Source organism: Chryseobacterium oncorhynchi (genome assembly GCF_002899895.1).
Classification (GTDB): Bacteria; Bacteroidota; Bacteroidia; order Flavobacteriales; family Weeksellaceae; genus Chryseobacterium; species Chryseobacterium oncorhynchi.
Genome location: NZ_PPEI02000003.1, coordinates 344,691 through 402,361, shown reverse-complemented (window position 1 = coordinate 402,361; position 57,671 = coordinate 344,691). Strand labels below are relative to the sequence as shown.

48 protein-coding genes (2 of these 48 cut by a window edge) are annotated in these 57,671 nt (G+C 37.0%); 22 read left to right on the top strand and 26 right to left on the bottom strand.

Annotation, left to right across the window (positions count from 1 at the left end):
* Positions 1-473 carry the 5' portion of an SRPBCC family protein gene (locus tag C1638_RS12080; RefSeq protein WP_109621278.1) on the bottom strand. The gene continues 19 nt to the left of window position 1, outside the view, so only the first 473 of its 492 coding nucleotides appear in the window; the start codon lies at positions 471-473; its stop codon lies off the left edge, out of view.
* Positions 474-673: 200 nt separating this feature from the next.
* On the opposite strand from C1638_RS12080, the gene C1638_RS12075 reads away from it, so the two are divergent.
* The 5 genes from C1638_RS12075 to C1638_RS12055 all read left to right on the top strand — a co-directional run bounded on the left by C1638_RS12075 (position 674) and on the right by C1638_RS12055 (position 6,892).
* Complete coding sequence (locus C1638_RS12075; RefSeq protein ID WP_109621276.1) at positions 674-2,218, top strand: sensor histidine kinase; 1,545 nt, start codon at positions 674-676, stop codon at positions 2,216-2,218.
* Between the two features lie 135 nt (positions 2,219-2,353).
* A complete protein-coding gene (locus tag C1638_RS12070) occupies positions 2,354-3,040 on the top strand; it encodes a response regulator transcription factor (RefSeq protein WP_002982671.1) in 687 nt (228 codons plus the stop codon).
* A gap of 82 nt (positions 3,041-3,122) precedes the next feature.
* Positions 3,123-3,761, top strand: coding sequence for a hypothetical protein (locus C1638_RS12065; RefSeq protein WP_109621273.1), 639 nt, complete (start codon positions 3,123-3,125; stop codon positions 3,759-3,761).
* A gap of 19 nt (positions 3,762-3,780) precedes the next feature.
* Positions 3,781-4,140, top strand: a complete 360-nt coding sequence (locus tag C1638_RS12060) for a hypothetical protein (protein ID WP_076353084.1) — start codon at positions 3,781-3,783, stop codon at positions 4,138-4,140.
* Positions 4,141-4,207: 67 nt separating this feature from the next.
* Positions 4,208-6,892, top strand: a complete 2,685-nt coding sequence (locus C1638_RS12055) for a TonB-dependent receptor domain-containing protein (RefSeq protein ID WP_109621271.1) — start codon at positions 4,208-4,210, stop codon at positions 6,890-6,892.
* 83 nt (positions 6,893-6,975) lie between these two features.
* On the opposite strand, the gene C1638_RS12050 is transcribed toward C1638_RS12055, so the two are convergent.
* The 12 genes from C1638_RS12050 to C1638_RS11995 all read right to left on the bottom strand — a co-directional run bounded on the left by C1638_RS12050 (position 6,976) and on the right by C1638_RS11995 (position 27,656).
* On the bottom strand, positions 6,976-7,473 hold the full coding sequence (locus C1638_RS12050) for a cupin domain-containing protein (RefSeq protein WP_109621269.1): 498 nt from the start codon (positions 7,471-7,473) through the stop codon (positions 6,976-6,978).
* A 26-nt stretch (positions 7,474-7,499) separates the two neighbouring features.
* Positions 7,500-9,782 (bottom strand): GH92 family glycosyl hydrolase, encoded by a 2,283-nt coding sequence (locus C1638_RS12045; RefSeq protein WP_109621267.1) that lies wholly within the window; start codon positions 9,780-9,782, stop codon positions 7,500-7,502.
* Positions 9,783-9,803: 21 nt separating this feature from the next.
* The gene (locus tag C1638_RS12040; protein ID WP_109621265.1) at positions 9,804-10,664 is read right to left on the bottom strand and encodes an ROK family protein; all 861 of its coding nucleotides are present in this window, start codon (positions 10,662-10,664) and stop codon (positions 9,804-9,806) included.
* A gap of 124 nt (positions 10,665-10,788) precedes the next feature.
* Positions 10,789-13,194, bottom strand: a complete 2,406-nt coding sequence (locus C1638_RS12035) for an endo-beta-N-acetylglucosaminidase H (protein WP_109621263.1) — start codon at positions 13,192-13,194, stop codon at positions 10,789-10,791.
* A gap of 58 nt (positions 13,195-13,252) precedes the next feature.
* Positions 13,253-15,385, bottom strand: coding sequence for an endo-beta-N-acetylglucosaminidase H (locus C1638_RS12030; RefSeq protein ID WP_109621261.1), 2,133 nt, complete (start codon positions 15,383-15,385; stop codon positions 13,253-13,255).
* Positions 15,386-15,494: 109 nt separating this feature from the next.
* Entirely contained in the window at positions 15,495-16,922 is a 1,428-nt protein-coding gene (locus C1638_RS12025; protein WP_109621259.1) for a glycoside hydrolase family 125 protein, read from the bottom strand.
* Between the two features lie 32 nt (positions 16,923-16,954).
* Entirely contained in the window at positions 16,955-19,186 is a 2,232-nt protein-coding gene (locus tag C1638_RS12020; RefSeq protein ID WP_109621257.1) for a GH92 family glycosyl hydrolase, read from the bottom strand.
* Between the two features lie 122 nt (positions 19,187-19,308).
* On the bottom strand, positions 19,309-20,280 hold the full coding sequence (locus tag C1638_RS12015; protein WP_105683163.1) for a glycoside hydrolase family 130 protein: 972 nt from the start codon (positions 20,278-20,280) through the stop codon (positions 19,309-19,311).
* A gap of 44 nt (positions 20,281-20,324) precedes the next feature.
* Complete coding sequence (locus C1638_RS12010; RefSeq protein WP_109621255.1) at positions 20,325-21,617, bottom strand: MFS transporter; 1,293 nt, start codon at positions 21,615-21,617, stop codon at positions 20,325-20,327.
* Between the two features lie 168 nt (positions 21,618-21,785).
* Positions 21,786-23,411 carry a SusD/RagB family nutrient-binding outer membrane lipoprotein gene (locus C1638_RS12005; RefSeq protein WP_109621253.1) on the bottom strand — a complete coding sequence of 542 codons (1,626 nt, stop codon included), beginning with the start codon at positions 23,409-23,411 and terminating at the stop codon, positions 21,786-21,788.
* 17 nt (positions 23,412-23,428) lie between these two features.
* Positions 23,429-26,389, bottom strand: coding sequence for a SusC/RagA family TonB-linked outer membrane protein (locus C1638_RS12000; RefSeq protein ID WP_109621251.1), 2,961 nt, complete (start codon positions 26,387-26,389; stop codon positions 23,429-23,431).
* A 388-nt stretch (positions 26,390-26,777) separates the two neighbouring features.
* Positions 26,778-27,656 (bottom strand): AraC family transcriptional regulator, encoded by an 879-nt coding sequence (locus C1638_RS11995; RefSeq protein ID WP_109621249.1) that lies wholly within the window; start codon positions 27,654-27,656, stop codon positions 26,778-26,780.
* 197 nt (positions 27,657-27,853) lie between these two features.
* Between C1638_RS11995 and C1638_RS11990 the strand changes: the two genes are divergently transcribed.
* The 5 genes from C1638_RS11990 to fabF all read left to right on the top strand — a co-directional run bounded on the left by C1638_RS11990 (position 27,854) and on the right by fabF (position 32,674).
* Entirely contained in the window at positions 27,854-28,720 is an 867-nt protein-coding gene (locus C1638_RS11990; protein ID WP_109621247.1) for a helix-turn-helix domain-containing protein, read from the top strand.
* 85 nt (positions 28,721-28,805) lie between these two features.
* Positions 28,806-29,222: an OsmC family protein gene (locus tag C1638_RS11985; RefSeq protein WP_109621245.1), complete on the top strand. Its 417-nt coding sequence runs from the start codon at positions 28,806-28,808 to the stop codon at positions 29,220-29,222.
* A gap of 120 nt (positions 29,223-29,342) precedes the next feature.
* Positions 29,343-29,948 (top strand): TetR/AcrR family transcriptional regulator, encoded by a 606-nt coding sequence (locus tag C1638_RS11980; protein WP_109621243.1) that lies wholly within the window; start codon positions 29,343-29,345, stop codon positions 29,946-29,948.
* A gap of 10 nt (positions 29,949-29,958) precedes the next feature.
* Positions 29,959-31,227, top strand: coding sequence for an acetyl-CoA C-acetyltransferase (locus tag C1638_RS11975; protein WP_109621241.1), 1,269 nt, complete (start codon positions 29,959-29,961; stop codon positions 31,225-31,227).
* A gap of 205 nt (positions 31,228-31,432) precedes the next feature.
* Positions 31,433-32,674 (top strand): beta-ketoacyl-ACP synthase II, encoded by a 1,242-nt coding sequence (gene fabF, locus C1638_RS11970; protein WP_109621239.1) that lies wholly within the window; start codon positions 31,433-31,435, stop codon positions 32,672-32,674.
* Positions 32,675-32,823: 149 nt separating this feature from the next.
* On the opposite strand, the gene C1638_RS11965 is transcribed toward fabF, so the two are convergent.
* From C1638_RS11965 to C1638_RS11955, 3 genes are read right to left on the bottom strand one after another with little or no spacing between them, the layout of a single operon-like run.
* Positions 32,824-33,303, bottom strand: a complete 480-nt coding sequence (locus tag C1638_RS11965) for a cupin domain-containing protein (RefSeq protein WP_228428137.1) — start codon at positions 33,301-33,303, stop codon at positions 32,824-32,826.
* A 21-nt stretch (positions 33,304-33,324) separates the two neighbouring features.
* On the bottom strand, positions 33,325-33,744 hold the full coding sequence (locus tag C1638_RS11960) for a Dabb family protein (RefSeq protein WP_165826530.1): 420 nt from the start codon (positions 33,742-33,744) through the stop codon (positions 33,325-33,327).
* A gap of 11 nt (positions 33,745-33,755) precedes the next feature.
* On the bottom strand, positions 33,756-35,084 hold the full coding sequence (locus C1638_RS11955; protein ID WP_109621235.1) for a hypothetical protein: 1,329 nt from the start codon (positions 35,082-35,084) through the stop codon (positions 33,756-33,758).
* Between the two features lie 239 nt (positions 35,085-35,323).
* On the opposite strand from C1638_RS11955, the gene C1638_RS11950 reads away from it, so the two are divergent.
* Both C1638_RS11950 and C1638_RS11945 read left to right on the top strand, forming a co-directional pair.
* Positions 35,324-36,010 carry a response regulator transcription factor gene (locus tag C1638_RS11950; protein WP_109621233.1) on the top strand — a complete coding sequence of 229 codons (687 nt, stop codon included), beginning with the start codon at positions 35,324-35,326 and terminating at the stop codon, positions 36,008-36,010.
* Positions 36,007-37,380 (top strand): HAMP domain-containing sensor histidine kinase, encoded by a 1,374-nt coding sequence (locus tag C1638_RS11945; protein WP_109621231.1) that lies wholly within the window; start codon positions 36,007-36,009, stop codon positions 37,378-37,380. The genes C1638_RS11950 and C1638_RS11945 overlap by 4 nt, the downstream gene beginning before the upstream one ends.
* Before the next feature lie 31 nt (positions 37,381-37,411).
* On the opposite strand, the gene C1638_RS11940 is transcribed toward C1638_RS11945, so the two are convergent.
* The 3 genes from C1638_RS11940 to msrB form a co-directional block, all read right to left on the bottom strand.
* A complete protein-coding gene (locus C1638_RS11940) occupies positions 37,412-38,167 on the bottom strand; it encodes a murein L,D-transpeptidase catalytic domain family protein (protein ID WP_109621228.1) in 756 nt (251 codons plus the stop codon).
* 98 nt (positions 38,168-38,265) lie between these two features.
* Positions 38,266-38,652: a DUF7079 family protein gene (locus C1638_RS11935; RefSeq protein ID WP_109621227.1), complete on the bottom strand. Its 387-nt coding sequence runs from the start codon at positions 38,650-38,652 to the stop codon at positions 38,266-38,268.
* Between the two features lie 20 nt (positions 38,653-38,672).
* Entirely contained in the window at positions 38,673-39,200 is a 528-nt protein-coding gene (msrB, locus tag C1638_RS11930; protein WP_109621225.1) for a peptide-methionine (R)-S-oxide reductase MsrB, read from the bottom strand.
* Positions 39,201-39,320: 120 nt separating this feature from the next.
* Between msrB and C1638_RS11925 the strand changes: the two genes are divergently transcribed.
* Entirely contained in the window at positions 39,321-40,565 is a 1,245-nt protein-coding gene (locus tag C1638_RS11925; RefSeq protein ID WP_109621223.1) for a DUF445 domain-containing protein, read from the top strand.
* Between the two features lie 18 nt (positions 40,566-40,583).
* Positions 40,584-41,474 carry a hypothetical protein gene (locus tag C1638_RS11920; RefSeq protein ID WP_109621221.1) on the top strand — a complete coding sequence of 297 codons (891 nt, stop codon included), beginning with the start codon at positions 40,584-40,586 and terminating at the stop codon, positions 41,472-41,474.
* Between the two features lie 35 nt (positions 41,475-41,509).
* On the opposite strand, the gene C1638_RS11915 is transcribed toward C1638_RS11920, so the two are convergent.
* Positions 41,510-42,547, bottom strand: coding sequence for a quinone-dependent dihydroorotate dehydrogenase (locus C1638_RS11915; protein ID WP_109621219.1), 1,038 nt, complete (start codon positions 42,545-42,547; stop codon positions 41,510-41,512).
* A gap of 114 nt (positions 42,548-42,661) precedes the next feature.
* The gene (locus tag C1638_RS11910) at positions 42,662-43,357 is read right to left on the bottom strand and encodes a pseudouridine synthase (protein ID WP_109621217.1); all 696 of its coding nucleotides are present in this window, start codon (positions 43,355-43,357) and stop codon (positions 42,662-42,664) included.
* 221 nt (positions 43,358-43,578) lie between these two features.
* On the opposite strand from C1638_RS11910, the gene C1638_RS11905 reads away from it, so the two are divergent.
* From C1638_RS11905 to C1638_RS11890, 4 genes are all read left to right on the top strand, one after another.
* The gene (locus C1638_RS11905) at positions 43,579-45,120 is read left to right on the top strand and encodes a glycine--tRNA ligase (RefSeq protein WP_109621215.1); all 1,542 of its coding nucleotides are present in this window, start codon (positions 43,579-43,581) and stop codon (positions 45,118-45,120) included.
* A 109-nt stretch (positions 45,121-45,229) separates the two neighbouring features.
* Positions 45,230-46,363 (top strand): serine hydrolase domain-containing protein, encoded by a 1,134-nt coding sequence (locus tag C1638_RS11900; protein ID WP_109621214.1) that lies wholly within the window; start codon positions 45,230-45,232, stop codon positions 46,361-46,363.
* 5 nt (positions 46,364-46,368) lie between these two features.
* Positions 46,369-46,980: a YdeI/OmpD-associated family protein gene (locus C1638_RS11895; RefSeq protein ID WP_109621212.1), complete on the top strand. Its 612-nt coding sequence runs from the start codon at positions 46,369-46,371 to the stop codon at positions 46,978-46,980.
* Between the two features lie 12 nt (positions 46,981-46,992).
* A complete protein-coding gene (locus C1638_RS11890) occupies positions 46,993-48,552 on the top strand; it encodes a tetratricopeptide repeat protein (protein WP_109621210.1) in 1,560 nt (519 codons plus the stop codon).
* A 1-nt stretch (position 48,553) separates the two neighbouring features.
* Here C1638_RS11890 and C1638_RS11885 read toward each other — a convergent pair whose 3' ends face one another.
* From C1638_RS11885 to C1638_RS11865, 5 genes are all read right to left on the bottom strand, one after another.
* Positions 48,554-49,465, bottom strand: coding sequence for a hypothetical protein (locus C1638_RS11885; protein WP_123838371.1), 912 nt, complete (start codon positions 49,463-49,465; stop codon positions 48,554-48,556).
* Between the two features lie 11 nt (positions 49,466-49,476).
* Entirely contained in the window at positions 49,477-50,289 is an 813-nt protein-coding gene (locus C1638_RS11880; protein ID WP_109621206.1) for a hypothetical protein, read from the bottom strand.
* 10 nt (positions 50,290-50,299) lie between these two features.
* Positions 50,300-51,160 carry a complement C1q domain-containing protein gene (locus C1638_RS11875; protein ID WP_109621204.1) on the bottom strand — a complete coding sequence of 287 codons (861 nt, stop codon included), beginning with the start codon at positions 51,158-51,160 and terminating at the stop codon, positions 50,300-50,302.
* A 241-nt stretch (positions 51,161-51,401) separates the two neighbouring features.
* A complete protein-coding gene (locus C1638_RS11870) occupies positions 51,402-52,673 on the bottom strand; it encodes a Y-family DNA polymerase (RefSeq protein WP_109621202.1) in 1,272 nt (423 codons plus the stop codon).
* Positions 52,674-52,863: 190 nt separating this feature from the next.
* On the bottom strand, positions 52,864-54,447 hold the full coding sequence (locus C1638_RS11865) for a Na+/H+ antiporter (protein WP_109621200.1): 1,584 nt from the start codon (positions 54,445-54,447) through the stop codon (positions 52,864-52,866).
* 225 nt (positions 54,448-54,672) lie between these two features.
* Between C1638_RS11865 and C1638_RS11860 the strand changes: the two genes are divergently transcribed.
* The 4 genes from C1638_RS11860 to C1638_RS11845 form a co-directional block, all read left to right on the top strand.
* A complete protein-coding gene (locus C1638_RS11860; protein ID WP_109621199.1) occupies positions 54,673-55,173 on the top strand; it encodes a M15 family metallopeptidase in 501 nt (166 codons plus the stop codon).
* Between the two features lie 179 nt (positions 55,174-55,352).
* Positions 55,353-56,390 carry a patatin-like phospholipase family protein gene (locus C1638_RS11855; RefSeq protein WP_076353052.1) on the top strand — a complete coding sequence of 346 codons (1,038 nt, stop codon included), beginning with the start codon at positions 55,353-55,355 and terminating at the stop codon, positions 56,388-56,390.
* Between the two features lie 157 nt (positions 56,391-56,547).
* Positions 56,548-56,793: a hypothetical protein gene (locus tag C1638_RS22350; protein ID WP_109621197.1), complete on the top strand. Its 246-nt coding sequence runs from the start codon at positions 56,548-56,550 to the stop codon at positions 56,791-56,793.
* A gap of 273 nt (positions 56,794-57,066) precedes the next feature.
* Positions 57,067-57,671, top strand: the 5' portion of a protein-coding gene (locus C1638_RS11845; protein ID WP_109621195.1) for a leucine-rich repeat domain-containing protein. 19 nt of this gene lie beyond the right edge of the window; 605 of the gene's 624 nt are visible here — the first part of the coding sequence; the start codon lies at positions 57,067-57,069; the stop codon falls past the right edge of the window.

The window sequence follows — 57,671 nt, the reverse complement described above, 5'->3', positions numbered from 1 at the left end:
TCCTCCAATTGATTCAGACCCATTTTAAGACCTTCTTCAAACCCCATCTCCAACATCTTTTTCATTATTTCCTGGGATTGGTAATGAATATTGATTGTTATTTTTGTTCCCTCTTCTACGCCTGTAAAACCAATCAGCCATTTTGATCCTGAGAACTCTTCATTCACCTTTCCTTTTTCATCACAAAAAGCACTTGTCCAATCCACACTTCTATGCTCCATAATCTCACCATATTTGAATTGAGCATAGGCTTTTTCTCCGTTCGGCCCAACCATTGAATAGAGCCAAATACCGCCTTCTTTAAAATCCTGATTTAAAGTTTCACATCTCCATGGCTTCGGTCCCCACCATTGATCCAATAATTCGGATTGGGTAAAATAGTTCCATACGGCTGAAACATCAGCATTATAAACTTTCATTACATAGACGCTATTCGAGTCAAAATCTTTGTTGAAAATGATACTAGATTCCATAACTAATTATTTTTAATAAAGTTAAGTCTTTATTTACAGAAAGGACTTTTCATATGACAAGTAAACAATAATTCATAAATAATTGTTAAAAAACACTCTTTTAAGAAAAAAAACATAATTTTTTGGCTCGTTTTTTGTTTACCTAGTCTTAAAACAATTAATTTTAACATTCATTTTTCCAAAACATATATAATTAAATAATGAATAACAAATTCATCCCAATAATTTCGGTGTTTATGACAATTTCACTGATTGTCTTTGTGACGCTCCAATTTTATTGGCTGAAAGGCTATTACGGTGTACTGGAACAGGATTTTTCAAATAAAGTGTATGCTGTTTTGGAAAGTACTTCAAAAAGTATTGAAGAAATTGAGGCTGAAAAATATTTAAATCAGGATTATAAAAATTTCAGAAATAATATTCTTGCCAACAGTAAACAGCCTTCTTTAACTACCATCCAGCAGGTTGAAGACTCTGGAACCCAAAGACAGATTATTTACTCCAAGAACATTATTGAAAAAACACAGCTTCCTATCTCTAAGAAAGGAGATTCTATAAAACTGACGACTTTATATACGGACGAAGCTGCCTATAAAATAAAGAGAGATACCACAAACCGTGAACTTCTTACTACGGATATCAACCAGGATATAGAAACGGGTGATTATTCTATGAAAGAGTTTGTAAAGGTTTATGGAAACAATCTTCCCATCACCAAAAGAGTTGACGCTACTGTTCTTGATTCTGTCATCACCAAGGAACTGAGAATAAGAGGGATTACCGCAAAATTCGGATACGGAGTCCTTGATAGAAATAGCAAATTAACAAGCATTGTTAATAAAGCCTATAAAGAGAAAAAAGATAGTAATACGTATAGCTTTCCTCTTTTTACAGACAAGAAAAACACATTATACAGTCTTGCATTGGTATTCCCTAAAAAGGAATATTCTTTGGCAATGAACAACTGGCCCATGTTATTGGGGACTTTCCTTTCCTTACTTACCATTCTTGGAATTTATATCATTTCCATCAATTATATGATGAGACAGAAAAAGCTTGCAGAAGTGAAGACGGATTTCATCAATAATATGTCTCATGAATTCAAGACGCCATTGGCAACCATTTCTGTAGCAACGGATTCCCTGGCTAATGATAAAATTGCAACCAATCCGGATAAAGTAAAATATTATTCAGAATTGATCAAGCAGGAAAACCTAAGAATGAAAAAGCAGGTAGAAAATGTTCTGAACATGTCCAAGCTTGAAAGAAATGAGGTAGAATTATTCCTAAGAGAAACCAATGTAAGGGAATTGATTAAGAGAACAACGGAATCTTTTAACCTTATTGTACAACAGAGAAATGGTTCTTTAACCCAAGAATTTAATGCGACTCATTATAATTTTAAGATTGACGAATTCCACATCTCAAATATGCTGGTGAACCTATTGGATAATGCCAACAAGTATTCTCCCGAGGCACCTGAAATTCATGTAGAAACAAGAAACGAAGGACATTGGTACATCATTGAGATCTCGGACAAGGGAATGGGAATGGACACTCAGAATAAGACAAAAATATTTGAGAAATTCTTCAGGGAAGAAACAGGAAACATTCATAATGTAAAAGGACAAGGCTTAGGGCTTTCCTACGTTAAAAAAATTGTAGAACTCCATAAGGGTCAGGTTATAGTAGATTCTAATAAAGGACAAGGAAGCACATTTACTATAAAGCTTCCAATGAGCTAAAAAAAAAGGATCAATGGTAATAAAATAGAATGCTTTACATCATTGATTAATTGTAAAATAAAACCAAAAAACAAAATATAGGAAGAGAGAGTGAGAAAGTTCATTCTTAATTGTTAATTATTAATTATTAAAATTATGAGCAACAGAATATTATTAGTAGAGGACGATCAGAGTTTCGGAGCGGTGCTTAAAGATTATTTAACAATCAATAATTTTGAAGTTACCCTGGCAACAGATGGAGAGCAAGGACTTAAGGAATTTACAGAAAACGAATTCGATATCTGCATATTTGACGTGATGATGCCTAAGAAAGACGGATTTTCATTGGCAGAAGATGTAAAAAAGATTGATAAAAATACACCGATCATATTCCTTACAGCAAGAAATATGAGAGAGGATATTCTGAAAGGTTATCAACTGGGAGCTGATGATTATATCACAAAACCTTTTGATACTGAACTTCTTTTATACAAGATCAAGGCTATTCTTCAAAGAAGCTCTACGTTGGAAAATGAAGAACAGGAGCAATTTAAGATTAGTAATATCTTCTTCGATTCTATGTTGAGACAACTGAAAGTGGGTGATAAAGAATACAAACTTTCTCCAAAAGAAAATGAATTACTAAAGCTTCTTTGCATCCACAGAAACGACTTCATGCCTAGAGATCTTGCTCTAAGAAAGATCTGGAAAAAGGAAAATTACTTTACGGCAAGAAGTATGGACGTTTATATTGCCAAGCTTCGTAAGTTATTAAAAGACGACGAAGGATTGGAAATTATCAACGTTCACGGTGAAGGATTTAGACTTCTTGTAAAAAATTAATCTAAAAATCGGATTATAAATATAAAATTAGCAAAACAATTAAAAATGTTTTGCTAATTTTGTTTCATACCCAATCTAGGATATGAAGAATACGTTTTTAGGTTTGATCTCTGTATCAATATTAGCTGTCTCTTGTAAAAAGGATGAGAAAGCAACTTATTTAAAAGAAGAAGCAGGTTCTCAGCAATCTTCTGTAGCAATCAACAATACCCCTAAGGCTTCACTGATGGATCAGGCTGGAATTCAGTCCGTCTCTAACCCAGCTCCTATAGCAACTGCTGCAGGAATGAATCCTGCTCACGGACAACCGGGACACCGTTGCGATATCCCTGTAGGACAACCTTTGAGTGGACAACCGGCGGCTACTCCTGTTGCACAAACTGTGAATACTGGAAATAGCAATACCATTCAGATTGATCCAAACTCAATGTCTCCGGGAAAAGTAACAATTGATAATAATAGCGGAAAACAGATTAAAACCGCACCCGGAATGAATCCTCCGCATGGGCAACCAGGCCATAGATGTGACATCGCTGTAGGACAGCCTTTGAATAGTAAGGCAGCTCCGGCTCCACAGCCTGTTCAAAATGTTGTACAAACTACCCCTACTCCAGCTCCGGCATCGCAAAATATTGCTATGGGAGAAAAACCAAAGATAAACCCTGCTCATGGTGAACCTTGGCACAGTTGTTCTCTAAAAGTTGGTGATCCATTGCCATAAATTTCGTATTTTTGCAGATATGAAGCTGTTTCATCTACTTGCAATAGTATTTTGTTTGGGAATTTTCTTGGTTCCTAAGGATAGCTTCTACGCTCAATCTATGCAGGATACCTGCTGTAAGGCAGAATCTAAAAAGAGTGACTGCTGTAAAAATCATTCCTCAAAAAAAGACGGCAAAAATGATTCTAAAAAATCATGTAGTGATGACTGCTGTTCATCATGCGTTGTTTGTTGTACCTTTATTGAGACTCCATTTTCAAAAAATCTACGTCTGGAACTTTCTTATTACAAAGCGAATAAGAATCCACAGTTCCAGTATTCAGATCCATACCTTTCGGACCGTTTAAAGGAGATCTGGCAACCGCCCAAAATAGGTTAATTAAAACATTATGTGTTCGTTATATGATATAATGAACCGTTTTTACTTAATCTAAACTTTAAACAAAATGAAATTATATATTTCCAGGTTTATACTTGGTGCATTATTCTTATTTACTCAATTTATATCCGCTCAAAATCTTTCAAAAAATCAGTTCAAGGTAAAAGGGAACTGTGAAATGTGCAAAACAAGAATTGAAGGAGCAGCCAAAAAAGCTGGAGCAAAAACTGCAGTATACTCTATTGATCTTCAAACATTAACATTAGAAACGGGCCAAGTTTCAGCAGATGAAATCTTAAAAAAGGTTGCAGAAGCAGGCCACGACAATGAAAAATTTAAAGCTTCCAACGAAACGTATGAAAGTCTTCCGGGATGTTGTCTTTATGAAAGAGATCTTCAGCCCTCTACAGCAGAAGCTCATGAGCATCATGCTAAGAAAGACAATGAGTTCTATGTGAGAGGAAACTGTGCTTCATGCAAGGCCAGAATTGAAAAAGCAGCTAAAGGAGCAGGAGCAGACGCAGCAGACTGGAGCGCAGAAAAGCAGACCGTCACTTTAAATTTTGATCCTTCTAAAACCTCATCGGATAAAGTATTAAAGGCAATTGCCGATGCAGGGCATGATAATGAAAAATACAAGACTTCTGATACCACTTACAATGGTCTTCCGGGATGTTGCCTGTATGACAGGGATTTCACATTTGGAGAGGCTAATCCAAAGGTACATTATGAGGAAGAAGTAAAACACGAAGATCATAAAGATCACTCTACTCCGTCTGATAATGAGTCTCACAACAAACAGGAGAAGAATATTGACGGTGTCGTTGTTACAGGTTCCAAGGCTGCAACATCTTTAAGTAAGAAAGAAGCCGGCCTTGTCTTTAATATTGATAGAAAAGAGCTATTAAAAGCTGCTTGTTGTAACTTATCTGAAAGCTTTGAAACCAATGCCACTGTAGATGTCTCGTTCAGTAATGCTGTAACGGGGACAAAACAATTGAAAATGCTTGGTCTGGATCAAAAGTACACCAGCTTAACCAAGGAACAGCTGCCTGAGATTAGAGGACTGGCTTCAGCTTATGGGTTGAATTTCATTCCCGGAAGATGGATTGAAAGCATCCAGTTAACCAAAGGTGGAAGCACGGTTACCAATGGTTATGAAAGCATTACAGGACAGATCAATACTGAACTTTTGAAAAATGCAAAGACTCCGGAAACATCACTGAATCTTTTTTCTGATTTTAATGGAAGAGCGGAAGCTAATATCACCAGTGTGTCTCCTATCAACGATAAATGGTCACAAACTTTCCTTCTTCACGGAAATGGAACTTTTGGAAATACGGATATGAATCACGATGGTTTTCTTGACAGACCAAAGGGAACTCAAATTAATGCAGCGTATCTCCTTAATTACAATGATTTGGAAAAGTCGGGATTTGGCTCTCACTTTGGAATCAACTTCATCAGAGATGAGAGAACTGCAGGGCAAACTAATTTTGATAAAAAACTGGCTCAGGATAAGCAGCCTGCCTATGGTGTTGGAATTGACATTTCAAGATTTCAGGTTTGGAATAAAACAGGATATGTTTTCAAGGGAAAACCTTACCAAAGTATTGGCTGGATGAACCAATATGTATATCATCAGCAGGACAGCTTCTTTGGATTGAGAAATTATGCGGGGAAACAACATACTTATTATTCCAATTTAATCTTTGAAAGTATCCTTGGAAATACTAACCATAAATATAAAGCAGGGGCAAGCTTTTTATATGACGGGTATGAGGAAAATTACTTAATGGATGACATTAAAAGAAATGAAATTGTTCCCGGAATCTTCGCTGAATATACTTTAACAGGATTAAAATATACTTTAGTAGCAGGAACCAGAGTTGACTTCCATAATCTGGCAGGAACTCAGTTTACACCGAGAGTTAACTTTAAGTATGATTTTACACCACAGACTATTTTGAGACTTTCTGCGGGAAGAGGATTCAGAACAGCGAATGTATTTGCGGAAAGCCAGCAATATTTTGCATCCAACAGAACAATTAATATCTTACCAAACGGCGGAAATATCTACGGATTAAAGCCTGAGATTGCATGGAACTACGGAGCGAGTCTACAGCAGGAATTTAAGCTTTTCGGAAGAAAATCAACCATTATTGCAGACTTTTTCAGAACCGATTTCCAGGATCAGGTATTGGTAGACCTGGACAGATCTCCTCAGCAATTAACGTTCTATAATCTTGACGGAAAATCTTTTGCCAACTCGTTCCAGACGCAGTGGGATTTTACACCTTTCAAGAACTTTGATGTAAGATTGGCTTATAAATATTATGATGTACAGGCGGATTATATTGACGGAAGAAGAGAGGTTCCTTTTATGGCGAAGCACAGAGGTTTTGTAAATCTGGCCTATTCCACCAATAAAAATGATAAGGGCGGATTCTGGAGCTTTGATACGACTTTAAACTGGGTAGGAAAGCAAAGACTTCCTGATATGTCTAGCAATCCTACAGAGTTTCAGCTGCCGGCTTATTCTAGTTCCTATGCTGTACTTAATGCACAGATCTCAAAGAACTTCAACAAGAAGCTTAGAGCGTATGTAGGGGGAGAAAACCTGACTTCTTATTATCAGAAAAATGCGATCATTGATTTTAAAAATCCTTTCGGAAATTATTTTGATGGCGGAATGGTATATGCTCCAATTATGAAAGCAAATTTCTATGTAGGACTGGATGTAACGTTCTAAAATTAACAAAATACTACAAACTTATTTTTCTCGGAGAAAAATAAAAAAACAGCATCAAATTGATGCTGTTTTTTTATATCTACTTATCTTCCAAAGTCATCCTGTACTCTTACAATATCATCTTCATCTGAGGGATTAGATGCATCGGTATGCTGCCAGATTTCTGCTACTACTCCCCAACCTTTCAGACCGATCAATCTGTGTCTTTCTCCTTTTTGAAGTTTTACCTGATCTTTCGGGTTGTATTCTGCAACTTCTCCTTCTTCATCTGTCATACTGCGTTTAATTCCTACTGTTCCTTCCACAACCTGCCAGATCTCTGCTCTTCTGTGATGATACTGCCAGCTTAGTCTTGCTTCCGGAGCCACAATAAGAATTTTTGGGCTTAGCTTCCCTCCTATTCTTAGATTTTCCACATCAATTCCATCAAAATATTGATTGGCAAAATCCTGTGCCTGCGTTTCATCAATAACGAAAAACCCGCCCCATGGCCTTGTGTCATCTTTTGCTGCAATATTAAAACCTTGTGTCTGCAACATTTCTTCTACTCTATCGAATATTTCTTTTTTTTCTGTACTCATACAGCTTGTATTTCTAAATTAAAAATTTATTTACTTGATTCTTCTTTTGACATGGAATATGGGAAGTCTTTTTCCTGTGATCCTCTGTCTTTATTCGGCTTACTATCCATTTTAAAGTCTAAAACCGTTCCTTTCATCAGTTCTTTATGGCTAATCCAATTTTTGGAATAAGGCTGCTGATTAATGTTCAATGACTTTACATATAGATTTTCTGCATTATTTTCCGGAGCTTTTATTTCAATTTTCTTACCGTTTTCCAGATGGATGGTAGCTTCTTTAAATAATGGTGCTCCCAGTACATACTGATCCGTTGCCGGTGTCACAGGATAAAAGCCCAGTGCTGAGAAAATGTACCATGCAGAAGTCTGTCCGTTATCTTCATCCCCACAATACCCATCCGGAGTGGCGTGATATAACTTATTCATAACCTGCCTTGTCCAATATTGTGTTTTATAAGGTGCTCCTGCGTAATTGTAAAGATAAATCATATGCTGAATCGGCTGATTTCCGTGGGCATACTGTCCCATATTCATGATTTGCATTTCTCTGATCTCGTGGATCACACCTCCATAATAGCTATCATCGAAAACCGGTGGCAGTGAAAACACCTCATCCAGTTTGGCTTCAAATTTCTTCTTACCTCCCATCAGCGTTGCCAGCCCGTCAATATCCTGAAAAACAGACCAAGTATAGTGCCAGCTGTTTCCTTCTGTGAAAGCATCACCCCATTTGAAAGGGTTGAAAGGTTTCTGGAAGTTTCCATCTTTATTTTTACCACGCATCAGGCCAGTTTCCTTATCAAACACATTTTTGTAATTATACGCTCTTTTTTTGTAAATATCAATTTCTGAAGCGGGTTTTCCCAATGCTTTACCTAATTGATAAATAGAAAAGTCATCGTAAGCATATTCCAATGTTCTGGCTGCATTCTCATTGATTTTTACGTCATAAGGAACATAGCCTAATGTATTGTAGTACTCTACTCCTGCACGGCCAACTGCTTCTATAGGTCCTTCGTTGTTAGCTCCATGCTTTACAGCCTGCCAAAGGGTTTCCACATCATATCCACGAAGTCCCTTTATATAGGCATCTGCTACTACGGATGCAGAATTATTTCCAATCATGATATTTGAATATCCCGGGCTGCTCCATTCTGGTAGAAATCCACCCTCTTTATAAGCATTAGCCAATCCTTCCTGCATTTCTACATTGATGCTTGGGTATACCAAGTTCAGGAAAGGGTATAAAGCTCTGAAAGTATCCCAGAAACCTGTTCCTGCAAACATTTTTCCATCTGTTATTTTACCGTTGTAAGGACTCCAGTGCTTTACTTTGTTCTGGACATCAATTTCATATAGTTTTTGTGGAAAAAATAATGTTCTGTACAAGGAGGAATAAAAGGTTCTCATTTGTTGATCTGTACCTCCTTTTACCTCTATTTTTCCTAATGTTTTATTCCAGATATTTTTGGCATCTGTTTTTACCTGATCAAAGTTTCTGCCTCCGATTTCTCTTTTAAGATTGAGTTCTGCCTGCTCGAAGCTTATGAATGAAGAGGCCACTTTTGCATACACAGCTTCTTTATTTTTCAGTTTAAAACCTACTACTGCTCCTGTATGATCGCTGGTGATTTCCAACTGATCATTGATGAATTTATCATCTTTCCAGGTTTTTGTCAGTTCAAAGTCTTTATCAAACTGAACTACAAAATAGTTTTTAAAATTATCATACTTCCCGGTAGAATATCGGGTTGTATATCCCAGAATTTTTCTTTCCTTAGGCAAAATTTTAATGTATGAGCCTTTGTTTAGTGCATCAATGACTACATAGGCGCTGTCTGTTTTTGGAAAATCAAATTTGAAGTAAGAAGCTCTTTCTGTTGGGGTAAACTCAGCAGTTACATTGATATCTGCTAAGTAGACACTATAGAAATAAGGAGTTGTAACTTCAGCTTTATGACTGAACCAGCTCGCTCTGTCTTCTTCTTTGAATTTCGGTTTACCCACACCCGGCATTATGGCAAATGCCCCGTAATCATTCATCCAGGGAGAGGGCTGATGGGTTTGTTTGAATCCATTTATTTTATCTGCATCGTAGCTATAAGCCCATCCATCACCCATTTTACCGGTTTGAGGGGTCCAGATATTCATTCCCCACGGAAGTCCGACCGCCGGATAAGTATTTCCGTTGGATAAAGACGGTTTAGACTGGGTTCCCATCAATGGATTTACATAATCTACAGGAGATAGATTCTGACCGAAAGCCCAAGCCTGTACTACGAGAAAGAAAGTAGAAAATATAGACTTCATTGTATCATTTCGTTTATTAATTTATATACTCTTTTTTAATGCATAGCTGGCAGCTCCCAGAATGGCTGCATCTTCAAAAATAGCTGAGATTCTAACCTGCAAATTAATATTATTCTTTTTTAAATTCTGAAGAAATCTTTCCTCAAAATAAGGGTAAGCTTTTGCAATATTTCCTCCTATAACTAAAACTTCCGGTTTATATTGATCTACGTAGTTTACAATGAATCCGGAAAAGGAGTCCGCATATTCATCAAATATTTTGGTGCGTATTTCTATTGGCTTATCCAATAAATCCTTAGTCCCGGAGATTTGTTCACCAGTTAATTCTGCATAGTAGTTGACAAACCAACGTGTTGCCAGATAGTCTTCGCAGATAGAATCTTTAAAAGGGGAATCCCACAAATCTTCATCGGTCGCTATTTCTCCGTTGTAAAAAGTGGTTCCCAGTCCTGTACCGAGAGTTACTCCAAAAATTCTTTTAAAATCCTGTACACAACCCCCAAACACTTCACCCTCCATAAAGGCTGCCGCATCATTTACAAAATGAATCTGATTCTGTGAAATGGATAGTCTTTTTGCCAGTTCTTCTTTGATATTTACCTGATATATATCGATGAATTTTCCTTGCTGCATCAGGGAGGTTCCTTTTTCGTAATCAAAAGGTCCGGGCATTGCAATGCCTATCAAAAGACTGTCTTTAGCCAGATCATGAGCGCCTTTTTCAATGGCCGAAACCCACGCAGAAAAAATAACTTCTTTATCATCAAAGGAATTAACATGTTCCCTTACATAAGTTGAAGCAATAATTTCACGTTTTTCAGGATTTACCTGAGCCAGCGTAATATGTGACCCTCCAATATCGATTCCTACTATATTCTGCATTATTTTTAATTTTAACTTCTAGTAATTCTCTTTTACTGAAAAAACAGACAAACAAGAATATACAACTTGTCTGTCTGTTTACAGCTTTATCTTACTTACAGATAACAATCTGAATATCTTAAATTTACTTTATGATTATTTTACCTGATGATAAGACTTTATTGTTTGAGGATGTAATTTTGTAAATATAAGTACCACTAATTAAATCCTGCGTATTCACTGTATTATTATTTTGATTAATATTTTGTTTTTTGGCCACTCTTCCTGTAGAATCATACAACAAAACCTCAGCATTAGAATTGCCATTGATTGTGAAATGAATGTCATTCCCTTTTTTCACAGGATTTGGATAGACACCGTTTTCTTTCACCACATCAAGATCTCTCACAGATAGAAGCGGATCACAAGGTACATCTGTTTTCCAGTTGGTATCTGACATATTCACCAGTGTTGCAAAATGAGTATTTGGGGTAGAATCTAAGGCCGCCGCCCCACTTCCTTCATCCATTTTCCAGTTGGCTTCCAGACTTGCAGAGTTCGAAGCAACATTACATTTATTATCCAATATTTCTTGGGCCGTCAGTGCTTTTTTCCAAACTCTAAATTCATCAAGAGAACCATTAATGGCACGTGAGTTATCATAATTTCTACCCAGATAAAGAATACCGTTTGCTGTAAAATTACCTGTTGCTGCTACACTTGAATCCAAGGTACCATTGATGTACATCTTCATGGAAGCACCGTCATACGTTGCAGCAATGTGATACCAGGTATTTGTATTAAATGTGGCGTTGCTATTCAGTTTTATCTGAGAAGACCCAAAACTTAATATGAACTGAAGCTTGTTACTTGGCAGGTTTCCATCACCAAATCTTAGCATAGCAGAGTTGCTGTCTCCCACTTCAATACCCATTACGGACGAAATATAAGGGAAAGCTGTTTTAAATGAATTTACTTTTACCCATCCCTCAAATGTTAAGGCATTTCCATTCAGGTTAAATTGCCCCGCATTCAGATAATTTGTACTTCCATTAAAGGAAAGTGATCTCGGGCCAGGACTTGCAATAGGTGCTAACCCACTGTTGAATGTTCCGTCTCCTGAATAGGTGCTTGTAGTTCCTCCATCACATACGGCCTGTACTTTCCATACATAGCTTGTGTTGGGAGTCAGGTTTTGCAATGAATAATTATTGGTTGTAATATTCTGTACTACAGTCCATATTGATCCTGCTGCTGGTTTGTATTGCAGGGTATAAGAAGATGCTGTTCCTGCACTCCATGACAATTGTGTAGTATTTCCAAGATAACTTCCTGATACCAGCCCTGAAGGAGTTGTACATCCGTTTCCGGAATTGAATCTTGGAGCAAACAGATAGGTGCTTGTTAATGTTGGAGAACAGTTGGATTGTATTCTCCAGTCATAATCCGTATTCAGATTCAGGCTATTGATTATTACATTACTTCCTGAGTAGTTAGTAGCAGCATTGGTCCAGACTGTTGAACTCGCGGGTTTATAATCGATATTATATGTTTGAGTCCCATTGGATGTCCAGTTTAATTTAGCAGAAGCACCTGTTACATTGGTAACTTCCAATCCTAATGGCGGATCACAGGCTTGTCCTTGTGCCCAGGGATATAGCTGTCCGCTTAACTGCGTATTTTCGTTATAAAGAATATTGGAGCCTGTACTCAGATAATTGGCAACATCGGCTGATCCCAGATCATACCACATGAAAACTCCATAGCCATCTGTTTTTGTACTGGTTGCTAAACTTGCAAGTGTAGAAGCAGATGTGGAACCAGGGTTTGAATTCTGTACCCAGATTGCTGCCGGAGAAAGCTTAGTTTTGTCAAGAGGTGGAACATTCGGAACGATATAGTTACCATACATTGCATTCCAGCTATAATTGATGTAGTTTCCTGCCTGATCTCCGTTATAACTTTGTCTTGATGTGGCAGGACCATAATAATAAAATGTGATCAGCTTATCTGGCATCGCAGCCTTAAGTTCCTGTAACAGCATGACAAAAGAACTGCTATTAGGCTGTCCTGTTCCATTATTTCCGTATCCTGCGTATTCATCATCCAGATCCACACCATCCAGCCCATAGGTATACACCGTATTTGCTACTTGTAAAGCAAAGTCTTTTGCTGCTTCACGGTTTGGAAAATTGGAAATACCGGCACCCTGATGGTTTCCTAAAATATCTAATAATACCTTGATCCCCTTTTGTTGTAAAGGTTTTACATAGGTATTCACATCGTTCAACACCTTGGTAACGTTGTTGTTGTTCGAGATGTACGCTCTACTTTTGGAAACATCATAATTGATATTGGCAGCAAAGATAATAGCGACATCAAAAAGCTGTTTGTTTGAATTCTGCAAAGTATAGGAACCTGCATTCAGCATGTTATTGTTATTTACTTCTACATAGCAGACTCCTAAGGGATTAAGCTGCTGTGCTTTGAGCAATGGAGCCGATTGAAGCATCAGGGCCATTAAAGGGATAAAAAAGGATTTTTTTCTCATAGTATATTAATTTTATAGTAGAAAAAGTCATTGGGACTAAGCCCAATGACCCGTTTTTTTATTTTACCATTAATTGTTCTGTCTGTTTCAGACTTCCATCCTTAGACTCAAACTGAAGAATATAATTTCCTTCCCCAAGTCTCGTCAGTTCATATAAGTTATCACCTGCATTCAGTGATTTTGTATCTACGGCTTTTCCGTTAAAATTATAAATCGTTAATTTTCCTCTGCTGTATTCATCAGGTACAGTAACTGTAAGGGATGAAGATTTGCTTACCGGATTCGGGTATAGCTTTATCTGATTCTTTACATTGAGTTCTCCTGCATTTCTTGCTAATTTTGAAGTCCCTGTTGTACAAGGCAGATCTGTTCCCCAGTTGGAAGAATCCACTCCGGTTAATGTTAAGCTCGCTCCGTTTCCTGAACTATCCTGAACCGTAGAACCACTTCCTTCATTAAATTTCCAGTATGCAGAAAGAGAGGAAGCCGGAACTGATACATTACACATATTCTGACTGATCTCCGTTTGGCTTAATGCTCGTTTCCAAACTCTAACCTCATCTACTTTACCGTTAAAGTTTCGAGAAGTATTGTATAAATATCCTACATTGAATGCTCCGTTTGAATTCACACTTCCGGTTTGTGCTTTGCTTGCATCCAAGACACCATTGATGTAAAGTTTCATCGCAGCCCCATCGTAGGTTGCCGCAACATGATACCAGGTATTGGCATTCAAAGCTGTAGCTGAGGCTAGTTTTTGCTGTACATTGTTAATACTTACAACAAACTGAAGTTTATTATTGGCTAGACCAGCGTCTCCTAATCGTAAGAATGCAGAATTACTGTCGCTTACTTCCGTTCCCATAATTGAAGAAATATATGGAGATGCGGATTTGAAAGATGAAGGTTTAATCCAGCCCTCAAAAGATAACGCCGAACCACTCAGAGTAAGGTTTCCGGCAGCCCCTGATTCAGAGCTTCCATCCAGAGAAAGAGCATAAGATCCTGTAGGAGTTGTTGTCCCTGATCCACTGTTAAATCTTGGCGCAAACATATAAGCACTTTTCACACTACAGTTGGTTCTTATTCTCCAGTCATATTCGGTATTGGCCGTTAATCCTGAAATCGTTATGGAAGTAGAGCTAAGAGCTGATGCTGCATTCGTCCAAGTTGTGGAGGAAGCCGGTTTATAATCGATATCATAAGTATTGGTACCTACGGAAGACCAATTCAACTTTGCGCTTGTACCTGTAGGGTTACTCGTATATAGCCCAATGGGAGCATCACAATTTACACCTTGTGTCCAGGATTGTAAAGTACCGCTTAACACAGTTGGCTGTCCATATAAGGTCTGCGTTCCTGCTGAAAGCTGTGCTGTTTCATTAGTTCCGTGAAGATCATACCACATGAATACTCCGTAACCGCCATTTTTAGTCTGAGTTGCCAGACTGGTGGTTGTGGAATTGGAAGTATTCCCCATCCATACTGCTGCGGGAGAAATCTGTGCTTTGGTAAGCGGAGGTACGTTGGGAGCAGAAAATGTTCCGTACATCGCATTCCAGCTGTAGTTGACGTAGTCTCCCACTCTGGCACCGTTCCATGAAAGTTTTGAAGCCGCAGGTCCGTAATAATAGAATGAAATTATTTTATCAGGAAGCAATGCTTTTAATTCCTGAACAAGCATTATAAAGGAACTATCATTGGGCTGTCCTGTTCCGTTTTGCCCATACTCGGAATATTCATCATCAAAATCAATTCCATCCAGACCGTAAGTATTAACTGTGTTGGCAAGCTGTAATGCAAAATCTTTTGCAGCCTCACGGGTAGGAAAATTACAAATCCCCGCTCCCTGATGGTTTCCCAAAATGGTCAATACCACTTTCATTCCTTTCTGCTGGAGCGGTTTGATGTAGGTATCGGCATTGGTAAGAACCTTGGTTACATTATTATTAGAATAGAGATAGGCTCTGCCACGGCTGGTATCATAATTAATATTGGCTGCGAAAATATTTACCACATTGAACAGATAGCTGTTCGATGTTTGCAATTTGTATGCTCCTGCATTCAGGAGGTTATTATTGTTCACTTCCACATAGCATATTCCTGTAGGATTAAGCTGTTGTGCATTAAGCTGGGAACCACACTGAAGCATGACAGCAGCGAGTGCGGTAAAGATGGATTTTTTTTTCATTACTATAAATTTTGGTGATGTTTTGTGTTAAATTTTGATATGGAATTCCCTCAGCATTCTTCTTTTTAAAGAAAAACACCTCAAAATAAGAGCGATATGAAACAGAAAATTATGCTAGTAATTCTGGGTTTTCATTAAAGGTTTTCCATAGCAATTCTCCAAATAATGTATTTGACCAAGCAAACCATTCTCTGGTAAATTTCTTGTCATTGTCTTTATGGAAGGATTCATGCATAAAGCCTGTTCCTCCATGAGTTTTCTGCAAAGTATCTATACACCACCTGATCTCACCTTTGTCTTTTGTAGTGAGCGCTTTCATAATGATACTCATTGGCCAGATCATATCAAGCCCAATGTGTGGGCCACCTATTCCCTCGGCTAACTTCCCTTTGAAAAAGAACGGGTTATTTTCTGACCAAACGAATTTTCTTGTATTCAAATACACCGGATCATCAGATTTCACAGCATCCAGATAAGGCAAACCTAGCAAGCTTGGGCAATTCGCATCATCCATCAGGTTATAGCTCCCAAAACCATTGACTTCAAAAGCATATATTTTCCCATATTCAGGATGATTGTAAATTCCGTATTTTTTAATGGCTGCATCTACCTCATCAGCAAGGCTGGTCAGTTGCTGAGCCAATGTTTTATCATTTTTTATCTGGGAAACCATTTCTGCAGCCTGACGTAAGCTTACTACTGCAAATAAATTGGACGGAATCAAAAACCCATAGATTGTAGCATCATCACTTGGACGGAACATGGAACTGATAAGACCTACCGGCTTTGTCGGATAGCCATACCCACCCATAGGAACTCCATCCGTAGCCCAAGATGTTGTACGTTCAAATTTGTAAGGACCTAAATCTTTTTTTCTCTGCTGTTCTATAAAAGTCTGCAAAGTAAGTTTGATCCCCTGCAGCCAATTGTCATCAAAAGGTTTTGTATCTCCTGTTGTCTTCCAGAAATGATAAGCCAAACGGATAGGATAACACAATGAGTCGATCTCCCATTTTCTTTCATGAGTTCCTGGCTTCATATCTGTGTGATCATACTCTTTCCATTTGCTTATTTTTTGATCATCATTATAGAATGCGTTGGCATAAGGATCTTTCAGTATGAATGTTGTCTGCTTATGGATTACTCCGGAGATAAGCTTATGAAGCTTTTCATCCTTTTTAGAGAACTGTAAATAAGGAAAAACCTGAGCAGAACTATCACGAAGCCACATGGCATCAATATCTCCCGTAATCACGTAGGTATCTGGAACACCATTGGTTTCAGTGTAAAAAACAGTAGTATCTAATGTATTAGGAAAGCAGTTTTCAAAGAGCCAGCTTAGTTCTTTATTTTTAACTTTCTTTTTAAAGGCTGCGATGGCATTTTCTACGGATTCACTGGTAAAATGTCTTTTAGCTTTAGGAACACGGACAATAGGAAAATCCTCTATGACCAGGTTTTTTGCAAAAACATTTTGAGTAAACAGCAATCCGGCTCCTGCCAATGCACTTGTTTTAATAAAATCTCTCCTTTCCATTGATACTTTTGTTTCGTTTATTTTTATTAGTCTTATTTTACAGGTTTACTTCCCATTACAAATCTAAGTTCGCCACCATTCATGATGTCAGTATGGTTCAGTTCCCAGCTTTTGTACTCTTTCCCGTTAAGGAACATTTTCTGTACATAGATATTTTTGTCTGATATTTTATCTGCAATCACTGTAAATGTCTTCCCATTTTCCAATTGTAAAGAAGCTTTCGGAAACTGAGGAGCACCGATTGCATAGACCGGTTTCCCGGGCGTTACAGGATAAAATCCTAATGATGAGAAAATATACCAGGCTGACATTTGTCCACAATCTTCGTTATTGACGATTCCGTCCGGCTTAGCTGCATACATATTGTCACGGATGTATTTTACCATTTTCTGCGTCTTGTACGGGCTTCCTGCATAGTTATACAAATAAGGAACATGATGTCCCGGCTCATCTCCAAATCCTAAAGACCCAATGAATCCGGAAATATCAACATGTTGCTCGCCCTCCATGTTAAGTGCTTCTGTAAATGTTTTATCCAGTTTTTCTTCAAAACCTTTTTTACCTCCGTACAGATTCATCATTTCATCAATCTGATGCGGAACAAAGAAATCATAGGCCCAGATATTTCCGGAAACCCAGTGTGGTTGAAGCTTCTTCCAGTCGTTCAAAGCAAAATTTGCTAAGAATTTCCCGTCTTTTTGTCTTGGCCAGAAATGATTATTTTCTTTATTGAATGTATTCAGGAAGTTCATGGAACGTTTTCTGTACACCTCAGCTTCATCTTTTTTGCCCAGTTTTTCTGCCAGTTGCTGAATACACCAGTCATCATAGGAATACTCTAATGTTGCAGAAACAGAAGCTCCGTTTTCTGAAGGGGAGTAGCCAAGCTTGATATAATCATTAAGCCCGCCTCCACCATCACTACTGCTCATTTTATCTGTAAGAGAAGCATCTTTCATAGCTGCAAAGGCTTTTTCAGCATCAATACCGGGTACTCCCTTAGAGATAGCATCCCAAATTACCGATGTACTGTGATAGCCCAACATGCAAAAGTTATCATATCCACACAATTCCCAGATTGGCATGTGGTCTTTACGATCTGTGTATCTGCTAATTAAAGAATTGGCGAATTCTTTAGTATGTTTTTGATCCATAATGGTAAGCAATGGATGCGTTGCCCTAAACCCGTCCCAATATGAATAGGTACTGTAGTTGGTAAACCACTTGGTATTCATATTTTCCTGAGCAGCTACATAATCTCCATTAACATCCATATAAAGATTGGGCGCAATGAATGTATGATAAACTCCTGTGTAGAAGATTTTTCTCTGACTATCCGTACCTCCTGTTACCTGAAATCTACCGATCAAATCTCTCCATGTTTTTTGAGCGGTTTCCTTTGCCATTGCAAAATCTACATTCTTTGCTTCTGTATCAAAGTTCTCTTGTGCATTTTCTGTGCTTACCGGAGATAAAGAAACTTTTACTTCAATGCTTTCGCTATCTTCTGTAGAGAATCTTACAAAAGCTTTGGCATCTTTAGCAAGGGCTATTTTTTCATTATTTTTTACTTTTCCTTCAGCATAAACACCGTAAGATTTGAACGGTTTGGAGAACTCCATCACGAAATAGGCAAATCGTTTACCACCCCATCCGTTACTGTAGCAATATCCCTTTATTTTATTGTTCCCCTCAATGCTTACCAGTGTATGATAGATATTACCGAAGATTTTATTGGTAGGATCGATAATGATATTGGCTTCCTCACTTTTGGGGAATGTATATTTATGAAACCCTACTCTTGGAGAGGCAGTAAGTTCCGCTTTAACTCCATAGCTATCAAGCATTACTGAATAATATCCAGGCGCTGCAGTTTCCTTATCATGGCTGAAAGTTGAACGATAACCCGTTTCAGGCTTATCTTCTGATCCCGGAACCATTTTTATCTGTCCCACCGTAGGCATCACCAAAATGTCTCCAAGATCTGCCCATCCTGTTCCACTAAGGTGATTATGACTGAATCCCATAATGGTTTTACTGCTGTAATGGTACCCTGAACACCAATCCCAATCTCCGCTTTTGGTATTCTGATCCGGGCTTAGCTGAATCATTCCAAACGGTGTGGTCGCTCCCGGAAATGTATGGCCATGCCCTCCTGTTCCAATGAAAGGATCTACCCAGGATAAAACATCATTTTTATTTTGCTGGGCATTGGCTGTAGAAATCAGGGCTGTAAAAAGACAGATAAACAATTCTTTTTTCATGATAAGAGAGGTCGGAATTTTTTTAATTTAAAAGTTGGTTTAAAAATATGAAAACCATAATAAAAATCCCAAAAAGGAGAGAAATTAAACTGTTTAACATATTTTTAAATTTTTTATATTATTTAGATTGAATTCTTTTTCATAAAATCAATAATTTCTGAAATATATCCAAAGGCAATCGCTACTACAGTATCTGCAGCACCGTAATATACCGTTACCTTGTCACCTTCCGTTAACGCCGCACAAGGGAAAACTACATTAGGAACATCTCCTGTCAGCTCATATACTTCTGCCGGAGCCAATAAATAAGGCTTAGTTCTGTATAATACTTTTGTTGGGTCTTCAAGATCAAGCAAAGCTGCCCCCATCGAATACCTGAAACCTCTACATGTATTGATCACTCCATGGTAAAAAAGCAACCATCCTTCTTCTGTCTTAATGGGAACCGGTCCACCTCCAATCTTTGTACATTGCCATGCACTGTCTTCAAAAGGAGTTACTTTCATTACACAACGGTGTTCTCCCCAATATTTCATATCAGGACTATAGCTGATGTAAATATCTCCAAAAGGTGTATGCCCATTGTCGCTCGGACGGCTCAACATGGCATATTTACCATTGATTTTTTCCGGGAAAAGCACTCCGTTTCTATTGAATGGAAGAAATGCATTTTCGCACTGGAAAAACTCTTTAAAGTCAAACGTATATCCAATACCGATGGTAGGTCCGTTATACCCATTGCACCATGTAATCCAATAACGATCTTCTATAAAAGTAACGCGGGGATCATATTTGTAATCGGATTCAATCATGTCGGTATTTCCTGCCTGCATTTCGATAGGATCATGATTGATATCCCAATTGATTCCATCTTTACTGAAACCAGCAAAAATATTCATCTGTACCGCTTTGTTATCACAACGGAACACCCCTGCAAATCCATCCTCAAAAGGAATCACTGCACTATTGAATATACTATTAGATGTTGGTATTGCATATCTGTTAATGATCGGGTTTTCGGAAAACCTCCACATGATATCATTGCAACCTTCCGGGCGATCCTGCCAAGGGATCATTACTGATTGAGCTGTCATAAAGTATTTTTTACTTTTATATTTAAATTTGTTTACTAATTGATTTATTCTTCTTTCTGATTTTCTGAATAAGGAAAAGGTACCCATAAGGTCACAAGAAATGCCGGAATTGTAGCAAACAACACCCAGATAAAGAACATCTTATATCCGATCCAGTCACTAATCATTCCACTAAACATTCCCGGAATCATCACTCCAAGGTTCATGATCCCTGTTGCAAAGGCATAATGGGCAGTTTTATGTTTTCCCGGAGCAATCTGCTGCATCATATACAGCATCAACCCTACAAACCCAAACCCATAGCCAAAGTATTCTACTACTACCGCAATTCCTACGGGGAAAAGATCTATCGGCTGATAATAAGCCAGTAGTGCATATACTACAAATGGGATATTGAATGCACAACACAGCCATATCAAAGATTTCTTCAATCCGCGAGCTGAAATAAAATATCCGGCAAGGACTGATCCTAAAATGAATGCTGCTGAACCATAAGTTCCATATATAAGTCCAATGTCTGAGGTAGATAATCCTAATCCGCCTGAAGTTCTTGGTGCCTTAAAAAACAAAGGCGCTATCTTAATGGCAAATCCCTCTGCAAAGCGATACAGGATAATGAACAACACAGACCACAAAATGCTTTTTTTGGTAAAGAATGAAGTAATAACTTTCAGCAATTCTTTACGGACATTTCCGGCTGTTTTTTCATCTTTCTGATGCGCTTGCTTCTCCTCTTTTGGGAGAATCAAATAATGATAAATCGCCAATACAAAAAATAGCAACGCATAGATCACCATAATGATCATCCATGCACGGGTAACTCCTTTTGTTTTCTCTAAAAATCCGGCAAAGTAGACCAATGCTCCACTGCTGATAATTTTAGCCAGATTATAGAAAGCACCCTGCCAACCAATATATTTTGCCTGTTCTTTATTGGTAAGGAAACCAATATACGTTCCGTCTGCCACTACATCATGGGTTGCTCCACAAAATGCAATGACGGCAAAAAGGGCAATACTGTATTTGAAAAAATCAGGTAGTGGCAAGCTTAATGCAATCAGGGCAAACAGAATTCCTATAGCAAACTGGGCAGCAACAACAAAGAATTTTTTGGTTTTGTAAATCTCCAAAAAAGGGCTCCAAAGAGGCTTCAACGTCCATGAAAACATAATAAGAGCCGTCCAGAATGTAATTTTTGAATCTGAAATGCCCATATCTTTATACATAATTCCTGAAACCGCATTAATGGTTACAAAGGGAACGCCCATTGCAAAATATAATGTGGATATCCAAAGAATCGGTTGAATCCGACGGGTTCCGGAGTTGTTTTTTCCCATATTAAAAAATAAGATTCTAAAGAAAAAGAGAGCATCTCAAAAATTTATCCCGGATTGAAACGAAACTATAAATTTTTCGGAGTTTGTACCCTCCTGCCAGAATAAATAGATCAGATAAATCTGACTTCTGAGATGTCTCTGTATTGTTGAGTGATGTTGATTAATTTTTTATTTTTTATCCCACCATAACTTGGTTCCGCCAGTATCTGGTCCATTAAGCATTTGGGCTGCCTGCTGGTAATTAAAAAGTGAGGTTTTGGTACTGATGGTGAAAGGAATTCTTCGGATCATTGCTTCAGTACTAATCAGTCCACCACTATCATTCTGTCTTACTTTGAAAAGAATAGGGTATCCTGTTCTTCTTTGCTCAGCCCAGGCTTCAGGCCCATTCGGATAAAGAGACAACCATTTTTGGGTAATAATTCTTTCCAGTTTTCTTTCATTAGAATCACCGTCATTCCATGCGATAGTAATGGTACTTAACTGCGGATTTCCTGCATCTATGTTATTGGATATATTTTTTGGATCAACATAAGGAGCTTCAGTAGCTGTTGTATTGGCAAGATAATCTCCAACACTTGCACTTTTACCCCACTCACCAAAGGATTGCTGAACTCCGGCCGTATAATTGGCTTTAATATCGCCGGCGCCGGCATATCCTCTCAGGGCGGCTTCGGCTTTCAGGAACCAGATTTCTGCAGCTGTAAATAATTTCATTTTACCATCTGTTGCTGAAAAATAATCTCCATTGGCTGATTTTGCCTGTGGCTGTGAGAACCCGCCGTAGGTAGATTTCCCATTTAATAAATCAATTCCCTGACGTATACCAATATATTTTCCAGTAACAGCATTATCTGTGGCTGGAATTGCATATGCAGAAAGTCTTGGATCATTATATCCATTCATATAAGCCATCAATGGAGCTCCTATCAAACAGTCTCCCCAAGAATAGATAATGAAACTTAATTCAGACTGTCCTACACTTATTAAGGCATTATCTGTATTTTCTGTAATCAATCCTGCAGATGAAGACAAAGCTTCTTCAGCATATTGTTTTGATTTTGTAGGATTTGCATAACTCATTCTCATGGCTAGCCTCAATTTAAGAGAGTTTGCCAGTTTTACCCATTGAGACATATTTCCACCATATACCAGGTCTGCTTTTTTCAGTGCAGATTTATCTTCTACACTTTCTGTTGCAGGAGTAGCTATTACTTTTTGTAAATCATTTATTGCAGAAGTAAGGTCCGCAATAAAGTAATTGTAAGCATCTTCCTGAGAATCAAAATCTGTAGTTCCATTAGCATTAGGTGTTGCATATTTGCTATATACTACCGGACCATGATTATCCGAAACTCTTGCCGCAGTAACTACTTTCAGAATTTTTTTAACGGCAAACATTGCCGTAAAATCTATTCCCGGATAGATCTTTTTAGCAGCATCATCAATGATGAGAGAAAGATTGAAAATATCCTGTTGTTTATTAACTATTTTATTATTCCAATCTTCTACCATAGAGTAGGTAAGATTATTAACTCCACCATTAAACGCGGTTGCTGTACTGAACATTCCACTGTACATATCTGCACTAAGGTTTGGGTATCGCTGGTAATCTGCCTGCAGCTCTCTTTGCATGGATTTCATAGGATCAACAATTGCAATAAAATCTGCATAAAAATTTTCAGGCCCGCCTAGTTTCTCTTGATTATACTGTTCAAAGTCATTGGTACATCCTGAAGCAGAAAGCAACATTACCGTTCCAAATACTAATATTTTAATATTATTGATTTTCATTTTTGTAATTGTGAAAGTTAGAAGTTAGCTTTTAATGATAATCCGATAGATCGGGTAACCGGTAGTCCAAATGAGTCTACTCCTACTCCGCCTGGTGTATTTCCAGATACTTGTTCAGGATCAAAAGGTGCTTTTTTATAGAAGAAAAACAGGTTGGTTCCCACCAGGCTTACTGTGGTATTTTTCATATATTTTGAATTGATATCAAAGGTGTATGAAATAGAAGCCTGACGTAAACGTATCGTTGTAGCACTGTATATATAGGCTTCATCAATTCCTTTTCCATATCCTTCTGTAGTTCCTACTGTTTTATAATATTCTCTCGGGTCTGTCAATCCAGTATAAGCCTGCCCTGCATTTGGAGTTCCTGGTGCATATACCGCATTTGGAATAGAAATACCTCCGGCATCTCTGGCATCCGCAGAAGCCTTACTTACTCCATAGAAGTCATTCGCTTTTTCAGTAAGGGAAAGAACCTGTCCTCCAAACTTACCATCAACAAGGAAAGAAATTCCAAGTTTACCAATATTGAATGTATTATTGAACCCTAGAATAAACTTAGGATTTGGGTTTCCTAAATAAGAAGGGGTACTTTCTGCTATTGGAACACCTTGCGCATTCACTAAAACACGTCCCTGATCATCTCTTTTGAATTTTATCCCATAAATATCTCCAAAAGAGCCGCCTAACTTAAGCCTTGTATAATCTCCTCCTCCAGTCAGAGTAAATAACTGATCTTGTGGAATACTTAAACTTGGCGGGAATAATTCAACAATCTTATTTTTGTTTGCTGATGCATTCACCATAGCAGTCCATCCGAATTTTTCCGAATCAAAGATTTTATAGGATAATGAAGATTCAAAACCTGTATTCTTTATTTTACCGGCATTGATGTAATATGATCCTGTAGGAATTCCTCCTAAATTTGAAGATATTTTAGTTTCCAGCAACTGGTTACTAGCATTTGAATTATAATAAGTAATATCAAAACTTAGTTTGTTATTCAGCATTCTTAATTCAGTTCCGGCTTCAAAGGTCTTATTCAATTCTGGCTTTGGAAACAACTCTTTATATCGAGGGTCTGTAACAAACGAACTCTTAGGATATACAATGGTTCCTGCATCTACTCCATAAGAGTATCCCTTACTATATTCGAGCATTGCATTGGAGATATTAGCAGGCAATCCCAATCCGACAGTAGCATAAGATGCTCTGACTTTCCAGAAATTAAGGACTTCCGGAAGTTTGAATACCGAAGACAGTATAGCATTGGCTCCTATTGACTCATAATCGAATCCGGTTCTTCCTGTTAAAGACAATGTAGAATCCCAGTCATTTCTAAATGTCATATCTACATAGAACATATTTTTGTACCCTACTGAGGCACTTGCAAATACAGACTGTACCTGCTTCTTCATATTTGTATAGATATTGTGATATCCATCTCCGGGTTTTCTGTTCACATTCCATTGTAAGTTATTCGATGTAAACAAATTAGGAGCTGCCAGATAAGCATTATCGATCTGTGTTATTTTGTTTCTTGTCGTATTTATACTTCCTCCTACTGTAAAATCTAACGAGATTGATTCACTTAGTTTTGGGCTACCGATTAGTAAAACATCTCCGTAAGTAGAGGAATTTTCATATATATTTTTTAGAATTCGTCCATTATTCCCATCAGCTCTTAAACTAGGTGCTGAAAAGGCGGCAATATCGCGTTGGCTGTCAGAAGTATTCCAGCTGTAATTTCCTCTCACCCTTGCTGATAACCATGGATTAATTTGATAAGCCAGTGAAACTGCACCATATGCATTTCTGTTGCTTACTGTAACAGGATTTCTGTTTAAGATCCAATAAGGATTCTGAGTTTCAGGGTTCCTTTTGAAAGTTCCATCAGGTTTTATTTCCCACCAGTTTTGTGCGGGCAATAATCTTTCTTTATTTAAATAAGTATAATTGTTTGGTCCATATTGATCAAAATCTACTCCTCTTGGCAGCCAGTATAAGCTGGTCAAAGGTGAAAAAGAAGCTCCCGGAGTCTGTCTATTTTTACTCTCCTGCAAGGAACCTATGAAATTGGCATCCAATGTCAATTTATCGTCCAAAAACTTACTTGAATTCCTGAAAGAGATATTATACTGATCAAAATATGACAGTGGAATCACTCCTTTATTGGTTGTATTCCCAATGGAGAAATAATTAGTGGATTTTTCATTTCCAGACTGGAAAGAAAGACTGTTTACCCATGTTGTTCCGTTTTGCAGAAAATCTTTAAGATAATCCTTGGATGCTCCTTTTGCTCCCCAACTGTATTCATTATCTCCCGGAGCCTGACCAGGTACAGAAGGGTCATAAGACAGATAACTGTATTGCAACTTTGGAAGACTGTAGGCTCTATCCATTGTAAGACTGCTGCTGAAAGTAATCATACTCTTCCCTGCACGTCCTTTTTTAGTAGTAATCAATATTGCCCCGTTTCCTCCCGCAGATCCATATAATGCCGAAGCAGACGCTCCTTTTAGAAAGTTGATGCTTTCAATATCATCAGGATTAATTGAACTCAGCACATCTCCTGGATCCGGCATATTGGAATACTGTCCAATATCTGCTGATTTTCCTGTTCCATTAATAATAGGAATTCCATCTATCACATACAATGGCTGGCTATTGGATACAGATTTATTACCCCTCATAATCACCCTTACGGAGCTTCCTACACCATTGGTCCTATTGATCTGTACATTGGAAACTTTTCCGTTGATGGCATTTAAAAGATTGGGCGTTTTCACTTCTGTAAGCTCATCACCACCAATCTGCTGACTGGAGTAGGTAAGAGAGCGGGCCTGCCTTTTTATCCCCAAAGAGGTGACTACGACCTCCTGAATATCGGTTGTCTTAGTAGTGTCGGCCGCTTTTCTTTCCTGTGCAGTTGCAGAAAGGGAAAAAACAAATAGAACCGGTATAACTGCTTTTCTCATAAGGTTTAGATTAGTTAGATTTAATTGAGAATCAATGACATTACTTTATATTTCAATACAGAAAAAATTATTATTCTTTTGACAATTTTTTGCCGCTTATGCATTAAATAATTTAAAGTTTTGTTAAGATTTAATTCACATTGACAAATCTAAATTTTGTAGCCAGTCTGATATAATACTATTTTATCATAAAACGATATTATTTTTTCAGAACCTTTAGAAAAAAGCAAATAACACCCTTATTATCAGTAAAATAAAACACCATCCTGTCAATCAAAAAAAGAGGATTTATCTTCATATTTTGTTAAAAAGAAACGAAATATTCTGTTGAATGTCTTAAAAAAACAAAAAAACTGATACCACTGAGGTAGCAAATTTTAACATAAAATTATTCAATTTTTTTAACGCCTTTAAACTGTTCTTTAAATTCTGTAGGCGTTGTTTTTTTGATAGATTTGAAGACCTTGTTGAAATTGGCAATGTTATTAAAACCAGCCTCAAAAGCGATTTCAAAGACAGTAAGATTCTTTTCCATCAGCCAACGTGCTGCATAGCTGATCCGTATTTCATTAAGATAATTGATAAATGTTTTCCCCGTTCTCTTTTTAATAAAACGGTTGAACGTCACATTACTCATATTGATCAGAGAAGCTACATTATCCAAGGTTATTTTATTCTCAAAATTCTTATGAACAAAATCATGAACAATCTTCATTTTATCATTATCACCAAAAGTTTCAAGCTCTATACTGTAAGACGACAGCAGTATTTTATCTTCTGCAACAGCCAGTTCATTAAGGATCTTCATAATTTCTATGAAAGATTCAAAACTGTTCATCTTGGAGAGATTAAGAAACGAATCTTTTAGTTTTTCTGCAGTTTCAGTTGAAAAAAGAATTCCTCTGATCGAATCTTTCATCAGATTATTAATTGGTTTCAGGATATTTTTCTGCATCATCGACTGATTAAAAAAATCCTGATTGAACTGAATAGTAATCTCGTGAGTTTTTCTGTTTTTGCACTTGTAATTGGCCCAGCAATGCGGTAAATTAGGTCCTACCAATACCAATTCTATATTTCCGATTTCGCCCGTGTGATCTCCAATCATCCTGCGGTAGCCTTTTCCTTTGTATACAAAGTTAATTTCAATTTCCGGATGATAGTGGTAAGGAAAATCAAATGAGGCCTTGATCCTGTCAAACACCAGAAAACTGTCCTCAGGAGATAGTGGAGTTATTTCTCTCAGAATATTTTCTAATTCACTCATGCAGGCCGTTTTGAAAAAAGGTTAATACTATAAATCGCGATACAAGTTCTTGTAAAATTGATAAAATAATACCAATCTAAAAACATATTTCTATTTTTTTTCGTTCCGATTCAATATTCTGCTCACAAAACAAGGGTATCTGTAATTTAATATGTTCAAGATCATGCTTTTTTGTATCTTTAGACTAAAGTTAAAGTATGTTGCAACCACTTATTTTTGAAGATCATTATAAAAGACTTGGGCTGGAAATATTTTCTGAAGAAAATTTGGGGAACTTCAACGGAAATCTGTTCAGATCAGACATCAAAGTATTCTTCATTCCATTGGGGTATGAGCTTACCGTAGACTTTAACCGGTATAAAACCAAAAAACCGTCTTTATTCTTTCTCACCAGTCAACGTCTAAACATAGAAAAAGGAAAAGAAGAATCTATGCTTCTCCACTATAACCGTGATTTTTATTGCATTCAGATTCATGATAAAGAAGTGGCCTGCGATGGTCTCCTCTTTCATAATATATTTGAAATCCCTTTCGTTGAGCTTGATCCGTCTGAAGCAATAATGATAAAAGGATTATTCCAAAACATTAAAGATGAACTTGAATGGAAAGATTCTTCTGCAGAAGAGATGATCAGAACCTATGTAAAACAGATCATCATCAGAGCTACCAGAAAATGGAAAAAACAAAATCTAGATAATGATACGATAAAAATACAAGGCAGTGAGCTTGATATTTTCAGAGATTTTAGCAGGCATCTGGAAATCCATTTCAGAAAAAAGCATCATGTTTCGGATTATGCCGAACTTCTTCACATTGCGCCTAAAACTTTAACTCATAAATTTAAAAGCTTAAATCTGGAATCTCCCAATCAGTTTATTATCAACAGAATATTATTAGAAGCAAAGAGGTTACTTTTTTACACAGATAAACCCGTTAAGGAAATTGCTTATGATCTGGGATATGAAGATCCGGCCTATTTCAACCGACTTTTTACTCATAAAACAGGAAGTACACCAGCAAATTTTAAAAAAAATTACTCGTCGGGAAAAAAGTACAATATTTAAGTCTTTTTATCTATTGAATCCAACCCACTAACCGACCTATCTTTGTAACATCAAAATCAAACAATATTAAACCAAAACAAACATTATGAGACGTAACGCAACAGCCGTTTGGAACGGTACCATTAAAGAAGGTAAAGGACATATCACTACCCAAAGTACAACTTTAAACCAAACTCAGTATTCTTTCAACAGTCGTTTTGCAGAGGGAGTGGGAACTAATCCTGAAGAATTACTTGCTGCAGCCCATGCAGGATGCTTCACCATGAAGTTGGATGCAGAATTATCACAGGCAGGCTACAATCCGGAAGAACTGAAAACCACTTCTGTCATTACTCTTGATCCAAACATTGGGAAAATCACAAAATCTGAGCTAACTTTAACGGCAAAGGTTTCTGGAATTTCAGAGGAGGAATTTCAAAAGTATGCTAAAATAGCAGAAGAAGGATGCCCAGTAAGTGCTGCTTTCAATTTTGAAATTACTTTGAATGCTACTTTAGTCTAAACATTCAATACAAACAATACAGTAAGTCTGAATCCTGATAAGCATTCAGACTTAATTTTTAAAACAAAATATACCAAGTGGTATATTTTTGTATATTTGCATTAAAATTAGATACTTAAAATGTCAAAGGCAGAAAAGACAAAGCAATTTATCATCGAGAAAACCGCAACTTTATTCAATACAAAAGGTTATATATCTACATCATTGTCGGATATCACTCAGGCAACAGGACTTACCAAGGGTAGTATTTATGGAAATTTTGAGAATAAGGATCAGGTGGCCATTGAGGTGTATAAGTACAATGCCGGTCTGTTAAGTAAAATAATGAATCATTCCCTTGGAGATCAATATTCAACTTCAAAGGAAAAACTTCATGCCTTTGTCGATTTTTACAGGAAAAACTGGAACTCAGTCTTCTCAAACGGCGGATGCCCGCTGATGAATGCTGCAACAGAAGCAGATGATTCATTTCCGGCTCTGAAAAAACATGTCCAGAAATCTTTCTCCTTATGGACAGAAAAAATTACAAAGGTGATTATTCAGGGACAAAAAAATGGAGAATTGAATACATTGATGAATGCAGAAGAATATGCATCTCTATTTGTTATGCTGATCGAGGGAGGAATTTTACTCTCCAAGACTATGGATGATGAAAAATACCTGAATCAAGCTTTGGATAAGATCAAAAGAATGATCGATCATGAATTAACTATTCTTCCATCATAAATTTCAAAATATGGAAACAAAAAAAGTGGCAATTGTAGGATACAATAGAATCCCATTTGCCAGAATGAATACAGCCTATTCAGAAAAAGGGAATCAGGATCTCTTGCTCGTAGCCCTTAATGGCTTGATAGACCGTCACCAGCTCAAAGGAAAATTACTTGGCGAAGTTGCAGGCGGAGCAGTTATCAAACATATTTCTGAGAGTAACCTCATCAGAGAAACGGTAATGAATACCTCACTAGATCCTGCCACACCAGCTTGTGATCTTCAGCAAGCCTGTGATACGGGTATTGAGGCGGCTATTTACATTGGAAACAAAATTGCGTTGGGGCAGATAGAAAGCGGAATCGCCTGTGGTGTAGAAGCGATGAGCAATATTCCTTTTGAATCGTCTCCTCGATTAAGAAAAGCTCTTTTGAATGCGAACAAAGAAAAATCTGCATTTGGAAAATTGAAACATCTACTAAGTCCAAGACTGAAAGACTGGATGCCTATTCCTTACAAAGGACAGGAGCCTAAGACAGGTTTGGTAATGGGAGGGCATACTGAGATTACGGCTAAATATTATAAAATTTCAAGAGAAGATCAGGATAAACTTGCTTTTAATAGTCACCAAAACATGGCAAAAGCGTATGATGAAGGATTTTTTGATGATATGATCACGCCTGCATTTGGTTTAGAGAAAGATAATAATCTACGCCGTGATACCAGCCTTGAAAAGCTATCTCAATTAAAACCTGCCTTTGATAAGCAGAACGGAACTTTAACTGCCGGAAACTCCACTCCATTTACCGATGGGGCTTCTGCGGTTTTGTTGGCAAGTGAAGATTGGGCAAAAGCAAATAACTTACCTATTTTGGCTTATATTACATTCTCAGAACTGGCAGGAATAGAATATGTGGAGAATCAGCAAAATCTGCTGTTAGCCCCTGTTTTTGCTGCTGAAAGAATGTTGAAGAAAGCCAATATGAATCTGGGAGACTTTGATTACTACGAAATCCATGAAGCCTTTGCGGCACAGGTCTTAGCCACCATCAAAATCTGGGAAAATGATGATCTGGCAAAGCAATTCGGGTTGGAGAAAGCTCTTGGAAAAATTGACAGAAATAAACTGAATGTAAAAGGGGGAAGCCTTGCTGCGGCTCATCCTTTTGCTGCAACGGGTGGAAGAATCATCGCAACATTAGCCAAACTTCTGAATGAAAAAGGCAGTGGCAAAGGATTTATTTCGATCTGTGCTGCTCGAGGTCAGGGAGTAACCATGATCATAGAAAAGTAGTTTACAATAATAAAAGTACTCTCTTTTATCTAAAATTATTTCGTTATGCTATAAATAATATGTCTAATTATTCGTCTGTAGCGAAAGAAAAATGATAATATTGCAAATGAAAACCCAAATGATAAAAGAAAGAAGTGAAAATGAAGCATGGGTAAATCGGATTTACCACATGAAAATCTAATCTGTTTAAAATTAATAACTAAATATGAAAAGAGTTGTCATTACAGGCTTGGGAGCATTGACTCCCCTGGGAAATAATGTCGAAGATTTTTGGCAAAACAGTATTAACGGAGCTAGCGGAGCAGGGTTAATCACTCATTTCGATTCAGAAAAGTTTAAGGTACACTTTGCTTGTGAGGTAAAGGGTTTTGACCCAAAGGTACACCTTACCCACAATGAAATTAAAAGAAGTGATCTTTTTACACAATATGCAATGTACGCTTCTGCGGAGGCATTAAAAGATTCCGGTCTTGAGCTTGAAAATATGGATCCTTTTGATACAGGTGTGATCTGGGGAACAGGGCAAGGCGGAATGTGGACTTTTGAAAAGGAGGTAATGGATTTCGCGCAAGGTGATGGAACACCACGTTTTAATCCATTTTTTGTCCCTAAATTTATTGCCAACATGGCTTCCGGAATGATTTCCATGAAATATGGACTTCAGGGAATCAATTATACAACGGTTTCTGCTTGTGCAACAGGAAATACAGCAATAATGGACGCTTTCAATTATATCCGTCTCGGAAAGGCGAAAGTAATCGTAAGTGGTGGTTCTGAAGCTGCTATTACTCCTGCATCTATTGGAGGATTCTCTATTATGAAGGCAATGTCTACAAGAAATGATGATATTACCTCCGCCAGTCGTCCTTATGATGCAGAGAGAGACGGATTTGTAATGGGTGAAGGAGCCGGAGCTTTAATTCTGGAAGAGTATGAACACGCCAAAGCAAGAGGGGCAAAAATCTATGCTGAATTGGCAGGAGCGGCTATGACGGCAGATGCTTATCACATGACAGCACCTCATCCTGACGGTATTGGAGCTATCAAAGCCATGCAAATCGCTGTAAAAGAAGCTGGTGTGAACATGGAAGATATAGATTATATTAATCCACACGCCACTTCAACACCACTGGGAGATTTAGTTGAATTAAAAGCAATTAACAATGCTTTTAAAGGAAGTAAAAACCTTGATATAAGTGCTACTAAATCCATGACAGGGCATTTATTGGGTGCTGCCGGAGCCGTTGAAGCTATTCTTTCCATTAAGGCTATTCAAAATGGAATTATTCCTCCTACCATTAACCTTCATCATATTGACGAGAACATTCCGAAAGATATTAATATTGTTTTTGGGAAAGCAAAAGAAAAAGATATCAATTTTGCACTGAGCAATGCCTTTGGTTTTGGAGGGCATAATGCAACTTTAGTATTCAAGAAGTTCAGATAATCTGAATTAAAAATAATAATAAGAAATCCCTGCATGATAGTCATGCAGGGATTTTTTACCCACTATGATTTCAAAAAAGCAGCCAAAACTGACTGCTTCAAAACATAACGAATATATATACTCTCTCAAAAAGAGATTTTTATCAAAGATTACTTAGCGTCCGGGATAAAAAAGTCATCCGAGTTTTCTGAAATCGGAACATACAGCCTCTCCCATTCTTTACTTTTCACCATATCCCAACTATGTCCTGTTCCTTGAAGGTCTTCCGCTAAAAGAACGACTCCCGGTTTAATTATAAAGGTAGATCCATCTGTTACTTTAAATCTTATATTTCCCTTAATTGTAATAACATATTGTCTTCTGGGTGCCGGATGGGCATTTTTTTCCCATTCTTCCGTTTTATTACTCATCCAGAAAGTCGTGGTGTTCATGTGTTTAAGAGTCGGTATTTTTCCTTTCTCAAAAGTACATGATCCATCGGGATTATTAATTAATCTTATAGCAGGAATAAACTCGGAAGAAGCTTCCGGAGTTACACTTACATTTTTGTGGTTTTTATGTTGTCCGTTCATAAGTCCTACAGTACTTAATGCTAAAACAAGGCTGAAGCCTTTAATGAAATTTTTCATTATAAATTTAATTTTTTATTTTTAATTATACACAGTATCATAAACCAGCATTCTGTCAAAGAATGGTTTATATTGTTGAACTAAAGCCAGATGCTCAGGAAGTTTTCCATAGGCTTCAAGCTCTTCCAGGCTATCAAATTCCATAGAAGCATTGTAGGTAAAACTGCTGTCTAAAACACTTCTTGGGCTGGAGTCTGCAGGTTTTCCGTAACGGAGATTCTTTTGATAAGGAAGTTTTTTAAGACCTTCAAAAAAATTTTCAAATTCTTTTACTTCATGCTCGGAAAGATCTTTTCTGAGCCAAAACAGTAAATAATGGAAGTACATTTTTTTCTTTTTTATTGGGTTAAACATGGGTAAATGGTTGGCCAACAGATTTCCTGAAATCAAGAGAAATGCAGAAGCCTTAACTGACTGGAATAAAAATTTTCTTCTTTCCATCGTCATTTATTTTAATTAAAATCTATTCTATATTTAAGGACAAACTGCCATTTTCTCTCAGAAACTACGGCATTGTTTGAAGGATCATTAGCGTAAACAGGTCTGTTTTGTGCATCAAAAGTTAATCGCGAAGACATTCCGTTCATCAACAAGGAAATTCCAGCATCATAAATAACTGCATTATCATGAAGTCCTTTAAGGTCTGACAGCTGCATTCCCACAGCAGGCTGAAGCTGAAGATTTTTCTTTTCTTTATTCAAATAAGGAAGAGTCCCTCCTAATTGTACATAATACGTATTTCCTGTTCCAATAACGGGCATAGCATTTCCCGCTCCGTTCAGGCTGGCTTGTGTAACATCTACAGAGGTTGCCGGATTGTTGGTTCCTACATATCGAATATAATTGGGACCGTAATCGTTATGCATTGCCATTCCATATGCACTTATGGAAGTTCCTTTTGCTTTGTTAAGTGGCGCATCATAAAATAAGTCTACGGCAAAGCTCTTCATATCATCATTTACTGTATTTTTACCAGCGTCCAGATGCCATAATGCATTGTGGATATAATCAAACCCAGCTCCAAGGCTCAGCACATTTTTCTTCCCTACATACGTCCCGGAATTGAAAGGAGTAGAAATATTTTCTTTATCTAAAAAAGCATATCTGAAATATCCGGAGAAGTCTTTTCCCGGAGAATTCTTGCTGAAAGAAGCTACATTCAGTTTCGGATCCGAAGTCGCCATTGTATAAGGGTCAGCTACAACCAGGCGGTAATCAAATTTTCCAAGCTGCCCTTTAATATAAGCACTCAGCTCTCTTACGGTATAATCTGTAGCTCCGGCATTGGATGTAGCATAAGCCGGCAAATCATATAATAAAGTATTCAAAGGGCCTGTAGTAAATCTTGAAAGACCACGCCAAGTAGAACGCCCTGCACCAAAAGCAATTTTATCATTGAAAGCATATTCAGCATAAGCATCCAAAAGATCAAAATAATTACTCCCTTTTGCATTGACATTAACATTGGTGGTTCCTCCCTGTAACACAAACATTAGTTTTTCAGTGGGCTTATAAGTCATTTTCACACGAACTCTACGAAGAGAAAGGTCAGACAGATCTGATTTTGCCTCATTATTAACAAGACTTCCCGGATTAAGCTGTGTATATCTGGCCCATAGTTCCGCATAACCGCTAAGGGAAATATATCGTGAATGTTCATCATTGAAATAATGCGTTAGCCCGGGATTATTAAAATCGTTTTTTTTCTGAGCTTCTAATTTTCCCATGAATCCCAATAGGGAAAGCAAAGCAATTCCGGTTCTGAAAGAGGTAGTCTTCATATTTTTCTATTCTTATCTTTTTGTTGATTTCAACGGGACAAAATTAGATCGGGAATGCTGCTTCAGTTATTAGAAAACTATTAGAAACCTTATAGAAAACTATTAAAAAGGTTAATCTTTTCTGATAAAAGAAAAATATAAAATACCTTTGTATAGGCTTTTAGGACAACTGAAAATCAATATTTTGAAATCTAAAACTTGATGAAAAAACCAACCCTTTAGGCTCATATTATTTCCTTATGAAAGTTTTAATTATAGAAGATAATTCACGCGTTTCAAGCCTTTTGAAGAGAGGACTGGAAAGCCAGGACTATCAGGTGTATATTTCGGAAGATGCAGAAGATGCTATTGTCCTATTGAATAAAATAACATTTGATCTTGCGATTACAGATATTATGCTCCCAAAAATGAGTGGCATTGACCTGTGTAAGCTGATTAAACAGAAATATCCTGATCTGCCCATTATCATGCTTACTGCGTTGGGGACTATTGATGAAAAGATTGAGGGATTTGATGCAGGAGCGGATGACTATATGGTAAAACCATTTGAAATCAGAGAACTTTATGTGAGGATAAAGGCTATTCTGCAAAGAAAATCAAATAGAAATAAAGAAGCTTATGTAACGGATCTGGAATATCATGACCTTAAGATTGATAAAAAAATCAACAGAGTCTTCAGAAACGGAAAAGAAATTGAACTCACTCCCAAAGAGTTTAAACTGCTTGTGTTTCTGGTAAGCAATGCCGAAAGAATTCTTACCCGTGAAGAAATTGCAGACAATGTATGGGGAAATCATTTTGATACCGGAACGAATTATATTGATGTTTATATTGCTTATCTGCGGAAAAAGATTGATAAAAATTTTGACCATAAACTTATTCATACCAAACCAGGTGTAGGATTTATTTTTGCCTCACAACTATGAAAATAGCAACCAGAACAGCACTCATATACTCCATCCTTACGGCAGGCATTCTCTTTTTGTTTGCCTATGTTCTTTATTTCGTTTCCGAAAAAAACAGGGAAGATGAGTTTAATGATCGTTTGGGCTACAAAGTTATCTGGCGGTCTGAATTTATCTTTGATGTGAAAATCACTAATGAAAAAATCCGTGAACTTCACCAACGTAACCAAAAACTATTGAATGAAGCAGATATCAGTGTTTATAACAGTAAAAAAGAGCTTACATTTACAGATATTCCTCCATTAAAAAGCAATGAAAAATATCTGGATAAAATTATCCGATCCAATAAAAACAGAATATTCTGGCAGCAGGGTGATCGTCAGTATATCGCTATTCAATTTGATTCAAACAAAGAAAAATATTATATCATTGGAAGTGCAGTAGACATCACCGGAAAAGCTCATATCTCAGAATTTAAGAAAGATATCATCATCATTTATCTTAGCTCTATTGCGATTATTTTCATTGTCGGATTCCTTTTTTCGTATTACACTTTAAAGCCTTTAAAAGATATTATTCTTCAGATCCGCGATATCTCTGAGCACAATCTGAATAAACGGCTGAATGTTCCTAAGGCAAAAGATGAAATTTATGAGCTGACTGAAACTTTTAATTCTACATTCAATAGGCTGGAAAAATCCTTTAACAATCATAAGCAATTTGTTACCACCATCTCCCATGAGTTCCGAACTCCTCTTTCTATCTTAATTGCAGAACTTGAACTTGCGAAGGAACTTAATGTGACATTGGAGGACTATAAACTTTCTATTGACAATGCTCTGCAAGATGCTAATGATGCCTCAGAGCTATCTTCGGCTCTTCTGGATTTCGCCAGAGCCAGTTATGATGTATCACAAATCAGTCTTACCACGCTCCGTCTGGATGAGATCCTAGCAGAAGCCAAACTTGCATTGCTCCAGAAAAATATCCATTACAAAATCGGAATCAACTATATGAGTAACGCCTCTGATGATGATGAAAACAATTATGATTTTTATGGCAATCCTTACCTTTTGCAAGTTGCTTTCTCAAACCTGATGGAAAATGCCTGTAAGTATTCCGAAGACAAAAGTTGTCATATAGAAATAGAAACCCATTCAGAATATATAAAAATCCATTTCATAGACCACGGTATTGGTATTTCAGAAAATGATCTTTTAAAAATTTATGACCTTTTTTACCGGGGTTCTAACAAAAATTTTGAAAAGGGAAACGGAATCGGTCTTTCTATTGTAAAAAGAATTGTAGAAATTCATGAAGGTCGATTGACTATAGATTCTGAAGTTTCGAAAGGAAGTATATTTACGGTAGTATTTCCCTCCAAAAAATAAAAAAGCAGTCTAATCTGACTGCTTTTTATTTTTATGATTTTAACCATTCCGAAGAGGAAAGATAATTCTGATCAGGATAATAAATGAATAATAAATTTCTTCCTTTTATTGTATTGATCATAGATTGTGTCAGTTCCCTTGGTATTGCCGGACATCCCCAGCTTCTTCCGATTCTTTTGTGTGTAGCAGCAAATTGATCGCTTACATAATCTGCACCATGCATTACAATTGCTCTTCTGTATGCAGCGTCATTGAAACCTTTATCCATTCCCAGTAACTTCAGTGAATATCCGTTGTCACCCTGATAAGTTGCATCTGTGATATAAAATCCCATGCTGCTCTGCCGCGAACTTTCCGTGTTAGAAAAATTCGTAGCAAATTCTTCGCCTGTATTTTTTCCGTGGGCAACCAATGAGTTGAATACTACTTTTTTGTCATCAAGATCTATCACCCAAAGTCTTTTCATATTGGAGGACATAGAAAAATCGCAGATAGTCAATAAATGCGAGTCCTGAGTAAGCAATCCGGCTTTCTTTAAGTTTTCAAATCCTGTTAATGCTTTAGAGAATACTTCGTAGTTCAGTTCGTGTTCAGATTCAAATGCAATTGAATTGTATAATGCTTCTGACGAAGATACAACAGCTGTACTCTTCTCAGATTTCGTGTCAGTTACTCTTTCAGTTTTTGTCGTGATGACATTTTCATTCTTTACCGCCGTTCTTGGAGAAAGATAGAATGAGGTTGTCACCATGTAAATAAGGCCTAATACGCCATAAAATCCATTCATTCAATAATATATTAATTCCAAATTAGTGGGGCAAAATTATAAAAACATAATTACCAGCCAGTTATAACTCCAAAAAGTTTAACTCAATTTAAGAAACTTTAACGGTGACCTCCTCCATCTATCTGATTATAAATCTCTTCTATTCTTTTCCAATAACTCCTATTTATCTTACCATAGAAAAGGTAAATACATTTGACAGCGAAAATATCCAGCTTACTTCTTGATTCGATCCATTTCATAATATTTTTAACCAATATTAGCTCATTAAATCCTGCCCATTCTCCTGCCGGACTTAGTAGATTTGAAAAGAGGACCGGAAAAACTTCATATTCGTCAATCCTTTTTATTTCTTCAAAAGTAAAAGGGCTTTCAAAGAGAACTTTTGCCACATATTTGAAATCTGACTCCTGAAGCTCTGTATCAAGATATAGTTCTGACAGAGCGATCCAGATTTGTTTTCTATTTTCCAGACTCTCCTCTCCCATAGTAAGTAGATAAAATGATTTTATTTTTGTGAATCCGAAACAAATTCCAGACTTACGGAATTCATGCAATATCTTAATCCGGTAGGCTTCGGACCATCATCAAAAACATGTCCCAAATGAGAATCACATCTTTTACAAAGAACTTCTACCCTCTCCATTCCGTAGGCCTGATCTCTTTTATAATATACCCCTTCCTTATCAGCTTCAAAGAAACTTGGCCAGCCACAGCTGCTTGCAAATTTTGAAGTGGAACGGAATAAATGATTTCCACAAACGGCACAATAGTAATCTCCTACCTCATCGAATTCATTGTACTTTCCTGTAAATGCTCTTTCTGTGGCAGCTTCTCTCGCAATAGCATAAAGATCGGGAGCTAGAATTTTCTTCCATTCATCATTGGAGATATTCAGCTTTGCAGTATCGGTTCTTGAATAGTATGGATTGTTTTTTGCTTCTGTATTTTCCATAGAAGTGGTTTTAATGGGTTGTTGTTTCTGCGTACATCCCTGCAGAAAAATTAATATGATAATTGAAACTAAGAATTTCATTGTAAATTTTAACTCTTAAAGTTGAACTGCAAGATTTAAAAACATTTAAGTTACCTAAAGTGTTTAAAGCTTTTATAAAGATTAAACAGTTTCATAACCAAATTTAGTAAATTTGAGAATATGAATGACGAAGCAAAAAGAAAACAGCTTAGAAAATATAAGGCTTTTGCCACAGGTCTATTTGTTCTGATGGCCCTTATTTTCATTGTTACAACTATATTACAGAAGTCCAATCCCTCTCATTGGGTTGGTTACGTACGCGCTTTTGCCGAAGCCGCCATGGTAGGCGCCCTAGCCGATTGGTTTGCTGTAACAGCTCTGTTCCGCCATCCTTTAGGTTTACCCATTCCTCACACTAATCTGATTGAAAATAGTAAACAAAGATTGGGAGATAATCTGGGAAGCTTTGTCGTTAGCAATTTTCTTTCGCCTCAGAATATACGTCCCTACATTCAAAAGATAAAGATTTCCAACTTTGTAGGCGAGTGGCTTGGAAAGGAAAAAAATCAAAATATTCTTGTCAAAAATCTCGCAGATATTGTTCTTGACATCCTCAATAAACTTGATGACTCTACAGTAAGCCAGTTTATCAGTAAAAAAGTATCTGATATGACTGATGATATTAAGCTCAATAAGGTGGTAGGAAACGGAATCCATTATATTTTGGAAAAGAATGATCACCAGAGAATTATTACCAACCTGTCTAAACAGATCAAAGAATATATTATTGAAAACGATGAAATGATCCAGGATCGTGTAAAGAAAGGCAGTTACTCGTTCATTCCATCCTTTGTTGATAATAAAATTGCAGACAAGATTACAGATGGCCTGTCTGAGTTCTTCAGGGAAATTGAAGAAAATCAGGAACACGAAGTAAGAACATTAATCACTCAAAAGATTCATGAATTTTCTACTGATCTTAAAGAAGATCCAAAATGGGATGAAGAGTTCAAAACAATCAAAAACGGTCTTCTGAAGAGTGATAAACTTGATGAATATTCCAATGACATTTGGGTTTCCATCAAAAAAACATTGATGAAAGAATTACAGGAAGATCATTCGGCATTGAAAAACTATCTGTTGAATAACCTCAACGAGTTTTCACAAAACCTAAAAACAGATGAAAATCTTCAAAACAAGATTGATCATTGGGTTCGTGTAACAGCCTACAAATACATTCTGAAAAACACCCATCAATTTGGAAGCCTTATCAGTAATACCGTAGGAAACTGGCAGGGTAAGGAGTTAAGTGAAAAGCTAGAGCTGGAAGTAGGAAAAGATCTTCAGTTTATCCGTGTAAACGGTACATTGGTAGGAGGTCTGGTAGGGTTAATTATCTATACCATCGCCAACTTCTTCCTTTAAAAATGTGACACCTTAACCATGAAAAAAATCCTTACGTTATTATTATCCCTCTCCTTTACTATTCTTTTCTGTCAAAAGATTGAATTAAAAAAGGTTACAGATTCTTCACAACTCTTCAAGGGAGAAATTGCAGGCGTTCCTATCACCATGCAGCTTCATTATGCCGGTATTGCAGATTGCAGCCTGTATCAGTATTTTGTAGAGGGTTGGTATTATTACGATAAATATCAGAAGAAACTTCCCCTTACCGGAATTTATGATTATGGCAAACTGGCTTTATACAATTTCGGAACAAAGCATAAACAAAATTCGGCCAAGCTTAAAGAAGATATTACGTCCCCACAGAAAGTGGAAAAGATCGCTGAAATTGCACAAAACCTCCGTCCAAAGGAGTCCATCATATTTGCAGAAGATCAACAAACTAAAGAAAATCCTATTTCAGGAAAATTTTATCTAGGAAGTAAAGTACTACCAGCCCAATTATTCACCGGTAATGATATGATCTACCGATATAACAATTATCTGATCCTGCCCAATAACAAAAAGATCAACACTTTTGATTTCATCAATCAATATGGTGGAAATGAATTGATATCATATGTGTCCGGAGAGAAAGGGAATCGGGTTCTTTTGTATTTTGAACATTCTTCAAATTTTAATGCCTGTGGGAGATGCGGAGCCAGTGAAGGGGAAAAAGGATACAGGATTCTGTACTTTACCAAAGACTGGAATTATAAACGTTATGAAGAGTTCCTTACCGAAAGCTGTCTGGAGAATATATATGATACGGTTGAAACAAAATCAAAAGATGGAAAAATGATACAGCTTAAAGTGGGTAAATCAGATTCTTTACCAGCCCACACCCTTACTGTTGATGTAAAAAATGCTCTCGTTATAAAATCAAAATAAAAAAAGAGCTCAAAAATGAACTCTTTTACTTTATCTTATCTTGGTAATCTGCTTGCTCTTTTCAAAAGCTCCTGATTAATTTCGTTAATCAATTCCGGGCCTTCGTAAATAAATCCGGTATACAACTGAACTAGACTTGCTCCTGCATCTAATTTTTCAATAGCATCCTTTGCAGAGTGAATCCCTCCTACTCCAATAATTGGGAATGCTCTGTTACTTTTATCCGAAAGGTATTTGATGATTTTTGTACTTCTTTCACGAATAGGTTTTCCACTTAAACCACCATTTCCTATTTGTTCCAAAACTTCTGATGACGTTTTTAAGCCTTCTCTGTTTACAGATGTATTGGAAGCAATCACTCCATCAATTTTTGTTTCTGCAATAAGCTCAACAATTTCATCTAATTGATTGTTATTAAGATCCGGAGCAATTTTTAGTAATATGGGTTTCTGTACCGTTTTTGATTGGTTGATTTTCTTCACTTCCGTGATCAGTTCACGCAGGTACTCTACATCTTCAAGTTTAGCGTGGCTTCCCACATTCGGGCAGCTTACATTCAATACAAAGTAATCTACATGAGGATGAAGACCGTCAAAGCAATCTAGGTAATCTTGGGTATAGTTTTCAGGACTTGTATTGGTGTTTTTTCCTATGTTCCCCCCGATGATTATTTTTCCTTTGTTTGATTTCAGCTTTTCAATAGCAGCTTCAAGACCATCATTATTGAACCCCATTCTGTTGATAATTCCGCCATCTTCTATTAAACGGAACAATCTTTTCCTAGGATTTCCTGCCTGAGCTTTTGGGGTTACCGTTCCTATTTCTACAAATCCGAAACCTAGGTCACCCAATTCATTAAATAATACTGCATTTTTATCGAAACCAGCAGCCAATCCTACAGGATTTTTAAATTTTAATCCGAAAACTTCTCTTTCCAGGCGCTTGTCCTCAATGGGTTTAGGGAAAAATAATTTAGTGAGAAATCCAAAATTCTTGAGCACCGAAAAAGTAAAGTGATGAACATCTTCCGGGTCAAATTTGAAAAGAATAGGTCTGATGATGCTTTTGTACATTGAAAAAAAGTTTTACAAAATTACTCATTTTAAAATTAACCATCGATTTACCTATGATATTTTATCAAAATGTTTTATAAATACTATCTATAAAGTACATCTATCCAATAAGCATCAAGAATATGAGCTTAAATCGAGGTTCAAAATGTCTCCTACTCTCTTGAATTCTTCGTTTACCTTAGCATTCAGTGTTATTCTTTCGTTGGTAATAGGATGATCGAAGATTAATTGATGAGCGTGAAGCATCATTTTGCTCATATTGAAAGTTTCCAGCCACAGTTTATTCTGTTTATTACATCCATAAGGACGACAGCCCAAAATGGGGTGTAAAATATGTTTAAAATGTTTTCTCAGCTGATGCATCCTACCTGTTTCCGGAATAGCTTCTACCAGGCAATAACGTGAAGTCTGATGTTTTCCGAAAGCTAAATCTATTTCTGAAGTCTGTAAACGATGATAATAGGTAATGGCATTCTGCTGAATTTCGTCCTCATTAATCAAATCATAATCAATTGTTTCTTCCTCTTTCGTCCAGCCACGAACAATGACTAAATATTTTTTCTCAACTTTTCGTGTCGCAAATTGATCGTTCATTATTCTTAATGAATCTTTATCTAAAGTGAATAACAGAACACCAGAAGTTTTTCGGTCTAAACGATGCGCAGGATAAACATACTGCCCGATCTGATCTCTCAATTCCTGAATGGCGTAAGTATCTGCCTCTCCTGCATAGTAAGATTTATGAACCAATAATCCGCTCGGTTTATTGATGGCAATAAGATGTTCGTCCCGATAAAGAATTTCTAACATGGGGCAAAAATAGAAATTTTCAACCGATCTAGCCCTGATTGCAGCGACATCCTTTTTTGTTGCGACCTAAGCAAAGCGAAAAAGATACAGCGGAAAGCAGGTTCCCGGCTCTTGAAAATAAAAATGCAAATTTTTGAACTTTTATTTACTGCTTTTTTTATGGAATTTCATGATTTTGGAATCCAAATTCATATTTTTGCACATCAGACGTTAAAAAAATTATGGCAAAGCAAGAAGATGTTTTCAAGAAAGTAATTTCTCACGCTAAAGAATATGGGTTTATTTTCCCATCAAGTGAGATCTATGATGGTTTATCCGCTGTTTATGATTATGGACAGAATGGTGCCGAATTAAAAAACAATATCAAACAATATTGGTGGAAAGCTATGGTACAGCTTAACGAAAATATTGTAGGCATTGACTCGGCGATCCTTATGCACCCAACAACATGGAAAGCATCAGGCCACGTAGACGCTTTCAACGATCCATTGATTGATAATAAAGATTCTAAGAAACGTTTCAGAGCAGACGTTTTGGTGGAAGATTATTGTGCTAAGATTGAAGATAAAGAGAATAAAGAGATTGAAAAAGCAGCGAAGAGATTCGGTGAGTCTTTCGATAAAGATCAGTTTGTTGCTACCAACCCAAAAATTTTGGAATACAGAGCAAAAAGAGAGGCTATTCTTTCAAGATTGGCAAAATCATTGGAAAATGAAGATCTTGCTGATGTAAAATCTTTAATTGAAGAATTAGAAATTGCTGATCCTGATACAGGTTCTAAAAACTGGACAGAAGTAAGACAGTTCAACCTGATGTTCGGAACAAAATTAGGAGCTTCTGCTGATTCTGCAATGGATCTTTACCTAAGACCTGAAACAGCACAAGGTATTTTTGTTAACTTCCTGAATGTACAGAAAACTTCACGTCATAAGCTTCCTTTCGGTATTGCACAGATTGGTAAGGCCTTCAGAAATGAGATTGTTGCAAGACAGTTTATCTTCAGAATGCGTGAATTTGAACAGATGGAAATGCAGTTCTTCGTTGCTCCGGGAACGGAACTAGAATTCTACGAGCAATGGAAGCAAAAACGTCTGAACTGGCACTTAGCTTTAGGTTTAGGAAATGACAACTACAGATTCCATGACCATGAAAAACTGGCTCACTATGCGAATGCAGCAGCAGATATTGAATTCAATTTCCCATTCGGATTTAAAGAATTGGAAGGAATTCACTCAAGAACGGATTTCGACTTAAAGGCTCACGAGGAGTTCTCAGGAAGAAAGCTTCAGTTCTTCGATCCTGAAAGAAACGAAAACTATGTTCCTTATGTAGTGGAAACTTCAGTAGGTTTAGACAGACTATTCCTTTCTATCTTCTCTCATTGTTTAAGAGATGAAGTATTGGAAGACGGTTCAGAAAGAACAGTATTATCTTTACCTCCTGCTATTGCTCCAATTAAAGCAGCCATCCTTCCATTGATGAAGAAAGATGGACTTGCTGAGTATGCAGAAACAATCTTCAATGACCTGAAATATGATTTCAACTTATTCTACGAAGAGAAAGATGCTATCGGAAAACGTTACAGAAGACAGGATGCCATCGGTACTCCTTACTGTATTACCATTGACCACGACTCTTTAACGGATCATACGGTAACAATAAGAGACAGAGATACAATGAAGCAGGAAAGAGTTCCGGTTTCAGAGTTGAGAAGAATCATTGATGAGAAGACCAACTTCAGAAATTTACTTTCTAAACTATAGAATAAAAGCCTTGAGAAATCAGGGCTTTTTTATTTTCAGTACTTCTATCTTATTTTATTATTTTTAAGTTTCAAATTGTTTAAATTTGTTAGAGACCGATTGACGAAATATGAGAATATTAAAGTACATGATAGGCGGGGCAGTAGCCGGAGCGGCTGCAGCTTACTTTTTGGGATATGATTATTTATTTAGTGGCATTTCCAAGACCTACCTTAAGGGAAAATCAAGTGCGTATATTGATGATGGAAACCTGTTTCCAAGCAATCCTATTGCTACAGAAGAGCCTAGACTATGGGAAGAAGATTCCGATTACAATAAAAAAGAACTACCTAAACATTTAGTCGAAGATTTAAAACATTCTAAAGCAGCCGCTTTTGTGGTGATAAAAAATGGGAAAATTCTTCATGAACAATATTGGGAGGGCTATAATCAACTTTCGCAAACCAATTCCTTTTCCATGGCCAAAGCTGTTACCGTTATGCTTTTAGGGAAAGCACTGGAAGAAAGGATCATTCATAATATTGACGAAAAGGTTTCTGACTTTTATGCAGAATTTAAGGAAAAAGCATTTGGAAACACAGTCACACTCAAAAATCTAGCTCAAATGGAAGCCGGTCTTGACTGGGATGAAAACTATAACAGTCCGTTTCTTCCTAACGCCAAAGCCTACTATGGAAAAAGCCTTATAAAAGCAGTATTTTCAAGAAAATTCAAGGAAGTTCCGGGAACAAGGTTTGAATATCAAAGCGGAGCAACGCAACTTCTTGGCTTTGCTCTAAAAAAGGCTTTAAAACAACCCTTGGCAACCTATTTATCTGAAAAGTTCTGGATTCCGCTGGGAATGGAACAAAATGCAAAATGGAGTACAGACAATCATGGAATGGAAAAAACATATTGCTGTATTCATTCTAATGCAAGGGACTTTGCAAAACTGGGCCAATTATTTCTGGATGATGGTAAGGTAGGTGATCAACAGATCCTTAATTCTGATTTTATTGAGCAGATGAGAACCCCTACAGAAAAATCTGAAAACATCTATGGAATGGGGCTTTGGATTAATCACGATAACCCTATCAAACATTATTATTTTTTGGGGCTTCAAGGGCAGTATATCATTATGGTCCCTGAGCACAATATGGTTATTGTAAAGACCGGAAGCTATGCTAATAATCCTAAAAATGACAGAGGAAGACCAGATCAGGTGAAATTCCTTGTTAATGAAACCGTACAGCTATTTCAATAAAAAACATGGAAAAGTACAGCTCAAAAATAGATTCTTATATTGAAAAATCACAGGATTTTGCAAAACCTATTCTTCATTACATCCGAGAAACCGTTCATGAATATTGCCCAGATGCAGAGGAAATGATGAAATGGAGTTTTCCTCATTTTATCTACAAAGGAAAAAACCTCTGTGCAATGGCCTCTTTTAAACAACATTGCACCTTTGGGTTCTGGCTGGAGAAAGAGATGAAAACTATGCAGGAAATCACCCATGATATTGAAAAGAACTCCATGTTCAGTCTGGGAAAAATTACAAAAACTGAAGATCTTCCCTCAAAACCTCAGCTTAAAAAAGCGATCCTGGAAGCTATGGAACTTACGGATATGGGAGTAACTCTGAAGAAAGCAGCCCCGTCCAAAACAGAAATGGAGATTCCTGATTATTTTCAGACTGCTTTAAACGATAAACCAAAAGCATTGGGTTTCTTTGAAAAAGCATCTCCCTCTTACAGAAAGGAATACATCACATGGCTCACTGAAGCCAAAACAGAAGCTACCAGAAATAAAAGAATGGAACAGGCTTTGGAGTGGATTGAAGAGGGCAAAGGCAGAAATTGGAAGTACGAAAAAAAATAAACACAACACACAATGAAGAAAAAAATTACGTTCTTTTTCTTCCTCATTATTTCGACATATGCGTTTTCTCAAGCATTTGATTTTGAGAGACATTATAAATATGCACGAGGACTTTCTTCAAAAAATCCGGACAGTTCAGAAATTGTTCTCAAAACAATTATAGACTCTGCGCAAAGAAGAAACTTACCGGAATACCTTGCCAAGGCTTATTATTTAAAGTCATACAACAGCTATTTAAAATCAGACGCAAAGAGCAGCCTTGATTTTTCAGAAAAAGCACTGAAGATTTCCACACAAAATAATTATGCTATAGGAAAGGCCCTTGCCTACAGAATGCAGGGCACACAATATGCAAAATTGGGACTTTTAGAAGAGTCTTCTAGAAATTTACAGAAAGCTCTGGCCGAAGTAAAAAATAATAATACGGATGAGGGGCATGAACTGAAAGGGATGATTTATAATTCTTTTCTGGTTCTCCTCAATGAAAATCAGTACAAGGAAAAAGAACTTTACTCCAAAAATGCTGTTCAGGAATTCACAAAGATCAAAAATATACCCCGACGAAACGAACTATTGATCTCAGCCTATACCAATATGGGGTACAGTTTATCTGAGGTAAAAAAATTCAAGGAAGCAAAATCTTACTTTATACAGGCTCTCACGCTGATAGACGGTAATAACCATTATCTTAAATCCAACATTCTTAATGATATCGGGTTTTCATTCTTTAAACAAAATAAACCTGACAGTGCCGTTTTGTATTATCAACAGGCATTGGCTATTGTCAATAAGTATGGTTTTAATGAAAAGAAAATAGAAGTCACAAAAAATCTTGAAACGGCCTATACTCAGCTTCACGACTCATCCAATATTCAGAAATATAAAGTTGAAAACCTCAAACTGAAAGACAGTATCTCCTACAACAAAGCAATGGCGATCAATAAAACACTTTCAAAAAAAGAAGAAAACTTTGACAATGAACTTAATAAAAGTCATAGATTTTCAAAAGGTTTACTTATTGTTTGCTTTGTCATGATTCTGATATTGGGTGCTGTTATTTTTAACATCTTTCGCCTTAGAAAAAAACATAAGGAAACAGTTGCCAGAATATATCGAGAAGGGATTGCTCTTCCTTCCTATGAAGAGGATTCCAGTGATGTTGCCGAGGAAATCCAACCTCAACACAGCAATACTCCGGCAGAGGTAAAAATTTCCCCGGAAGCAGAGGAAAATATTTTAACAGGATTAAAAAGCTTTGAAGATAGTCTTCACTTTAACAGCAAGAACATTTCACGTTACAACCTTGCCAATACCCTGAACATAAACACAAAGTATCTTTCGGCGGTCATAAGAAAACATAAGAATCTCAACTTCAATCAGTACATCAATCATCTTAGGATCAACCACATTGTAAACCAACTAAAAAATGACCCGCAATATCGAAAATACAAGATCAACCACCTTGCTGAAATTACGGGTTATTCTTCTCACAGTGCCTTTTCCATAGAGTTTAAAAGAATCACAGGATTACACCCATCAGCCTTTATCAAAACCCTTGGAGAGGTTACATAAATTACTGTTCTGCAATGGTAAGGTTGTTATACCCGCCCGTATTGTTTAATGAAAAATTGGCAGTATTTGAATTATTTAAGTTAAACCAGATATAGGGCATTAGTCGTTGCCCTGTCGTCATATAGAATGATGCTGTACAGTTGCTTCCTGCATCAATATTGGTTAAACTATTCGAAGACATTGTATTGACACATTTTACCGTATTTACAATATTGGTGACTAGCAATCCTGTTGTATTATCATACAGTTGCCAGATCGCCTCTATCTGGATCGGATTTAAAACATCCGTAGTATAATTAATGGCAAGCGGTGCAAGATCTGTAGTGAAAGAAGCTACATAAACTCCATTTCTAGGTGCTGTAAAAACTCCTGTAGATGCATTAAAGTTTGTCCCGGAATTACTTTCAAAGGTCTTTGCCCAATCTACCAGATAATTACTGGCTCTGTTTTGTAAACCTGCATTTACTGTAGGTATGGCGGGAGTACCCAGTTTTACATTATTATTGGTCTTTGCTGCAATCACAATGATCTTATTATTTGCCGGTTGTGCTGTAAGTAATGGCAACCACTCTTTTCCGTTAGAATATTCCATTCCGTTATTATAACGGACTGCTCCCTCGTCTGCAGCTGCTGCAGTCAGTGAAGACGTTCCAAAGCCAACAGCACCATTTCCGGAGTTTCTGGCATCTACTTTTACAGCAGGACTATGGGTGCCCACTCCTACTCTTCCGGTACTATTAATCAGAATATCATTACTTTGTTGAACAGGAGTAAATAATGTTCCCGACACCGGATTATCTGCCTTTCCATCAATGTGCAAAATGCCTTGTGGGTTGGCTGTATTGATTCCAACCTGTGAAAATGCACAGTTGAAACCTAAAGTCATCAAAATCAGTAAACAGTTTTTTTTCATCATTAATTTTTTTATAATCCGAAAATACTTAAAGAAGTAAGGGTTGCATCTGCATCCAGAGTTTTTGAGCTGCCTAGTTTTTGATTCAGGCTTACCGTAATATTGTCTCCTTTGATTAGGTTAAAGATTCCTGAACAGTTTCCGGCAATACGATTCCCAATGGTATTATTTCCGGGGTAAGTTCCTACACATTTAAAAACCGTATTAGTAGCAGTAGAAGTAGAATTTGTCTGAATCAGAGTTTCATACCGTGAGTCGTTTGCAACACCTCCCGAAGTGAGTGAGAATGTAAAAGAAACCACATAAACTCCTGTTTTTGAAGCGATAAACGTTCCTGTTCCGGCATTAAAACTGCTGTTCACATCAGTTTTCTTCGTCCAGCCAGTAATAGTAGCCTGCGTGCTATTGCTAAAACTTTGTCCAGAGGCGTTTTCAGCATCTACAAAGTCATTTGAAGCCTTGTGAGCCAGGGTAACCCAAGATGTACCATTAGAATAGCTTAAATCTTGTGTTCCAGAATTATACCTCAGCGCTCCTGATTTTGCTGCGGCTGCCGTCTGGGAGGTTCCTCCAATACCAATTGCATTTACATTTTCTTGTGATCTTAAGTCCAGTCTTGTTTTAGGAGATTTTGTTCCTACTCCCATATTACCGGTAGAAGTTACCACTACATCATCATAATAAGTGGTTGGCACTGAAACAGAAGTATTTTTTTGCCCATCTACATGAAGTACTCTTTCAGGCGCAGACATATTGATACCCACTTGAGCATTAACCCCTAAACTTCCGAAAATGATTAGGGCTGGTATTAATTTTTTTATCATATCAAATGTGTTATTGTTCTAATATCGAAACATTTACAAAACCATAGTCGTTACTTGAAGACGAAGTATTGGTTCGTAAACTCAAACTTCCGTTGTACACTGACTGATAGATCTGTGGTTGAAGCGTATCTCCTTTATTCAGTTGTACTCCTGCAACGCATGAACCCGCTACCTGAGCCTGTTTTGAAATATTTGAAAATGATTTTACACACTTTTTAACAGTAGTATTTCCATTCACTACATATCTCGCTTCAGAAAAATATCCGGATTCAATAGGGATTCTCACAAAATCATACGTAAAGGAAACCAGATAAACTCCTGTTCTTGGTGCTGTAAAAGTTCCTGTTGCTGGAGTGAAGTCGCCTGTAGGATCTGTAATTTCGTTCCATCCCAGGATGCTGGTAGAAACTTGATAAGGAATTTTAATAGCAAAACTGGCAGCCTCTATATTAGCTACTACAACAGCCTTGGTAGGGGTAGAAATAAGGTCCTGCCACACCACTCCATCTGAATATTGCATTTTTCCACCATTTAACGGATTATACCTTACAGCCCCGCCTCCTGCTACAGAAGCAGCTTGGGAAGTCTCGCCAATACCAATCGAATTATCCGTATTATCAGTGGATCGTGCATCTATTTTTACTACCGGAGACAAAGTTCCTATTCCCAGCTCACCGGAAGAAGTAATTACCATATCATTGGCAGCCTGTATAGAGGCTATATTTCCAGAGGCAGGGTTATCTTTCCCTCCATCCACATGGAACATCGCCTGAGGATTGGATGTATTAATTCCTACCTGTGCGTTTGTAAAATTAAAAGAAAGACATCCTGTGACAAGAATCCCTTTTATCAGATAATTTAAATTTTTCATGTAATTTGTGGTTTTAAAATGTGTTCAAATTTCTGGTCAAAGATAAACCCAAAAGGATTTCTTACACAATAGCCCCACAAGCAACAAATAACAAAATCAACTGATATACAGATGGTTAATGCGACATTTTACAATATCAAAATTCGGTATTTTAATATATTTAAAGAAATAAAGCTTTAATTTCTTCTAGTTTTTTTCAGAATTTTTGAAATGATAATTTCTCAATACAAATCTTGAGCATCTAATGGAACCTAAAGTTAGCTTCAGGTAAAGTATTATTTTTTAAAAAAGCTTCATATTCAGGAGACAGCTGTGTACGGCCAAAAGTATTCTCGCCGCTCATACTTCCCAGACGCACCTTATCTTTCCCATATTTTCTGTTCATAGCATCCATCGCCTTCATCACAGGAAGATGTTGATTTTGGGTATCTTCTTCGAAAAGGCTGATCTGTCTTTGATCTTCAGGAACAAAGTCATTCACCATAACTCCAGCTCTTTTATAATGAAATCCATCCCTGTAGATGGCTTCAAACAGTTCATTTACAACTCTTCCTATTAAAATGGAGGAATTGGTAGGATTGGGAAGAATTTGGGTCATTGCATTTCTATATTCTGGAAGATCTTTTCTAAATCTGTTGGTTTGTACGAACACCGTTATCATCTTGCAACAGGTATTTTGCTTGCGCAGTCTTTCTGAGCAATACATTCCAAAGGTTTCTACCCGCTCCCGGACCTCTTCCTTATTTGTAAGCATTTGCATAAAGCTTCGGGTAACGGCAATCGACTTTTTGGGTGAAGGAGCATCTAGTTCCAGCTGACGAATTCCTTTCAGCTCATTGATCATTCTTATTCCGTGAATTCCCATCACTTTTCTAACCCATGCTTCCGGCTTCTGAAGAAGATCCCATGCCTTATAAACCCCACTGTCATTCATTTTTACAGCTAATTTTCTGCCTATTCCCCATACATCACCTATATTAAGCCACTTCAAAGCCTTTTCAATTTTCTCGGGAGTATCCATGATATAGACCCCATTAAATTGTTCCGGAAAATCCTTTACAATTCTATTGGCAACCTTACACAAGGTTTTACTAGGTGCAACTCCTATACTTACAGGAATGTTTTCTTTTTCATCAATTTCTTCCTTAATTTTAAAACAATAATCATAAATATCAATGTATTTGAATCCGGTCAAATCGAGAAAAAGTTCATCAATACTATACACCTCATAATCCAGAACATAAGAACTGGCAATATTGATAACTTGCTGACTTTTGTAATTATAAAGCTCAAACTTCGCTGAAAAGCTTTTTACATCATATTGCTTGAAAAGTTCTTTGTATTTGAAAGCCGGTGCAGCCATAGGAATACCCAGATCTTTGGCCTCCTTACTTCGGGACACAACACACCCGTCGTTGTTGGAAAGAACCACAACGGGTTTGCCCTCAAGTGTAGGATCCAGAGTCCTTTCACAGGAAACAAAAAAATTGTTACAATCTACCAGCGCATACATAATGTATCGTAAATTATCTATGCAAAATTATTGTTTTTAAAGAATAAAATAATCTTTTAGGCTGGAATTAACATTAGATTTAACACATTGAAAAACAAATGAATAATATTTTTAAATACGACATGTTTTGTCGCATTATCATTATATTTTTGTTTTCAAAAACATTATTATTTAATAACTATTCTGTAGATTAAATCATTTTTAACCGCTCTTCCTCGAGGTCAATCTGATAAAGCTGATGACGAATAATACTTTCATCAATAGAAACATCTTTATTGAGTTCTGCAAGAAACTGTCTCTGGCTTTCTAACATCTCAAAAAAGACATCTTTTGTTTTTTCATTCATCCATTCTGTGCCATCGGACTGTATTTTTTCTTCCCAATGTTTCAACATTCGCTCTATTCCGGCATGGCTGCTCAGTTCGCTTTCATGCTTATTTTTAAGAAAATGATAAACATGCTGCTTGAGTTTTTGTTTTATTTCTTCTCTGGCCTGCTTGTCTTTCTCTTCATCTGTAAAATCATCAAATACATGTCCGTATCTGATAATATAGGGCAGCGTAAGTCCCTGCACCAGCAATGTAAGTAAGATCACAACAAAAGTAATGAACAGGATTAGGTTTCTGTTGGGAAAAGGAAGTCCGTTTTCAAGGGTGATCGGAATAGCCAATGCAGCAGCCAATGAAACAACACCTCTCATCCCCGTCCATCCAAGAATAATTGGCATCAGCAAACGCCTCCTCGCAGAAGATGCACGCGGTGCTACACTTGGCCGAAAAATCAAAGTAGCCAGCATAGCAGCGTATGCACTTATTATTCTGGCGGCAATGAGAATACCCGTTATCAAAACTCCATACTGGATGGCAATTCTCAGAGGAACTCCTTCTGAACGCAATCCGCCAACAATTTCGGGAAGCTCAAGCCCAATAATTAAAAATACGATCCCATTCAGAATAAATACAAAGCTTTCCCATACACTGTAACCTCTTATACGACTGCTGCTGTTTAAAAATATCATCCTTTTAGCAGACATATACAAACCGCCACAAACTACCGCTAAAACTCCAGAACAATGAAACTGCTCTGCCACCCAATACATAAGATAAGGTTCAATGAGAGTCAATGCAATATCTGATGAGGGTTCTGTAGGAAGACGCTTATGAGCTTGTACAAAAATCCAGGCGAGTAGCAAGCCAATTCCAGCCCCTCCGATAATCATCCAAAAAAAGTCTAAAGAAGCTTCCTGCCATACAAATTGTCCGGTTCCTACAGCAATCAAAGCAAAACGGAATATAATAAGTGAGGAAGCATCATTCAGTAAACTTTCTCCCTCCAGAATAGCAGATGTAGTAGTTGGTATTTTTACAAACTTCATAATAGCTCCTGTACTTACCGCATCAGGAGGAGACACTATTCCTCCTAGCAAAAACCCTAAGGCAATAGTAAATCCTGGAATAAAATAATTAGCGGCTACCGCCACTGCCAGCGCTGTAAAAAAAACGACCAGAAAGGCAAAGCTTCCAATAATACGCCACCATCTTTTCATCTCTTTAAAGGAAATAGACCATGCTGCTTCAAATAATAAAGGAGGTAAAAAAATAAAAAAGATAAGATCCGGATTGATCTTTACGACTGGCAAACCAGGTATAAAAGAAACGAAAAGTCCGAATACAACAAGTAAAATAGGATAAGCAATTTTTAATCTGGTAGCCCACATGTTTAGCAGTACGATAGCTGCTACCATAGCCAGTAAAAAAGGTAAGATGGTATGCATTTGATATTGTGTTTTTTGTCCATCATATTTACTACTTCTATTTGATTTTTAAAAATTTAAAAGCAATTTTTTTCTTGTTTTTTATGCATGCAGATTAATTTGATGCCATAAATCTATTTTCATATTACCTTTTTATCTCACATTGAATATTATAGAATTTTAAATAAAAACACGTCAAGTTTCGTCGCTTCTGTGCTATACTTTTGTATCATAACAATAAGAAATATGGACAAAGTAACCTTAGAACGAATTCAGAAACTTCACCCATTGGTAAGAGACGAAGTGAAACAAATTATCAAGGAATGTGATGAAGCACTCACCGGAAGAGCCAAGATACGGATCACTCAAGGGTTAAGGTCCTTTGAGGAACAAGAAAAACTCTATGCCATCGGAAGAATTACTTCGGGAAAAAAGGTGACCAATGCCAAAGCCGGACAAAGCATTCACAATTATGGTCTTGCCGTAGACATTTGCCTAATGATTGACGGGAAAACCGCAAGCTGGGACACCGTAAAGGATTGGGACAATGATAAGGTTGCCGACTGGTATGAATGTGTAAAGATTTTTGCCAGACACGGCTGGGATTGGGGTGGAAACTGGAAAACATTCAAAGATCTTCCCCACTTTGAAAAAAAGACCATTTCATCGAAAAAAGGGCTTATAAAAATCAGCTGGAGGAAGCTGTTAAAAATGCCTAGAGATCATCAAAATTATATCATTTTTTAATTGAAATTAATTAAAACACGACAAGTTCTGTCGCTTCTCCGTCCTATCTTTGATTTACAAGAAAACAACTAAAAAGGCAATGAAATTCATACATCTAGCACAATCATCCATATGATAAAAAGCTAAGTTCCGGATTTAAGATTGTTCGTATTCTTTAAAAAAACAAATAAAAATATCACATGAAAAAGACAACCATTCTTTCTTTGGACGGAGGCGGAATAAGAGGAATTATTACCTGTATTATTCTACGCTACATAGAAGAACAGCTCCAGTATTATGATAAACCAAGTGCCAAGCTTGGGGATTATTTTGATTTGGTAGCAGGCAGCAGCACAGGAGGTCTGATTGCATCCATTATTCTTTGTCCTGATGAAGTTCGTAAAGCAAAGTATTCCATTCAGAAAGGCTTGGAGTTGTATGCTGAGAAGGGCGGTGATATCTTCCAGGTTTCCTTTTGGGAAAAGCTGGTTAATCCATTTGGATTGTTGAATGAGAGGATTTCCCAGGAAGCACTTCAAAAAAACCTGAATGACTTTTTTGGAAATTTAGAACTAAAGGAATTAATAAAACCGTGTTTAATAACAAGTTATGATATAGAAAACAGACGTGCTAAGCTTTTCAATTCTTGGGAAGCTCACCTCAGCACAGATAATTTTTACGTAAAAGATGTTTGCAGAGCCACATCAGCTGCACCAACCTATTTCAGCCCTGTACAGATCAAATCTATGTATGGACAAATCTTTAGTCTGATTGATGGTGGTATGTTTGCAAACAATCCTGCTCTTTGTGCCTATGCAGAGGCTAGAAAAATCCCTTTTGCAGAGGTTTTAAAAAACCATCAAAAAGCCAACCATCCGGGAGTTAATGATATGATTATCATATCTATCGGAACAGGAATTGAAGCCAGGCCTTATTCTTTTAAAAGACTGGAAAAGGCTGGAAAAATAGGTTGGGTAAATCCTATCATTGATATCTTAATGTCTGCCAATGCAGAAACAGTAGATTATCAGCTTGGTCAGATGTTTCAGACCTTAGGATTGAGAAACCAGAAAAACTATTACCGCCTCAATCCATCCTTGAAAAATGCTTCTCCGGCAATGGATAATGTAAGACGCTCTAATATTGAAAATCTGATACAGGCAGGATTAAGCTATATTGATGATAACAGAGAAACATTGAATCAAATTGTTCAGAAGCTCATCAAAAACAAAATATAAGCCTTTCAGCTTATAAGTATTCAATATAAGCTAAAAAGATTATATCATTACATTGAAAAATATTTTTTTAACACGTCAAGTTTTGTCGCTTCCCACCACTACTTTTGGAGTATAAACAAAGCCACAAAATAACAATCAATAAAAACTTTAAACGCCTTTGATTTCAACATTCATCAATGCTGAACAGCCCAAAATATGTTCAAAATACAACCAATACCTTATCACAAAAAACATGGAAACGCCAACTCACAACACAGATACAATCTTCGATGAAGATCTCTACACCATAGAGTGGAGCGACATCGAAAATGCAGAGATGGACTATGAAAACTATCTCAATGACATTGAAAACTTCTTCAGAACAGACTTTGAAGATGATGCTCTGGAAGAAGACACACTTTAATATATACTTTTAAACACAACACGTTCTGCTGCTGTTCAGTCATTTTCTATACTACACACCAACAGTCTCATTACTATTATTCTCGAATCCTTTGAATCACCATCACAAGATGCTGAACAGCCGGAACTGTGTTTAAAATGATCACAAAAACACTAAAATATTCCCCAAAAGTGGAAAACAGCCTATAACCACTCCAAAAACAAGGCTATAATACCTTGAAGCCATCCAATAGAGGCTTCAAGTATTAATCTATTAATTAAATCACAATTTTTTATGAAAACAAAAGAAGAACTAAAACTTTATTTCGAAAATGGAGATATCCCAAGGCAGGAAGATTTCTGGGCATGGCAGGACTCATACTGGCATAAAGATGAAAAATTACCCAGCAGTTCTTTTGAACTACCAACTTATGAAGAATTCATATTTTCTCCTACAGACAGTAAAGAAATTACAGGAGTAGGAAAGAGAGTTATTATTCCGGAAGGGATAAAAACAGTGGGCGGATTTATATATAGTGGAGCAGCAAAAAACACAATTATAGAGGTTCAATTACCTAAAACATTAGAAAAATTGAAATCTCTTGCTTTTGCTCATCAGTTTTTAAAAGGGTCTTTAAAAATTCCTGGAACCTGCAAAACAATTGAGGGCAGTGCCTTTTTAAGTGGATATGCCAATATTTCTGAATTAATTCTGGAAAATGGTATAGAAACGATTGGTAGTAGTGCCTTCCAACTTTCCAGCAGTACTGCTCTTACTGAATTATACATCCCGAAATCGGTTAAATCCGTAGGGCAAAATGCTTTCAATATTCCTTCATTACAAACCGTTTCCGCACCAACAGGATTAGACCTTAGTAATGCAGGCATCCCATCAACCGC

What these genes read in the sequence shown, in the direction of transcription:
- C1638_RS12075 (WP_109621276.1), top strand. Translation starts at nt 674, where the DNA reads ATGAATAACAAATTCATCCCAATAATTTCGGTGTTTATGACAATTTCA.
- C1638_RS12070 (WP_002982671.1), top strand. Translation starts at nt 2,354, where the DNA reads ATGAGCAACAGAATATTATTAGTAGAGGACGATCAGAGTTTCGGAGCG.
- C1638_RS12065 (WP_109621273.1), top strand. Translation starts at nt 3,123, where the DNA reads ATGAAGAATACGTTTTTAGGTTTGATCTCTGTATCAATATTAGCTGTC.
- C1638_RS12060 (WP_076353084.1), top strand. Translation starts at nt 3,781, where the DNA reads ATGAAGCTGTTTCATCTACTTGCAATAGTATTTTGTTTGGGAATTTTC.
- C1638_RS12055 (WP_109621271.1), top strand. Translation starts at nt 4,208, where the DNA reads ATGAAATTATATATTTCCAGGTTTATACTTGGTGCATTATTCTTATTT.
- C1638_RS12050 (WP_109621269.1), bottom strand. Translation starts at nt 7,473, where the DNA reads ATGAGTACAGAAAAAAAAGAAATATTCGATAGAGTAGAAGAAATGTTG.
- C1638_RS12045 (WP_109621267.1), bottom strand. Translation starts at nt 9,782, where the DNA reads ATGAAGTCTATATTTTCTACTTTCTTTCTCGTAGTACAGGCTTGGGCT.
- C1638_RS12040 (WP_109621265.1), bottom strand. Translation starts at nt 10,664, where the DNA reads ATGCAGAATATAGTAGGAATCGATATTGGAGGGTCACATATTACGCTG.
- C1638_RS12035 (WP_109621263.1), bottom strand. Translation starts at nt 13,194, where the DNA reads ATGAGAAAAAAATCCTTTTTTATCCCTTTAATGGCCCTGATGCTTCAA.
- C1638_RS12030 (WP_109621261.1), bottom strand. Translation starts at nt 15,385, where the DNA reads ATGAAAAAAAAATCCATCTTTACCGCACTCGCTGCTGTCATGCTTCAG.
- C1638_RS12025 (WP_109621259.1), bottom strand. Translation starts at nt 16,922, where the DNA reads ATGGAAAGGAGAGATTTTATTAAAACAAGTGCATTGGCAGGAGCCGGA.
- C1638_RS12020 (WP_109621257.1), bottom strand. Translation starts at nt 19,186, where the DNA reads ATGAAAAAAGAATTGTTTATCTGTCTTTTTACAGCCCTGATTTCTACA.
- C1638_RS12015 (WP_105683163.1), bottom strand. Translation starts at nt 20,280, where the DNA reads ATGACAGCTCAATCAGTAATGATCCCTTGGCAGGATCGCCCGGAAGGT.
- C1638_RS12010 (WP_109621255.1), bottom strand. Translation starts at nt 21,617, where the DNA reads ATGGGAAAAAACAACTCCGGAACCCGTCGGATTCAACCGATTCTTTGG.
- C1638_RS12005 (WP_109621253.1), bottom strand. Translation starts at nt 23,411, where the DNA reads ATGAAAATCAATAATATTAAAATATTAGTATTTGGAACGGTAATGTTG.
- C1638_RS12000 (WP_109621251.1), bottom strand. Translation starts at nt 26,389, where the DNA reads ATGAGAAAAGCAGTTATACCGGTTCTATTTGTTTTTTCCCTTTCTGCA.
- C1638_RS11995 (WP_109621249.1), bottom strand. Translation starts at nt 27,656, where the DNA reads ATGAGTGAATTAGAAAATATTCTGAGAGAAATAACTCCACTATCTCCT.
- C1638_RS11990 (WP_109621247.1), top strand. Translation starts at nt 27,854, where the DNA reads ATGTTGCAACCACTTATTTTTGAAGATCATTATAAAAGACTTGGGCTG.
- C1638_RS11985 (WP_109621245.1), top strand. Translation starts at nt 28,806, where the DNA reads ATGAGACGTAACGCAACAGCCGTTTGGAACGGTACCATTAAAGAAGGT.
- C1638_RS11980 (WP_109621243.1), top strand. Translation starts at nt 29,343, where the DNA reads ATGTCAAAGGCAGAAAAGACAAAGCAATTTATCATCGAGAAAACCGCA.
- C1638_RS11975 (WP_109621241.1), top strand. Translation starts at nt 29,959, where the DNA reads ATGGAAACAAAAAAAGTGGCAATTGTAGGATACAATAGAATCCCATTT.
- fabF (WP_109621239.1), top strand. Translation starts at nt 31,433, where the DNA reads ATGAAAAGAGTTGTCATTACAGGCTTGGGAGCATTGACTCCCCTGGGA.
- C1638_RS11965 (WP_228428137.1), bottom strand. Translation starts at nt 33,303, where the DNA reads ATGAAAAATTTCATTAAAGGCTTCAGCCTTGTTTTAGCATTAAGTACT.
- C1638_RS11960 (WP_165826530.1), bottom strand. Translation starts at nt 33,744, where the DNA reads ATGGAAAGAAGAAAATTTTTATTCCAGTCAGTTAAGGCTTCTGCATTT.
- C1638_RS11955 (WP_109621235.1), bottom strand. Translation starts at nt 35,084, where the DNA reads ATGAAGACTACCTCTTTCAGAACCGGAATTGCTTTGCTTTCCCTATTG.
- C1638_RS11950 (WP_109621233.1), top strand. Translation starts at nt 35,324, where the DNA reads ATGAAAGTTTTAATTATAGAAGATAATTCACGCGTTTCAAGCCTTTTG.
- C1638_RS11945 (WP_109621231.1), top strand. Translation starts at nt 36,007, where the DNA reads ATGAAAATAGCAACCAGAACAGCACTCATATACTCCATCCTTACGGCA.
- C1638_RS11940 (WP_109621228.1), bottom strand. Translation starts at nt 38,167, where the DNA reads ATGAATGGATTTTATGGCGTATTAGGCCTTATTTACATGGTGACAACC.
- C1638_RS11935 (WP_109621227.1), bottom strand. Translation starts at nt 38,652, where the DNA reads ATGGGAGAGGAGAGTCTGGAAAATAGAAAACAAATCTGGATCGCTCTG.
- msrB (WP_109621225.1), bottom strand. Translation starts at nt 39,200, where the DNA reads ATGAAATTCTTAGTTTCAATTATCATATTAATTTTTCTGCAGGGATGT.
- C1638_RS11925 (WP_109621223.1), top strand. Translation starts at nt 39,321, where the DNA reads ATGAATGACGAAGCAAAAAGAAAACAGCTTAGAAAATATAAGGCTTTT.
- C1638_RS11920 (WP_109621221.1), top strand. Translation starts at nt 40,584, where the DNA reads ATGAAAAAAATCCTTACGTTATTATTATCCCTCTCCTTTACTATTCTT.
- C1638_RS11915 (WP_109621219.1), bottom strand. Translation starts at nt 42,547, where the DNA reads ATGTACAAAAGCATCATCAGACCTATTCTTTTCAAATTTGACCCGGAA.
- C1638_RS11910 (WP_109621217.1), bottom strand. Translation starts at nt 43,357, where the DNA reads ATGTTAGAAATTCTTTATCGGGACGAACATCTTATTGCCATCAATAAA.
- C1638_RS11905 (WP_109621215.1), top strand. Translation starts at nt 43,579, where the DNA reads ATGGCAAAGCAAGAAGATGTTTTCAAGAAAGTAATTTCTCACGCTAAA.
- C1638_RS11900 (WP_109621214.1), top strand. Translation starts at nt 45,230, where the DNA reads ATGAGAATATTAAAGTACATGATAGGCGGGGCAGTAGCCGGAGCGGCT.
- C1638_RS11895 (WP_109621212.1), top strand. Translation starts at nt 46,369, where the DNA reads ATGGAAAAGTACAGCTCAAAAATAGATTCTTATATTGAAAAATCACAG.
- C1638_RS11890 (WP_109621210.1), top strand. Translation starts at nt 46,993, where the DNA reads ATGAAGAAAAAAATTACGTTCTTTTTCTTCCTCATTATTTCGACATAT.
- C1638_RS11885 (WP_123838371.1), bottom strand. Translation starts at nt 49,465, where the DNA reads ATGAAAAAAAACTGTTTACTGATTTTGATGACTTTAGGTTTCAACTGT.
- C1638_RS11880 (WP_109621206.1), bottom strand. Translation starts at nt 50,289, where the DNA reads ATGATAAAAAAATTAATACCAGCCCTAATCATTTTCGGAAGTTTAGGG.
- C1638_RS11875 (WP_109621204.1), bottom strand. Translation starts at nt 51,160, where the DNA reads ATGAAAAATTTAAATTATCTGATAAAAGGGATTCTTGTCACAGGATGT.
- C1638_RS11870 (WP_109621202.1), bottom strand. Translation starts at nt 52,673, where the DNA reads ATGTATGCGCTGGTAGATTGTAACAATTTTTTTGTTTCCTGTGAAAGG.
- C1638_RS11865 (WP_109621200.1), bottom strand. Translation starts at nt 54,447, where the DNA reads ATGCATACCATCTTACCTTTTTTACTGGCTATGGTAGCAGCTATCGTA.
- C1638_RS11860 (WP_109621199.1), top strand. Translation starts at nt 54,673, where the DNA reads ATGGACAAAGTAACCTTAGAACGAATTCAGAAACTTCACCCATTGGTA.
- C1638_RS11855 (WP_076353052.1), top strand. Translation starts at nt 55,353, where the DNA reads ATGAAAAAGACAACCATTCTTTCTTTGGACGGAGGCGGAATAAGAGGA.